Below are 55,888 nucleotides of genomic sequence, written 5' to 3'. Positions count from 1 at the left end.
ACGGGCGCTGATGGTAGGCCGGCATATCCAACCTGCCGATGCCTTCGGCGTCGCGAAAGCCTCCGTCAGATACGACGCCGGCGCAACCGCGCATCGCAAGCCTTGTAACGAGGATAGAGCCTGCCGATGCGGCCCGCGCATCTTTCCTGCTGTCCATGACAAGCACCCAACCAGGCGGGCAGGTTTCGACCGCGACACGCTGCGGGTGGTCCGCGTTGCGGAACACAGTGATGGGATTGCGATCCTCACGCGCCGGAATGTAGCGAAGGGTGAAGGCCTGTCCGACCATGTTTTTGCTCTTCCAGGCGACCGGGTGGACGTTCTGGATGAACTGGTTGCGCAGGCCGCGTTTGTAGAGCGCAGTGGCAACGGAGGCGGTCGACGCCTTCATCAATTTTTCGCGGGTTTCGTCGGAAAGAGCGTAGTCGGTCATTATCATCTCCGGCTGGAAAGATCAGTTGATCGCTGGTTCATCGACCTGAGGGCCGAATTCCGTCTTCAGGAAATCGAAATCGCAGCCCTTGTCGGCCTGTTCGATATGTTTGGAGAATAGGAAGCCGTAGCCGCGGCCATAGCGTGGAGCCGGCGGCTTCCAAGACTGGCGCCGAAGGGCGAGTTCTTCGTCCGGCACGAGCATGTTCAAGCTGCGGTTGGGGATATCGAGCTCGACGACGTCGCCAGTCTTCAAAAGCGCCAGCGGGCCACCGACATAGGCTTCCGGCGCCACATGCAGCACGCAGGCGCCGAAAGAAGTGCCGGACATGCGCGCATCCGACAGTCGTACCATGTCCCGCAGGCCGAGCTTCAACAGCGCCTTGGGCATGGGAATCATTCCCCACTCAGGCATTCCCGGTCCGCCCTGGGGGCCGGCGTTGCGCAAGACGAGAACGGTCTCCGGCGTCATCGGATAGTCGGGATCGTCGATGATCGTTTTCAGCTCGGCGTAGCTCTCAGCCACGAGAGCCGGACCTTTATGCCGGTGGAATTTCGGGTCGCAGGCGGCGGGCTTGATCACCGCGCCGTCGGGACTGAGATTGCCCTTGAGGACGGCAAGCGATCCCTCGTGATAGACCGGGTTCGACAGCGGCCGGATGACGTCGTCGTTCCAGACCTTTACCAAGTCTAGGCCCTCGGTAAGCGGCTTGCCGGTGACGGTGATCGCCGATGAATTGAGCTTGTCGCCCAGTTGCTTCATCAGCGCCCGGAGACCACCGGCGTAGTAGAAATCCTCCATGAGGTACGCCGCACCCGATGGCCGGATATTGGCAATGACGGGCGTTTCGCGTCCGATGCGGTCGAGATCGTCCAGTTCCAGCGGGATCCCGGCGCGGCGCGCCATGGCGATCAAATGGATAATGGCATTCGTGGAACAGCCGGTCGCCATCGCCACGGTCACGGCATTCTCCACTGCTGCCGCCGTGACGATCATGTCCGGCGTCAGGTCCTCCCAGACCATATCGACGATGCGCCGGCCGCATTGCGTGGACATGCGCTGATGACCTGCATCGGCAGCGGGGATGGAGGAGGCGCCAGGAAGTGTGAGTCCCATAGCCTCGGCGATCGCCGTCATTGTCGATGCAGTTCCCATGGTCATGCAGTGGCCATAGGAACGGGCAATGCCCCCTTCGATCCCTTGCCACTCTTCCTTGGTAATCGTGCCAGCGCGGCGTTCGTCCCAGAACTTGAATCCGTCGGTACCGGAACCCAGATGCCTGCCCGCCCAGTTGCCGCGCAGCATCGGTCCGGCAGGCAGGTAGATAAAGGGAAGACCCATGCTGAGCGCGCCCATCACCAGGCCCGGAGTGGTCTTGTCGCAACCGCCCATGAGGACCGCGCCGTCGATGGGATGGGAGCGCAGCAATTCCTCGCTCTCCATCGCCAGCATATTGCGGTAGAGCATGGTCGTTGGCTTGACGAAATTTTCAGACAGTGACAGCGCTGGAAGCTCCATCGGGAAGCCTCCCGCCTGCAGCACGCCGCGCTTGACCCATTCCACTCTGTCCTTGAAGTGCATGTGGCAGGGCTGCGCATCCGACCAGGTGTTGAGAATGGCGATGATCGGGCGGCCCTCCCAGTCGGCGGGGTCATAGCCCATCTGCATGGTGCGCGATCTGTGACCGAAGGATCGTTGATCATCGGGGACCATCCAGCGGGCGGAGCGCAGCTGCTCGTAAGTTTTGCGTTTTTTCATGGCATTGTCCGAGAAGGATGATGAACGGAGGCAAATACAAACAAGGAAGCAGTCTTCATTCCTTCATGCCCCATTTCTGGATAGTGTGGCGTTCAATCGTCTGGAAGACCAGATTTTCAACCACCAGACCGATGACGATGACGGTCAGCAGTCCGGCAAAAACGGCCGGGATGTCGAGAAGATTGCGGTTTTCGAAGATGAACCAGCCAAGGCCGCCCTGCCCGGACGAGACGCCGAAGACGAGTTCGGCGGCAATCAGTGTGCGCCAGGCGAAGGCCCAGCCAATCTTAAGACCGGTAAGGATCGAGGGAAACGCAGCCGGGATGAGAATGCGAACGACGTAGGACAAGCCGGACAGGCCGTAATTGGCCCCGACCATGCGCAGAGTGCGGGAGACGCCGAGAAAGCCGGAATGGGTGTTCAGCGCCACGGCCCAGAGCACGGAATGCACGAGCACGAAGACGAGGCTTGAGGCGCCCAGGCCGAACCAGATGAGCGCCAGCGGCAGAAGTGAAATGGCCGGAAGCGGGTTGAACATGGCGGTCATCGTCTCGAGGAAGTCCGTGCCGATGCGCGTGTTGATCGCCAGCACGGTCAGGATGGCCGCCAGGATCGTTCCCGCCGCATATCCCATCAAAAGGATCTTCAAGGTGGTCCAGATGCGCGCCGGCAGCGTGCCATCCGCGAAGCGATCGACGAGCGTCACCAGCGTGTCGGTGAGGGTCGGAAATAGAAGCGGGTTGTCCAGATAAGTGGCGTAGACCTGCCACAGGAGCGCAAGCACGATAATCAGCAGGGCCTTTCGGACAGCGCCGATACCCCAGATGAGTTCAACTGGCCCGAGCTTCTGCTCGATCGCGGCGATGTTGGCATGGGCCGGGCGCGCGTTGGCGCTTTCTTCGGCCAGCAGGATCTGCGGTGCGCTCATGATGGCTTACTCCCGATGGCCTGGTTCAGAGAACAGAAGATCGTGGATATCCCGCTCGAGTGCAGCTGCGGTCCCGTCCTCGTTCGAGGCTTTGTCGACATCCACGACTTCCGCTTTGACGCGCCCCGGGTGGGGTGACAGAAGCAGAATACGGTTGGAGATCTTGATCGCTTCAGCGATCGAATGGGTGACGAAGATGACGGTAAACTTCGTATCATCCCAAAGCTGAAGCAGTTCGTCCTGCATCTGGCGGCGTGTCAGCGCGTCGAGCGCCGCGAAAGGTTCATCCATCAAAAGGATGTCGGGTTGCATCGCCATGCCGCGCGCAATGGCGACACGCTGTTTCATCCCGCCAGATAGGGTATGGGGAAAACTGTCGACGGCGCGCGTCAGCTTTACCTTGTCGATATAGGCGCGGGCGATTTCCTCCGCTTCCTTTGGCAGCAGCTTGCGCGCAACCAGCAGCGGAAACATCACGTTTTCCAGAACGGTCTTCCAGGGCATCAGTTGATCGAATTCCTGAAACACCATCATGCGGTCCGGACCCGGTTTCGTCACCGTCCGGCCGTTGATGCGGATGGAACCGCTGACGGGCTTCATGTATCCGCCTACGGCTTTCAGCAGCGTCGACTTACCGCAGCCCGATGGACCTAGGAGCACGAACCGATCTGATTTCCGGACGCTGAAGGAGACCTGTTCGGTGGCGGTGACCAGGAGGTTCGGCGTCTTGTAGCGCAGCGTAACTTTCTCAACACTCAAGAGTGGTTCAGCCGCTTGCGCAATGGCCTGATGCGCCGGTGAAACAGCTGCTGCGGACTGGAACATTGACGACGTCCTCACATGAAAAGGGGGCGGGCTTATCCGGCAAAAAGCTGCCTGCCTTCTGCCGGTAGATGTTGCTCAGTTGCCGTTGAGGTCGGCGGATTCAGGCAAGTAGTAGTCGGTCCATGCTTTTGGCTGCATCTTCAGCGTCCCGATCTTGTTCAAATGCGTTGCGAACTTCATCGTCCCCTGCGGCTCGGTTCGGTAGTCGTCGATGAAACCCGGCTCGTTCATGATCGCCATGAGATCGTCGATCGACGTCTTGTCTCCGGTGATGGTCTTGTAGGCTTCGAGGGCGCCCTTTGGATCGTTCTTGATGTAGGCCACTGCTTGCTTGGTTGCCTCACGCACGGCCTTGATGATGACGGGATTGCTTTCAGCAAACCCGGTCGTCGTGAAGAACGTCGCCTGAGTGAGGGAACCTCCGATGATTTCGCGCGAGTCCGTGACGCGATGCACGCCCTTCTGCTTTAGCTCGATGTACTGGAAGGGCGGTGCTGAGAAATGGTTCTTGACTTCGTGATTGGGATTGGCGATGGCCGCGACCGCGTCCGGATGGCCAAGCTGTACGGTATTGCTGTCGAGCTTGCGGACCTGGTCTTCGCCGTACTTTGCGGCGGCGGCCATCTGCAGCAGAATCGCCTGCGTCGAGACGCCGACGGTCGGAACGGCGATCTTGTCGCTCGGGCCGATATCATCAAGTGATTTGATCTTGGGATCATTGGAGACCATGATGACCGGCTGCGCGGAACTCGGAATGATGCCTTTTACGCGGCCCTTTGTACGATCCCAAAGCAGAAGAAGATTACCCGACCCCGTGTTGACGATGTCGACATTGCCTGCGAGCAATGCATCGGTCTGCGCTCCACCGCCGCTAAAGGTTCGCCATTCGATCGTGAGGCCGTCCAGCCCCTCCTTCGCAGCCTGTTTCTCAATGAGCTTTTGCGTTTCCATGACGTGGCTCGCAAGATACAGAATCCCCGGCTGCCGTGTAATGGAGATCGCAGTCTTTTCCTGAGCCGAAGCCGGAAGCGTCGCGAAAAGAGCTGCGATCGCGGCAGCACCCAAAAGTCTCAACATCCTATCCTCCCACTGTAAGTCCCAAACGTACGAAACGTGCCTCCCAGCACCGGCAGAGAGTGAAACACTAAAATATCAGTTGGTCAACTATGTTAATATATTAGTTTGAGATCAAGATTCTTACTGGCTATAATGGCCGTCAAAGTGAGGTTTCATGGACGCTCTAAACGATCTTTCCCCGACAATTGCGCTCAAACGCACCTCGACCTCGCGCCAGCTCTACGACGTGCTGCGCGGTCGCATCATCTCGCTCGACCTGCCCCCGGGCATGCATCTGTCGCGCAGCGAGATCGCCATGGCCTACGGCGTCAGCCAGACACCGGTGCGCGACGCTCTGCAAATGCTAGAGGCGGAAGGCCTCGTGGTGGTTTATCCGCAGTCCCGCACGGAAGTCACGCGGATCGATTTGCGCCAGGCGCGCGAGACGCAGTTCCTGCGGCTCTCTCTTGAATTGGAAGTCATTCGGTCTCTGACGGAAACCCAGCCCGAAGCCGTCATCAAACGAGCCGATCGCCTGGTGGCCCTTCAAGAAACGGCGCTCAACGTGGATCATGACCTGGAACGCTTCGCGCTTCTCGATCGCCAGTTCCACCAAACCATGTTCGAAGGTGCGGGCGTTGCGGACCTCTGGGTGCTGGTCCAGTCGCGATCCGGGCATATTGATCGCCTTCGCAAGCTCAACTTGATGGATCCCGGCAAAGCCGGCACGATCTTGTGCTCGCACCGGGAAATAATGGACAATGTGCGAGATGGAGACGTCCCGCGGGCACAGGAAGCCGTACGCCGCCACCTTACAGGCACGCTTGCCACCGTCGAGACAATTCGCGAGGCACATAGTCACTTCTTTTGAGAGGTAGCCCTTCCTGTGGAGGAGATGTTGGTCTGGGGGTCAGACCGACACAAGCTCAGATTGCTTGATACCAAAAGATCAGTGTCGAACGACGCGTCCAGACTTCTCTTTAGAGAGCGAACGATCGTCGGGCTTCATGCCCGAACCTCAACAGAACACTTGCGCGGCACTGGGGTCGAATTCAAGCCGAACCCGGTCCCCAGGGCTCAGGCCGGCGATTGCCTCGTGCCCAAAAGGCAGTCGCACCGACAGGGTTTCACCGGCGGCCGTTGCCGTTGCCACATGGATATTATTTCCGAGGAAGGTGATGTCCCTGACTGTTGCACTGAGACCGTTGCCGCCATCATGACGCGATAGCCGAATGCGTTCCGGTCTCAGCATGAGAGCCCCCTTGCCGTTAGACGCCATGCCATGGACCGGGATCCGGTCAAAAACTGCCGCCCCGCCCAGTGAGATCGTCGCCTTTCCATCTGCACATGACAACAGATCGCAGGAAATGAAGTCGCTGTCGCCGATGAATTCAGCGACAAAGCGCGTACGCGGGTTGGCATAGAGTTGCGGCCCAGTGCCAATTTGATCGATCATACCCTTAGAGAATACCGCAATGCGATCGGACAGCCGCAGCGCTTCTTCCTGGTCATGGGTCACGTATAGGATCGTCACTTCAGTTTGCTGGTGGATCCTGCGTATTTCGTGCTGAATTTCCTCCCGCAGCTTCTTGTCCAGCGCCGAGAGCGGCTCGTCCATCAGAAGTACCGGAGGATCGTAGGCAAGCGCCCTGGCGAGGGCGACACGTTGCTGCTGGCCGCCCGACATCTGTACGGGCTTGCGATCCTCGTATCCTTCAAGTCTAACGAGACGCAGCATCTCCTTCACCTTGGTGTCGACCTCGGCCTTGGACTTGCGCCTGACCTTCAGTGGAAAGGCAATGTTTTCACCAACGGTCAGATGCGGAAACAACGTGTAGCGCTGAAAGACCATTCCGATGTTGCGCTTGTGCGAAGGGGTTTCCAGCAGGGTCTTGCCGTCAAGCGTGATGTCGCCTTTTGTCGGAGTTTCAAAACCCGCCAGGATGTAAAGCGTCGTGCTCTTTCCCGACCCCGACGGTCCCAAGAAGGTCAGAAACTCACCGCGCTGAACGTGCAGGTTGACATCGTGAACCGCGACAACAGGGCCGTACTCCTTGCGGATACCTTTGATCTGAAGGAAAGCGTCATTCATGATTTCAGTACCTTGCGTGCGAGAGCGACAAGCGCCATCAAGAGGATCGTCAAAAGGATGAGAAGCGTCGACGCGGCAGCCACGACCGGCGTAAGATCCTGCCTGAGCGTGGCCCATACTTTTACCGGCAGGGTCTGTAGCGTTGGGCTCGCCATGAAGATCGCCACAACCACCTCGTCCCAGGATGTCAGGAACGAAAAGACAGCGGCGGAAAATATCCCGTGGCTGATTGCAGGCAGCGTTACTCGGATCCTCGCCTCAAGCGGCGAGGCGCCACAAAGGATCGCCGCGTCCTCGATGGACTTATCGAAGCCTTCAAGCGCGCTGGAAATGGACAGAATGGAGAACGGAAGAGCAAGGACGAGGTGAGAGATCACGAAGCCCGCCAAGGTTCCACCGAGGCCCACCCTTAGAAAGAAGGCGTAGAGTGCGACGGCAAGAACGACGACGGGAAGGATCATCGGCGTCAGGAAGAGCGCCTTGAGCGCGTCACGGAACAGGAACGTTCCTCGAACCAACCCGAACGACGTCACAAGACCGAGCAGAACGGAAAGCACGGTGACGATCGATGCAATCTTAAAGCTCGTCCAGGCCGATTCCAGCCACCGGGGATCGGCCAGAAGTTCCCGGTACCATTGCAGCGTCCAGCCAGGAGGCGGAAAGATCAGCCACTGCGAGGATCCAAAGGAAAGGGCCGCGATAAAGAAGATCGGCAGCAGCAAAAATGCAGCCGCCAGGATGGTGATCGTCAAAAGCGCGTATTTCCACCAACCGAGACGATCGAAGTTAAGCAGCATGTCAGCGCCCTCCGGTGTTCTGGCTGCCGAAGAAACGCAGCTGAACGACATAGAGCGAAAGCGTTACAACGAGGAGTACCAGGGCAGCCGCTCCCCCCATGCCCCAATTGACCAGCGACTGGACGAACTGGGCAATCAGCTCGGCCAGCATCATGTTCGCCGTACCGCCGAGAAGCGAGGGGGTAACGAAATAGCCAAGCGACATGACGAAAACCATGAGGGCACCTGCAGCCATGCCCGGCACCGCCAGCGGCAGGAGAACGCGCGTGAGACATTGCCACCGGCTGGCACCGCAAAGGGCAGCCGCCTGCAGGATTGCCGGGTCGATCTTCTTGATCACGCCGTAGAGCGGCAGGATGATAAAGGGCAGCATGATATAGGTCATGCCGATCGTCACACCTGTCAGATTGTTGACGAGCGGCAACGGCTGATTGATCAGCCCCATGCCCATCAGCATCTTGTTGATGAGACCCGTCCGTTGCAAAAGCACCATCCAGGCATAGGTGCGCGCCAGCAGATTTGTCCACATCGACAGCAGCAGGATCGCAAAAATCACCGATGCCAGCCTTCCAGGCATGATTGCCAGCGCCCAGGCAACGGGAAAGCCGATCAAGAGCGATATAGCGGTCACCAAGCCCGATACGATGAAGGTATTGGCGAAAATCTTGAGATAGGTTGCAGATCCAAGCAGCTCAGCATAGTTGCCGAAGCCGGGAACCGGTTCCAATACACTTCGCAGCAACAGTGCCGCCACCGGCACGATGAAGAAGATGGCCACGAAGGCGAGAGCCGGAACGACCCCGCTGAAACCTGTTGGCCTGAGCGCTCTTGGCACCGGCGCACCCACGCTGGAAGCATCACTATAGGTCGACATGACAGTCCTTCCTGCCGAACGTTCGGACAAGCGCCGCAGGTCCCGGGGCCGACCGAGCACGCTGCGCTTTTAGCACGGCGGGCATGGGCTCGCCGTGCGTTGCGCTGCATTTTTCAGCCTATTTTGCCTGCCATGCGTACCACCGCTCGCCGATAGCATCCCGGTTTTCTGCCCAGTAGCTCATGTCCGCATTGACCTGACTGGCCGTTTGCCGATCCGGCAGTGTCTTGGCCGTCTCGGGATCCATCAACTTGGCCGATTCCAGATTGATCGGCGCGTACCCAGTGGCTTTTGCAAGCGCTGCCTGCGGTTCTGCCGAGGTTGCCACCGCGATGAACTTCATGGCTGCCTGAAGATTCGGAGCGCCTTTCGGAACGACAAGCGAATCCGCGGCGGTAATATTCTGCTCCCAGGAGGTTTCGGCGTTAACGCCGCTTTTGGCGAGCGCTGTCATGCGGCCGTTCCACAGGCTTCCGAACGGTGCTTCGGCGGATGCCAGCAGCTGCTGCGACTGGGCGCCGCCTGACCACCAGATAATCTCCGACTTGATCGTATCGAGCTTCTTGAATGCGCGATCGAGGTCAAGCGGATAGAGCTTGTCGGCGGCAACACCGTCAGCCAGGAGCGCCGCCTCAATCACACCGGGCGCCGACCATTTATAGAAGGTGCGCTTGCCTGGAAACTTCGCCGTGTCGAACAGATCGGCCCAGGTCTTCGGGCAAGCAGCAACCGCATCCGCATTGCAGCCGATCACAAAGGAATAGTAGAAGCTGCCGACGGAATAATCCGTTACGAAACGCGGATCGAGCTTGGACTTGTCGATGACGGAGAAATCCAGCTTCTCAAGCAGTCCGTTTTTGCCTGCCTGCGCGGCATAGTCACCTTCGACATCGACGACGTCCCAGGTTACCTGGTTCGCCTCGACCATGGCCTTCAGCTTGCCGTAATCAGTGGGGCCATCCTGCACCACTTGCAGTCCGGTCTTTTCCGTATATGGGTTCGCCCAGGCTGCCTTTTGCGCGTCCTGCGTCGTTCCTCCCCAGCTTGAGAAGACGAGCGTTTCGGCTTTTGCGGGAATGGCTACTGCGATGATTGCCGCCAAGGCCGTGAATGCAAATGTGTGTTTCATGTTCCCTTTTCCTTGTTTTGGAGTGTCTTATGCGCATTCCTATGCCGGCAGTCCGTCCCCGCTTTTTGGAGAGAAGCTGGTTGCCTTCATAATCTTGTTTTCCGCCACTTCGATCCGATCGCGGATTTTCGGCAGAAAGGCCTGCCACCGAGGGTCAGCCATAAGGCGCATGCGCCTTGCCTCACGGTCGTCCAGGCTCGCGAACGCCCAGATGTGGACAATCTCGTTGATGGTGCCGATCTCCGAATAGAAGTAACCGACGAGGTTGCCGAGATGGCTCTTTTGAATGGCTATCCCCTCCTCTTCTACAACCTTCAGATATTGCGGGATCGCACCGTTCTTCAGTCTGTAAGTCCGGATCTCGTAAAACATCGCCATCACCGCATTACGAAAGGATCAGGGATCGGGTCGTCCGACGTCCTCAGCCAGATCGTTTTTGTCCGGGTGTAGGCGAGCGCTGCGGCCATGCCGCCTTCCCTGCCATGCCCGGACAGACCGAACCCGCCAAATGGCGCGATCGGCGAGACGGCGCGATAGGTGTTGACCCAGACGATGCCGGCGCGAATTCCCTTCATCAGGCGATGAGCACGCGTCAGGTTTTGGGTGAAGACGCCAGAGGCAAGCCCATAATGCGTATCGTTCGCAAGCGCGAGCGCTTCGGATTCTGTTTCGAACGAGACGACGGACAGAACCGGACCGAAGAATTCGTTGACCAGCGAAGGGGAATTGACGCCGTCGCAGTCAAGAATTGTCGGCGGGAAGTAGTAGCCTTCACCGCCGGGCCTATGGCCACCGGTGACAAGGCGGGCGCCGCTTTGAAGGGACTTGTCGAGGAGCGCTGCTATGTGCTCCTGCTGGCGCCGCGTTGCAAGCGGACCGACCTCGGTCGCCATGTCCAACGGAGCACCGATACGGATCGCCTCTGCCTTGCCCTTCAAGAGGGTCAGGAACTCATCCTTGATAGACCGCTCGACAATCAGGCGCGAACCGGCGACACAGCTTTGGCCGGTCGCAGCAAAGATACCCGCGACCTGAGCATTGGCGGCACTCTCAAGGTCGGCGTCGGCGAAAACGATGAAGGGTGACTTGCCGCCCAGTTCGAGTGACGTGGAGGCAAGGTTCTCCGCCGAGTTTCGCACGATATGACGCGCCGTTTCGGGGCCACCGGTGAAGGCAACATGCGCGACCTTAGGATGGCGGCTGAGTGCTGCCCCGCAGGACGCGCCAAAGCCGGTGATGATATTGACGACGCCCGCAGGAAAGCCTGCCTCGTGAATGAGGCGCGCAAATTCCAGAAGCGGCGCTGGCCCGTCTTCCGAGGCCTTGACGACCATCGTGCAGCCGGCTGCAAGAGCCGGCCCGATCTTGACCGCAGACAAGAACAGCTGGCTATTCCAGGGCACGACCATCGCAACGACGCCGATCGGCTCACGGCGAAGCCAGACATCCATGTCAGGTTTGTCGATGGGAAGATAGGATCCTTCAATCTTGTCGGCGATGCCGGCGTAATAGCGGTAATAGTCCGCGACATAGGCGATCTGCGCCGACGTTTCCCGGATGATCTTTCCGGTGTCGCGAGTCTCGAGCTCTGCCAGCTTCTGTGCGTTGGCTGCGACCAGATCAGCGAGCCGGTAGATGAGCTTGCCGCGTTGCGTGGCCGTCATCTTTGACCAGGCCCCGTTATAGAGTGCCTGTTCAGCGGCGTTGACCGCCCGGTCCACATCACCCTCGCGCGCTTCCGGCAAGTCAGCCCAATCCTTCCCGGAGGCCGGATCAACGCTTGGGAAGCGTGCTTCACCGTCCAGGAATTGACCATCGATATAATACTGGAAACGCTGCATAGGCTTCACTCCGCAAATGCCGGCATCACTTCGGCGATAAAGCGCTGAAGCGATGCTTTCTTGCGCTCGAAGCTCATGCCCGTATCGATCCAGAAGGAATATTCGTCATAACCCATGGCCTCATAGGTCTTGAGGCGCGAGATTACGGTTTGTGGACTTCCGACAACGTTGTTGGTGCGCATGACGGCGTCCGACAGCATGGCGTTTGAGTTGATTTCAGCTTCGGGAATTCGCTCAATGAGACCTTGCGTGACCGGCTTCTCGTTCTTGAACCACGCGAAGAAGTAGTTGTAGTAGAGGCTGAGCTCATGAGCCGCCTGCGCGATGTCTGCGTCCGACGAACCGACATAGGTATGACGCAGCAGCATGATCTTGCGCCGCTCGATCGTCGGATGCTTCGCGCAAGCGTCATTGAACCGCCCCATCAGCGCTTCCACCTCGTCATCACCCTGCCAAAGCGGGGTGACCTGGACGTTACAGCCGTTGGCAACGGCGAATTCGTGGGAATTCGGATCACGGGCTGCGACCCAGATCGGCGGATTGGGCTTTTGCAGCGGTTTCGGCGCCGACGTGGTTGACGGAAACTTGTAGAACTCGCCGTCGTGGGCGTAGTCGCCCTTCCAAATACCTTTGACAGCCGGAATGAGCTCGCGCATGCGCTGGCCGGCGGCCCAGGCATCCAGACCGGGAAGCAGACGCTCGTATTCGAACGAATAAGCGCCACGGGCAATCCCGATATCGAGCCTGCCGTCGCAGATGATGTCGGTCATGGCCGCCTCGCCGGCAAGCTTGATCGGATGCCAGAACGGTGCGATCACCGTTCCTGTGCCTAATCTCACTCGCGACGTCCGACGCGCCAGGTCGGCGATGGTCACGAAGGGGTTGGGCGCGATGGTGAAATCCATGCCGTGATGCTCGCCCGTCCAAATCGCATGCATGCCACCTTTGTCAGCGATCTCGCAGAGAGCCACGAACTCGTCATAAAGGCCTTTGTGGCTCTGGCTTGCGTCGAGGCGTTCCATGTGGACGAAGAGAGAAAACTTCATGCCTGTGCCACCTTCGCTGCAACCGGGCGGACCGTACCAACAGTCTCATCACCGAAATAAACCCCGAAATTGCCGATCGAACTCTCCAGCGCAAAACGCGCGATGATATCGGCCGTCGAACTTGTCTTGAATTGCTCGGCAGTGAGTGATTTGGGCTTCAGGAAGCGTCCAGCGGCCGGAGCGCCTTCCGATGCAAAGGCACGGTAGACAATGTGCTGCTTTCCCTCGCTCTTGTCTTCATAGACCGAATACAGGAAACCGATCGTAACCTTCAGCCCGGTCAGATCTTCAAGATAATCTCGCAGAATTTCGGTCGGGCTGCCTTCCTTGCCGTCGCAGCCCGGCAGCGAAAGTATGTCATCGCCGAGAAGAAGAACATCGCCGTCGCGCTCCAGAACGGCACCGAGCTCAATATTGCCTTCCGCTGCGGCCGAAACGGCCCGGCTTGTAAGGATTGGGGTGAAGTAACCGCCGCGGGCATAGCCCAATCCGTTGCGGCCGGTATTCTCGAAGGCCGTGATGCGCCCCATCAGGATGACGTGGTCGCCAGCTTCCACCATCTTCTCCATGGCGCACTCGAACCACGCCGCGACATTCGCGAATATTGGACTGCCGGCCTTGCCTTCAGACCATTCGACTGCGGCGAAACGGTCCTCGACTGGCCGCGCAAAGGTGTTCGACACATCTTTCTGACTTTCCGAGAGGACGTTGATTGCAAAGTGCTTCGCACCCGTCATCGTCGCATAGTTGCGTGAGGTCTTTGCCAAGCAGACCAGCAGAAGAGGCGGATCGAGGGAGACCGATGTAAATGAGTTTGCCGTAAAGCCGATCGGCCGGTCGTCGCAATCGCGGGTGGTCACGACCGTTACCCCGGTCGGAAAAGCGCCGAAGGCGTCTCTCAGTGCACGTGGATCGATGGATTCTGGTGTCATCTCGGCTCCTCCTCTCGATGTTCAAGCCATTCCGCAAGCAGCCTATTCACGGTATGAGGCGCGGTGAGATTAACCATGTGCCGATGGCCGTCGACGATGCGAGCCCAGCCATTTCGGGTGATCGCCGCCATTTGCGTCGCCATTTCCGGCGTCGAATTGGGATCGTCGGAGCCTGTCAAGAACAAAGCTGGGCAGCGAACATCGCGCCAGCGGTCCGCATAGGTATCGTCGCCGCCGGCAAAGGCGCAATAGGCGATGGCATAGCCCTCGGGATCGACCATGCCCAGCCAGCCACGCGTGAGATCGCGCGCGCAAAGGCTATTGTCATCGTCGCCGAACCATCGTTTCAGCGGGCCATCGCGGTCGACGCCATTGGCGCGGATTGCAGCTGCGCGAGACATGACCGCTGCTTTCGCCTCGGGATTGCGGCGATAGACGCCGTTAAGATATGCGACCCGCCGGATCCGCCTGCCGAAGGTAGTAGCAGCCCCACCGGAGATCAGAGCTCCCATGGAGTGGCCGGCGACATTGGCGGCATCGATGTTCAACTCGTCGAGAAACCGGCCGAACCAGGCAACGAAGTCTTCAAGTTTGCTTCCGGCCGGCAGCTTGGCGCTTTCTCCGTGTCCAGGCATGTCGACGGCGATGACACGATGCGTCTTTGCAAACAGCGCGATCTGCGGGGCCCAAGCCTCGACCCGCATGCCGACGCCATGGATCAGAACCAGCGGTTCGCCTTCACCGGCCTCGAAGTATGAGACGCCGTTGATGGTGTGCTGGCGCTGGAACTGCATCGATGCCTCTTCCGACAATCTGGAGTGTCTCGTTTGCATGACGCCAGCTGATCTTTCTCAGACGCCGGCAGGATTGGTGACGTCGTGGCCCAGATCCTTGAGGTCTTGATAGCGGTCGCCGATGCGATGGTGCGGACGCCCCCCGACGGACGCACCCAGCGCTACGACGATCTCGTCGGCGGCCGGGGCATCGGGAATGGCTGTCTGAATGGTCAGGTAATGCGAACGGCGGCCCTCGTCGTTTTTGTCCATCAGCGGGATCATGATCGGCGCATTGGCCGGGCCACGGGTATTGCAGAAGGCAAGATAAGACTTGGCGCCGACGGCATTGCGGTAGTGATTGCCAAAACGCAGTGTGTGGATCAGCGCTGAAGCGTGTTCGATTTCGCCGTCGAGACCGACGACCGCGGCCTTGCCATAACCTTCGACGGCTTCCCCCGAACCAACGGCTTCGATGATCATGCGGGTCAGCAATTCTCCGAGCACAGGGGCGCCCGCATGGATTTCCGGCTTGAGGTCCTCGACAAAGCCTTTGCCTGCCCATGGATTCTTAACCACCGCGAAAGCCGAATACAGTTTCAGCGGCAGCGGCGCGGTTTTTTTGCCTTCGATCAAGGTAGTTTCAACTTGCAACAGCGTCTTGCGTATCTGGATCATGCGGCGTCCTCAGCAACATATGGTGTTATGGTATGCCATAATATTAATTCGTCAATAGCCTTGTTCGAACAAGCGGCTGCGGCGTCTTCTTCAATCGATTTTGTATTTCGATCAGGTACTTAGAGAATTCTTGCTGATCCCGACGCCATATGCGGGTTCACAGAGGCGAGCCACTCCGCCTCGTTTAGAGCCGAATTTGCTCCTCGGCGCGTCTGCATCCGATCTCGAAAGCCGCTTGTTTCGCAGACTCCACATGATTGACAATGAGAGCTTCGGTCGGGACATGAGGATCCCGCCGAGCAGTCAATTCGAGACGTTCAAGGCCGATCTCGACGACGATCGCTGTCGATGAGGTGACAAAGTGGTGCGTGAACGCTTTGCAACAATCGCCGCACGGTGACGGCTCCGACCGCGCTCATTCTGGCGCGTGTTCGGCAATAGTCCTGATTTTTGGAGTCCTGATTTTTGGCTGAACCTGCAGCGCCGCACCGATTTGTGGGAGGCGATGTACTCTGCGCGTGAGATTGAGCCAATCGAACGCGTCAAACCTCATGCTTCCGCAGCGTGCGTAAGCAGCGGCGCCCGGCAACGACCGCTGTGCTTCACGTCAACGACGACGATGTCAGGCAGCCGGCGATTGGGCAGAAATCACGGCCTCGGCGATGGCTGCCGCACTTGTTACGTGGTCCATCGCAGCACGATAGGCGCCTTCACCATCGCCCTGCCTGATCGCCTCGATGATCCGCTCCATCTGTGCGGGACCCTCGACGTTGCGGTTATCCGTCTTGATCGTCATCGAGCGGAGATGATTGATCCTGACAGTCAGAAGATTGACAATACCCCAGGCAACGTGGCGATCGACCTTGCTGAAGAGCACCTGGTAAAAGGCCGAGGTACTGGCCAGGACGCCCGGCATGTCTTTTTCGCGGTAGCACTGGCGAATATCGTAGAGCGCCCCCTCGAGCGCTTCAACGATTGTAGAATCGTGACGCTCGGCGCACAGGCGCGCCGCCATGCCCTCTAGCGCTCCGCGTATTTCATAGATTTGTCGCGCTTCATCAGCATCGAGCCGGGCTACGATCGGGCCCTTGTTCGGAAGATTTGCAACAAGGCCTTCCGACTCAAGATGCCGTAGCACCTCGCGAACAATCGTTCGGCTTACGCCAAGCTGGGCGCAGAGATCTCGCTCCACCAGACGATCACCGGGCTTGAAATGACCGCTGTCGATCGCCTCGCGAACCTTGTCCAGCGCCAGTTCGCGCAGGGTTTTCGCGGGCCGTTCCACTTTGATCGTCGAATCTTTCAAACCAACCGCCATTGTCCGCCCCTGTCATGATATGCCATGCTCGCCGGCCTCGCCTAGAGTATAAGCCGACCACACCATATTATGGCGTACCAAATACTTATCGACAGGGTCGGACGATTGCAACTGGCGGCGCAGTTATTCGCGCACGCTGCATTTTACCCCATGCGCTCGGACGCGTAGCTCCCCGGGCTTGGCGGAAAGACGATGGTGCGGTTGCCGTTGATGAAGGTGCGGCGATGGATATGCGCGTGTATGGCGCGCGCCAGAACCTGCGCCTCGACGTCGCGGCCGAGCGAGACATAGTCTTCAGGGCTCTGGGCATGGGTGACGCGCACCGTGTCCTGTTCGATGATAGGGCCTTCATCGAGGTCTGCGGTGACATAATGAGCCGTCGCGCCGATCAGCTTTACGCCGCGACCGTAGGCCTGCTTGTACGGATTGGCGCCCTTGAAGCTCGGCAGGAAGGAGTGGTGGATATTGATGATCTTGCCTGACATCTCGATGCACATGCGATCAGAAAGGATCTGCATGTAGCGTGCGAGCACGATGAGTTCGGTGCCGGTTCCTTCCACGAGGTCCATGATCCTGGCTTCCGCCTGCGGCTTGTTCTCCTTGGTCACCGGAATATGGTGGAACGCTATATCATGATTGACCACTACTTTCTGGTAGTCGAAATGGTTGGAGACGACGCCGACGATATCGATCGGCAGTGCGCCAATTTTCCAGCGATAGAGAAGATCGTTGAGGCAATGGCCAAAGCGCGAGACCATCAGCATGACCTTCATGCGCCGCGAGCCATCGTGGACCTCAGCTTCCATCCGAAACTTTGCGGCGATCGGCTTTAGACCTTCGGCAAGCTCCGCAAGACCGAGGCCCTCTTCCGACAGGAAGCTGACACGCATGAAGAAGAGACCGGTATCGAGGTCGTCAAATTGCGACGAGTCGACGATGTTGCAGCCGGCGTCCGCCAGGTAACCGGACAAGGCGGCCACGATGCCGCGCGTTGATTTGCAGGTGACCGTCAGGATGAATTGCGTCATGGCAGGCTCTCTTGCAGCGATGTCAAAAAGACACCCGTGCGCAGCGCGGGTGGAAGGCCGCGAAGGGCAGCGGGGAAAATATCAGACGTCGAGGGTCGTTTCATGCTCCCAGGCGGTAAACTGCGAGCAATAGGTGTTCCACTCGCCCTGCTTTAGCTTCAGATAGGCCGCCGAGAACTCCGTGCCGAGGGCGGCTTGCAGCTCGGTGTCTTTCTCGTACTCGCGAAGTGCATCCAACAGGTTGAGCGGGAGTTTGGGGGCATCGGTTACAGTATGTCCGTCGCGGTACATGTCGATATCGTGATGCGGCCCCGGATCGGCGTTGCTGCGAAGGCCAGAAAGTCCCGCCGCGATGATGATTGCCTGCAGCAGATAGGGATTGACCGCACCGTCGGGCAGCCGCAACTCGAAGCGGCCGGGGCCGGGCACGCGCACCATATGGGTGCGGTTGTTGCCGGTCCAAGTCACCGTGTTCGGCGCCCAGGTCGCACCGGAGATCGTCCGCGGCGCGTTGATGCGCTTATAGGAATTGACGGTCGGATTGGTCACCGCGGCCAGCGCCGAGGCATGTTTCATGATGCCTCCGAGGAAGGTCTTGCCCTTGGCGGAAAGACCAAACGGCATTGCTTTGTCGGCAAACGCATTGTTTCTACCCTCGAGGTCCCAGACGGAGATATGGGCATGGCAGCCGTTGCCCGTCAGGCCCTTGAAGGGCTTCGGCATGAATGTGGCGCGAAGACCGTGTTTCTCGGCAACCGACTTCACCATGAATTTGAAGAAGGAATGCTTGTCTGCCGTCTGCAGCGCATCGTCATATTCCCAATTCATCTCGAACTGGCCGTTGGCATCCTCATGATCGTTCTGATAGGGCTTCCAGCCCAGTTTCAGCATGCAGTCGCAGATCTCGGCGATGACGTCGTAGCGGCGCATGACAGCCTGCTGGTCATAGCAGGGCTTTTCGGCATTATCGAACTCGTCGGAAATCTTCGAACCATCTGGCGAGATCAGGAAGAATTCCGGCTCGACACCGGTCTTGACGCGCAGGCCCGCCCTTTCAGCTTCGCCAATCAGTCTCTTGAGGAGAACCCGGGGAGCCTGCTCGACCGGTTGGTCTTCCATGACGCAGTCGGCTGCGACCCAGGCCACATCTTTTTTCCAGGGGAGCTGGATGACCGAGGATGCGTCCGGAATGGCGAAAAGATCGGGATGGGCAGGCGTCAGATCGAGCCAGGTGGCAAAGCCCGCAAAACCGGCGCCGTCTTTTTGCATGTCTGCGATCGCCTCGGCCGGCACCAGCTTGGCGCGCTGGCCTCCAAACAGATCGGTAAAGCTGATCATGAAATATTTGATGCCGTTGTCCGCGGCATATGTCGAGAGATCCAGTGTCATGTCATTCCCCTTTTTGTATTCAGACACTCAACGGAAACGAGCCGCATCCTCCCAAATGCGGCTCGCTATTTTGATGCGGTTTCACAAACCTCCCTTGCCCGGATACCAGCTCGTCCCAGCGAGCGGGATCTGCGCCATGGCAGCCGCTTCCATGGTCAGCGCGCAAAGATCTTCCGGCTCCAGGTTGTGCAGGTGGTTCTTGCCGCAGGCACGAGCGATGGTCTGGGCTTCGAGCGTCATGACCTTCAGATAGTTGGCGAGGCGGCGGCCCGCGGCGATCGGATCCAGTCGAGCCGCCAGTTCCGGATCCTGTGTCGTAATACCAGCCGGGTCCCTGCCTTCGTGCCAGTCATCATACGCGCCGGCTGTGGTACCGAGCTTTCGGTATTCGTCTTCCCATCTCGGGTCGTTGTCGCCCAGTGCAACCAGCGCCGCCGTACCGATGGCAACGGCATCGGCACCGAGTGCCAGAGCCTTTGCGACGTCCGCACCGGAACGGATACCGCCCGATACGATCAGTTGCACCTTGCGATGCATTCCCAGATCCTGCAGGGCCTGGACTGCGGGGCGGATACAGGCCAGAATCGGCATGCCGACATGTTCGATGAAGACGTCCTGCGTGGCCGCAGTGCCGCCCTGCATGCCGTCGAGGACGACGACATCCGCGCCGGCCTTCACCGCCAAAGCCGTATCGTAATAGGGGCGCGCGCCGCCGACCTTCACATAGATGGGCTTTTCCCAGTCGGTGATCTCGCGCAGTTCCATGATCTTGATCTCAAGGTCGTCCGGGCCGGTCCAGTCTGGATGGCGGCACGCCGAACGCTGGTCTATGCCCTTGGGGAGGTTGCGCATGTTGGCGACGCGATCGGAAATCTTCTGGCCAAGCAGCATGCCGCCGCCGCCGGGCTTTGCGCCTTGGCCGACAACCACTTCGATGGCATCGGCGCGACGCAGATCCTTGGGATTCATGCCGTAACGCGACGGCAGATACTGGTAGACCAATATCTGTGAATGGCCGCGCTCTTCATCGGTCATCCCGCCGTCTCCGGTGGTGGTGGAGGTCCCGGCAATCGTCGCCCCTCGTCCGAGCGCTTCCTTGGCATTGCCGGACAGGGCGCCGAAGCTCATGCCGGCAATGGTGATCGGCGTCTTGAGGTGAATGGGCTTCTTGGCGAAGCGCGTGCCGAGGACAACCGACGTGTCGCACTTCTCGCGGTAACCCTCGAGCGGATAGCGCGAAATCGACGCGCCGAGAAACAGCAGATCATCGAAATGCGGAACCTTCCGTTTGGTGCCTGCGCCACGAATATCGTAGATCCCGGTCGCCGCAGCGCGGCGGATTTCCGCCAGCGTATAATCGTCGAAGGTCGCGGACTTGCGCGGCGGGGTATAGGGGTTGTGATAGCTCATGATGGTCCCTCGCCTTAATACGCGTCGGCCTTGTCGATATTGAAATTGTAGAGATTGCGGGCCGAGCCGTAACGCTTGAATTCCTCGGGCCTCACTCCGGTCACGCCCGCCTTTTCGAGGAGTTCGGCCAGCTTCGTCAGATGCTCGGGCCGCAGCTCCTTTTCGATGCAGTCGGCACCCAGGCTCTTGACCGAGCCGCGCACGAAAAGCTTCGCCTCGTAGAGCGAATCGCCCAGCGCATCGCCGGCATCGCCGAGCACCACCAGATGGCCGGATTGGCCCATGAAGGCGGACATGTGGCCGATATTGCCATGAACGACAATGTCGATGCCTTTCATCGAAATGCCGCAGCGCGACGCTGCATTGCCCTTGATGACCAGTAGGCCGCCACGGCCCGTTGCGCCCGCATACTGGGAAGCGTCGCCTTCGATCACGACTGTGCCCGACATCATGTTTTCCGCCACGCCCGGGCCTGCCGAACCATGAACGGTAACGGCTCCGCCGTCGTTCATCCCGGCGCAGTAATAGCCGACGGACCCCTTCACATCGACCGTGACAGGCGTATCGATGCCAACGGCAACCGAATGGCTGCCGCGCGGATTGACGACCTCGAAGGAAAGATCGTTCGAACCCTGCTGGATGCTGTGCAGGGCGCTGTTGAGTTCACGCAAAGGGGTGATGGCGAGATCAATGACAGGCATGTTTTCAATAACCCTTGGAGAATGCGCAGGAGGTGCCGCTCAGGCGGCTTTCTGGTGATCCCAGAAATAGACGGTTGCAGGCTCAGGCTCCCAGACGCGCGCCGTTTCGATGCCCGGCAGGTTGACGAGCGCCCGGTATTCGGAACCGAAAGCGACGTACTGGTCCGTTTCGGCCATGACAGCGGGCTTGCAGGCAATCGGATCGCGCACGACGCCGAAGCCGGATTTGGTGCCGACCACGAAGGTGAAGAAGCCGTCGAGGTCGTCGAGCGCACCGGTCAGCGCCTGCCCGAGATCCTTGCCCTTGGCCATTTCGGAGGTGAGGTAGGCAGCTGCAACTTCCGAGTCGTTCTGGGTTTCGAAGGTCATGCCCTCCCGCACCAGCTCGCGGCGCAGGTTGTTGTGGTTCGACAGCGAACCGTTGTGCACCAGGCATTGATCGGAACCGGTCGAAAACGGGTGTGCACCAAGCGTCGTGACAGCCGATTCCGTCGCCATGCGTGTATGGCCGATGCCGTGCGAGCCGCCCATGGAGCGGACGCTGAAACGGGCAACGACATCCTTCGGCAGGCCGGTTTCCTTGTAAATCTCGACGCTGTCGCCGGAGCCCATGACACGCACATCGGGCCGAAGCGCGGTTAGAAGCGGCCGGATCGCCATAAGTTTGTCCGCAGCGATCGCAATGACGGCATGGGTGCTCTTGATGCTGACGTTCGCCGGTATTCCGGCTTCTGCCAAATCATTTTCAAGGCCGGCGAAATCCGCCTCCGGCTTGGCCGACTGGATCGTCACCTTCGCTGTTCCCTCGGCAGCCGAGCCGTAGATTGCGATTCCGGCAGAGTCCGGACCGCGATCCGTCATGGTGATCAACATTTCCGAGAGCAGCTGCCCCAGCTGGGGCTCGAGGCTCCGGTCTTTGAGAAACAGTCCAACAATGCCGCACATGACCTGGCAACCTCCGTTCGTGTCTGAACGAGTGCTACCAGAGGGTTTGGCGATAATCAACTATGAAGAATAATTTTTTCTTTTAAGGCAATAAACTAGTCGCTGACGGCCTTCTGCTGCGGATAGGAAATGATCGAGAGATAGCGGCAGGGGAGCTTGACGAGTTCCTCCGGCCCATGTGGCGCATCCGCGTCGAAGAACAGGCTGTCGCCGGGTTGCATCCGGTAAAGGGCGTCGGAATGGCGGTAGACCACCTCCCCCTCCAGGAGATAGAGAAACTCCATTCCGTCGTGCTGGAAGGTGGGAAAGACGTCGGATTCGACAGTCAGCGTGATCAGATAGGGCTCGACCGTGACGCCGCTGGTATTATTGTCTATATGGCCGAGCAGGCTGTATTGATGTCCGGCGCGCGTGCCGCGACGCTCGATATTCACCCCTTCACCCGCCTTGACGAAGGTTGCACTCCGTGGCTCCTCGAAGCGGCGAAAGAAGGCGGTAATCGGAACGCCGAGCGCCCTGGATAGCGTTTGCAGTGTCGTCAGCGACGGCGAAATATTGCCGTTTTCGATCTTCGACAGCATACCGAGCGAAATGCCCGTCGCCGCAGACAGGTCGGTGACGGTGATGCCGAGCTTCTTGCGGAAATTGCGGACCTCGTGTCCGATCGCCATCTCGAGATTGTTGACGCGCGGTTCGCGAACCGCGTGCGGATTCTGATCCAGTGCTACGGCGTTTTCGATCTGTGTCTTGGAAGGCATGATGTCTCCGGAGAAAGCAATATTTATCTTCTCAGGAAATCTTTCACGATTCAAAGGAAAAACCCACGCCCTTTTTTCAACGCGCATGCGACAGGCCCGTGCTTGGATGCGTTCCAAAAACAGGCCGGCCTTACAGAGAAAAACGCGCTCGGGTGGGTGTCGGACATTTCGGAGCCGACAGCTTGGGACTGACCGCAATAGGCGCGAACCACTCTCCTGTTGTCCTACCGCCGCGCATCCGTCGGGTTTTCACCGAACGTCGCTTTGAACGATCTGGAGAAATGGCCTGGACTCGAAAAGCCGGTGGCAAAGGCGATCTCCGAAATCGACAGCGGGCTTTGCTCCAGCAGCCGGCGGCTGTGCCGCAGGCGGATCTGCCGGTAAGTGTCGAGGAAGGTCATGCCGCGATGCTTGAGAAAGAGGCGATCGAGATGGCGCGCGCTGATACCGACAAGGCTTGCCATCTCTGCACGGCTGAGCGGATTTTCGATCGCAGTCTCCATTTTCTCCAGCACGGCGAGAAGCGCCGGGTGATTGGTCCCGAAGCGGTTGGCGGCCGATGCCCGCTGCGGATCGCTCGGCTCGGCGACGGCAGTATGCAGGTACCAATCGCTCACCCGGCGGGCAAAATCGGCGCCCATCCGCTCGGAAATCACGGCGTGCATCATGTCGAGCGGTGCCACCCCTCCGCCACAGGTCACGCGTGCACCATCGATGACGAACCGCGCCTGGCGCGGGGCGAGATGCGGGAATGCCTCTTTCAGAACGGGGGCATGTTCCCAATGGATCGTAAAATCGGTGTTGTCGAGCAGGCCCGCCGATGCCAGCACGTAGGAGCCGCTCGATATGCCGCCGATCCGCACGCCATTGCGTGCGAACTTCCTCAGCGGCGCATGCAGGGAGGCACTTGCGTACCAGTCTTGCGGATCGCCGCCGGCACAGACATAGATCGTATGACAGGTGCCGCCGGCCTCCGAAAGGCTGTTGCAACTGATCGTCAGGCCGGACGAACTGCGAACCGGAAGACCATCTGCCGATAACGGGATCGCTTCGTAAAGAGCACTTCCGGCAATCAGGTTTGCCGCCCGCAACGGCTCGGTCGCCGAGGCGTAGGACATCAGCGCGAAATTCGGCACGAGGACGAAGCCGATCCGCTGAAGGTTCTTCTGGTCGCCAGCGCTCATGTCCTAAAATTACATCATAATGTCCCAAGGATGCAACGCCGGATCACTTCCCCATGCTATGAGACCGGCAACAGGTCTTTCTTGGAAAGCGGTATCGATGCGCTACTCGGCACTGTCCATCTTCTTAAACGGGCTTTTCGGCAACAGGAACTGGGCGCCCGCCTGGCGGCAGCCCGAGCCTAAGCCGCATTACGACGTGATCATTGTCGGCGGTGGCGGACACGGCCTTGCTACGGCCTACTACCTCGCCAAAGAATTCGGCATCACCAATGTGGCGGTGCTGGAGAAGAACTATGTCGGTTCCGGCAATGTCGGCCGCAATACGACGATCATCCGCTCCAACTACCTGCTGGCGGGCAACAATCCGTTCTACGAGCTTTCCATGAAGCTGTGGGAGGGGCTCGAGCGGGATTTCAACTTCAACGCCATGGTGTCGCAGCGCGGCGTGCTCAATCTTTTCCACTCGGATGGGCAGCGCGACGCCTATACCCGCCGCGGCAACGCCATGCGGCTGCACGGCGTCGACGCCGAGCTTCTCGACCGCGCTTCGATCGAGAAGATGCTGCCCTTTCTCGACTACGACAATGCCCGTTTCCCGATCCAGGGCGGCCTGCTGCAGAAGCGCGGCGGCACCGTTCGCCATGACGCGGTCGCCTGGGGCTATGCGCGCGGCGCCGATCAGCGCGGCGTTGACATCATCCAAGGCTGCGAGGTGATCGGCATCCGTCTTAGCAACGGGCAGGTCATCGGCGTCGAAACCAGTCGCGGCTTCATTAGCTGCGGCAAGCTGGCGCTCGCAGCAGCCGGCAATTCTTCGCAGGTCGCCCGGATGGCCGGCCTGAAGCTGCCGCTCGAAAGCCATGTGCTTCAAGCCTTCGTCTCGGAAGGCCTGAAGCCTTTCATCGACGGAGTGGTCACCTTCGGCGCCGGACACTTCTACGTCTCGCAATCCGACAAGGGCGGCCTCGTCTTTGGCGGCGACATCGACGGCTACAATTCCTATGCCCAGCGCGGCAATCTGGCGATGGTCGAACATGTGGCGGAAGCCGGAAAGGCGATGATCCCGGCGCTGTCGCGCGTCCGGGTGCTGCGCTCCTGGGGCGGCATCATGGACATGTCGATGGACGGTTCGCCGATCATCGACCGGACCCATGTCGACAATCTCTACCTGAATGCCGGCTGGTGTTACGGCGGTTTCAAGGCGACCCCGGCGTCGGGCTTTTGCTTTGCCCATCTTCTCGCCCGCGGCGTGCCCCAGGAGACGGCGACGGCCTTCCGGCTCGACCGCTTTCAGCGCGGCTATCTCATCGACGAAAAAGGCCAGGGCGCCCAGCCCAACCTTCATTGATTTCGCGGATCAAGGACATTCGAAATGGCAAGTCTCGTGCCCTGCCCGCATTGCGGGCCAAGACCCAAAGAGGAATTCACCATCAAGGGCGCTGCCCTTGCGCGACCGACGCCCGATGCCGGTCCTGACGATTGGTTCGACTACGTCTATCTGCGCGACAATCCCCGCGGTGCCTACGAGGAATATTGGCATCACACGTCCGGCTGCCGGCGGTGGCTGGTCGTCGCCCGCGATACGGTGACCCATGAGATCGCCGCATGCCGCGACGCTGCGTCTGGCGAGAAGGAAGGTACAGGCGCATGACATCCTACCGTTTGCCGAAGGGCGGGCTGATCGACCGCTCCAAGTCGCTGTCTTTTACCTTCGACGGCAAGGCGATGCAGGGCCTTGAGGGCGACAGCCTCGCCTCTGCACTGCTTGCCAACGGCCGCCAGTTCGTCGGCCGGAGTTTCAAATATCACCGGCCGCGCGGCATCCTGACTGCAGGCGCAGCCGAGCCGAATGCGCTGATGACCATCGGCCGCGGCGGCCGCACCGAGCCGAACACGCGCGCCACCATGCAGGAACTCTATGTCGGCCTCGAAGCGAGAAGCCAAAACCGCTGGCCGTCGCTCGACGTCGACATCGGCGCGCTGAACAGCCTTCTGTCGCCCTTCCTCGGCGCCGGTTTCTACTACAAGACCTTCATGTGGCCTGCCTCGTTCTGGGAAAAGATCTACGAACCCTTCATCCGCAAGGCCGCCGGACTGGGCAAGGCAACATATGAAACCGATCCGGACGCCTATGATAAGTGCTGGGCACATTGCGACCTGCTCGTCATCGGTGCCGGGCCGGCGGGGCTGGCTGCCGCCATCAGTGCCGGCCGTGCCGGCGCCCGCGTCATTCTCATCGACGAGCACTCGGTTGCCGGCGGCGCGCTTTTGAGCGAGACCGCATCGATCGGCAGCAAGGCGGCAGCCGATTTCGCAGCCGACTGCATCGGCGAACTCGAATCCTTGCCGAATGTCACCCTTCTGACCCGCACCACCGTCTTCGGCTGGTATGACGGCAATGTCTTCGGCGCCGTCGAGCGGGTGCAAAAGCATCTTTCCGAACCGCAGCCCAACGTCCCTGTGGAACGTCTCTGGCGCATTGTCGCCAAGCGCAGCGTTCTGGCGACGGGAGCGGAAGAGCGTCCGGTCGTGTTCGGCGGCAACGACATTCCGGGCGTGATGATGGCGAGCGCCATGCGCCACTACCTTAACCGTTATGCTGTTGCCCCCGGCAAGGCGACAGCGATCTTCACCACCAATGACAGCGGCTATGCACTGGCCCGCGATCTCGAAGCGCACGGCATTCAGCTTGCCGCCATCGTCGACAGCCGCGAGGACGGCGGCAGCGGCTACTTTGGCCCGGCGCGCATCATCAGGGGTGCCGTGGTATCGGATGCCAAGGGCGGCAAGGCGTTGAACGCAATCGATATCCGCTCAAAGGGCCGCACGGAACGGCTGAATGTTGATGCCCTGGCCATGGCAGGCGGTTTCAGCCCGATCATCCATCTTGCCTGCCACCGCGGCGGCAAACCGGTCTGGTCGGATGACAATGCAGCCTTCCTCGCACCGGGCAATCTGAACGGGATGGCACTCGCCGGCTCCGTTTGCGCCGTTGGCGGCCTTGCCGCCTGCCTTGCGGACGGCGCGCGGCAGGGCGCGGCCATGGCAGAAGGGCTTGGCTTCAAGGCGGCAGCCGCTGAGTTCGGCGCGGTGGAGAACGATATCCTCGCCCCGCCTGAAAAGGCGGTCTGGTCCATAACCGGCGTCAAGGGCAAGGCCTTCGTCGATTTCCAGAATGACGTGCATCGCAAGGATCTCTGCCTTGCCGTCAGCGAGGGTTATGGCCATGTTGAGCTTGCCAAGCGCTACACCACCAATGGCATGGCGACGGATCAGGGCAAGCTTTCCAATATCAATGCCATCGGACTTCTGGCTGAAGCGCGCGGCGTCTCGCCGGCAGACGTCGGCACGACGACTTTCCGGCCATTCTATACGCCTGTCTCCTTCGGGGCGCTGACAGGCGCCTATCACGGACATCATTTCCAGCCGGTGCGCAAATCGCCGCTGCACGGCTGGGCGGAAAAGAACGGCGCCGTCTTCGTCGAGACCGGTCTGTGGTATCGCTCCTCCTGGTTCGCGCGAAAGGGCGAACATATATGGCGCGAAAGCGTCGACCGAGAAGTGCTGAACGTGCGGCGGAATGCGGGGCTGTGCGACGTCTCAATGCTCGGCAAGATCGAGATCTGCGGCAAAGACGCGGCACAATTTCTGAACCGGATCTATTCCAATGGCTTCCTGAATTTACCGGTCGGCAAGGCCCGCTATGGCCTGATGCTGCGCGAGGACGGCATGATCTACGACGACGGCACGACGAGCCGCCTTGAAGAAGACCGCTTCTTCATGACGACGACGACGGCCTATGCCGCAGGCGTCATGAACCACCTGGAGTTCTGCGCGCAGGCGCTGTGGCCGGATCTCGACGTTCGCCTCGCATCGGTCACCGACCAGTGGGCGCAGATGGCGATCGCCGGGCCAAAAGCCCGCTCTATTCTCCAGAAGATCGTCGACGACGACATCGCCGACATTGCCTTCCCCTTTCTCGCAGCGAAAGATATCTCACTTTTCAACGGCACGCTTCACGGCCGCCTCTTCCGGATTTCCTTCTCGGGCGAACTTGCCTATGAGCTTGCGGTGCCGGCCGGTTACGGCGAAAGCGTTGCCGATGCCCTGATGGACGCCGGGAAAGACGATGGCATCATGCCCTATGGCGTCGAAGCGCTCGGCGTCATGCGCATCGAAAAGGGCCATGTCACCCACAACGAGATCAACGGCACCGTCGTTCCGGCCGATCTCGGTTTTGCAAAAATGGTTTCGTCGGTAAAGGTCGATTTCATCGGCAAGGCCATGGTGGGGCGCGACGGCCTTGCGGCCGGCGACCGGCCGCGCCTGGTTGGTGTTGTGCCGCTCGATCCCAACCAATCCTTCCGCACGGGTTCCCACATCCTCACCAAGGATGCGGCTGCAACGCTCGAAAACGACCAGGGCTACGTCACTTCAAGCGCGTTTTCACCCCATGTCGGATCGACCATCGGTCTTGCCCTCGTCAAGCGCGGATCCGAGCGGCACGGCGAAGAGGTGGTGGTTTGGAACGGCCTGCGCAACGAATTCACCCCCGCGCGCCTGTGCAATCCGGTTTTCTTCGATCCGCAGAACGAGAGGCTCCATGTCTGATTTCCGCCCGACCCTTCGCCCGGCGCTCGGCGCCAAACCGGCGATCTCTTCTACTGCCGTCAGCCTCTCTCCGCTTCCCGAAGGCGTCATCATCCATGTGTTGGCCCAGCCCGGCGAACGCGATATCGCGTCCTTCCTCGACGGCCTCGCCAAAGGGGCCGCCCTCGCCGTCCGTTCTGTTTCGCCCGGACAGTGGTTCATCGTTGGCGAAGAACCGATGGCATATCAGGACATGAAGGATCTGTTCGATGGGCTCGGACCGCGCGCAACCGGCGTCGACCAGAGCCATGGACGCGTGCGCATCCGGATCAGCGGCAAGTTGGCCAGGCGCGTCCTTTCGAAAGGCACGGCGGTCGATCTTGCGCCCGGCTCATTCCCCGTCGGACAATCCGCAACGACGTTGGTCGGCCATATCGCGGCCCATATCACCTGTGTCGATGCCGACACATTCGAGATTATCGTCCTGCGAGGATTTGCCGAAAGCCTGTGGGACGACCTCGCGCGCATGAGCGCAGAATTTGGCTGAGCGCAGGTTTGTCAGGAATACCAAAGGAAGGCATGGCCTACCAGCACCATGCAAACTCCGTTTGAGGCTTCGCCATGGCGGCCGGCAATCAACATCGTCGGCTCAGTCACCCCCTCCACATCCACCTCCACTACATCCGCAGTCACCGTCCCCGGAAGATGATCCTCCGCTTCCGCCTCCACCACACCCGCTTGCGTTTTGCCTGTCCCTTCGAGGCCGGCGGACGGGAAGCAACATCGTAAGAGCAAAGAAGGCGGCGATGCCGGCGAGCACGGGCGCCACCGAAGAAAAGCTTCCTTCAAAACTCCATCCCGCAAACAGCACCAGAATGGCAAGCCAGCCAACGATACCGAGATGGCTCCTGGTGACGCTCAGGGATCGCCACCAACTGCGGATCGCCGGGCGTCTTTGAAGCGGATCTGCTCGTCCGGCCAGATGTCGAGGGGCGGCGTCATGTTGAACTCCTCCCGATATCGCACCTTCGTGCGTCGGTAGCAGTTGCGATATTTGGCACTTTCAACAGCGCCACCCTCGGTCGGGTCGTGATGGATCTCTCTCCCCAACACGTCACGGCAGAAGTCGATCCAATAGTCGCGCGTATGGATGAGATGCAGGTGCCATACCTCATCGACTTCTTGCGAAGGCGTCAGCGTCTCCTCCGATACGCACATCAGATAGATAAACCTCTTGTATTCTTGAATGACGCGTTGCGTAAATTCGGATGACCAACCAGTTTCGCGCGCAAGCCTGGCCGAGAAGGGCATGCTGACGCCGGGTTGATCGAGGCTGTAAGTTTCAAGGCGGTTCCAGAGGTCGGGATCGCTCGTTCTGCTCATGCTGTCCTCGTCAGCCATGGTTCGACGACAGAATTATAGCACATCCGTGGATTGCACCTGGGTCGGAGTCGAGGTCTGGCTCCTATCGTATGCGGCAAGGCTCGTTGTCAGATGAACATGCCGGGGCCAGACGTCACGCCCTCCTGGAGCTGTCGCTCGACAGGTTCCCAGGCGTTCGGACCTTAGTCCAAGTTGACGGCATTTCAATCGCGGCTAAATTGCCTTGGGCGGAACTGACCGGGGGCGGTTTAAGTGCTGGGGGTATCATTCAAGGAAAGTGACCTGCGCTTGATGTCGGGCGCGGTCCAAGCATGGTACAGACACTTTGGCTTGGCACCAGAACCGAGATGCTCTGCCTTGCTGTGCAGTTCGGTGATTGATCTCTTCAACCAGGGTCATGGTTCCGTCGAAGATCTGACAGCCCTCTTAATCGCACTTTACGATGGACCGAAATCCATGGAGCGCTCCACGACATCTACCAAAGCTCACTAGCACTTGCTGGCGACCGTCGATTCGCTCGCGGACAGATCGAAGATCTTTCGGACCGAGCCAGACGATGTCGTCGCCGTTCCGTCCGAAAGCATGCCCGTTCTCCTGACGCAGGACGAAATCGATTTATTCGTGACGGCTTCACGGCAAACGGCAAGGAGGTGTAACGCCAGCGGTCCAATGAGCGATGATGCTGCCATTTTAACGGCTCACGGGAAAGGATGGAACTTTTCATCCTCCTCAATGTTTGCTGCAGTGGATGACGTGGCGCGTTCTCCTCCCTTACGCGAGTCGCGTGATCTAAGTGCTACGGGAGATGGTCCCTCCCTCTCCAGGCACACCCAAGTGGACAAGGGCTCGTCTTCCTCCACGACTTGAGGCGAGCCCTTGTCGCATTGCGGCTCTGCCAAATGATCACGAGCCCCGAACCGTTACGCTACGCGCTTGATCCGGATCTCCCTCTTACCCGGCCATGGAAACCTACCTTGCATCAGCGAGGTTGGTGCCTGGTCGACGACATTTCGCGAATATGTCGAGTGCGGGATCATAAACCTTTGTCGACACGTCCATGAGACCGAGAACACTGTGAAACAAGTTGTCATGGGAGTTGGGAAGCGCTGCATTCCGATCCAGGCATCCCATGTCAAACCCACCCGAGCGCTGCAGGTCATCCGCGATCCAAACGAGGAATGGGACATGGGTTTGCTGCGACGGCGCGAACACATATGGCGCGCCATGCAAATAAAGGCCGTGCTCGCCAAGCGATTCGCCGTGATCTGAAAGGTAGATGACCGATCCGGCAATCGTGGAGGAGCGCGCCTTCAGTCTATCGATCACCTGCGACACGATGTGATCGGTATAGAGGATCGTATTATCATAGGCGTTCTTGATTTCCTGCGCTGAGCAAGCGCCGAAGTCATTTGCCCGGCAATCTGGTAAAAAGTGCCTGAAATCGTTTGGATATCTCGAGAAATAGGCCGGGCCGTGGCTTCCTAGCTGATGCAGGATCAAAACACTATCGCCCTTGACGGTGCTAAGCCACGAATCCATGCGATCGAGAAGAATGGCGTCCAGGCATTCGCCGTCCTTGCAAAACCTGGGGTCGGCAGAACTCGGGAGGAATTGGTAAGCGACGCGGTCGGTCACGTGATAACTGCCGGTATCATTGTCAAACCACGACACTGATACGTTTGCATGGGTTAGGACATCGAGCACGTTCTCTGTCTCAAGGCCCTTGCGATGTGTGTAGGCGCGGCGTGGATAGACCGAAAACATGCACGGTATCGAGACGGCCGTGGACGTGCCGCAGCTCGTCGTGTTTGGAAAGTAGACGACGCCGCGCTCGCGGAGCTCCGGGTTCGTATCCCTGCCATATCCGCCTAGCGAAAAATCGTCTGCCCGAGCGGTTTCTCCTGCAACGATGACCGTCACTCGCGGCTTTGGCCTCAACCCGGTGCGATGTGCGTCCACTCCCAGTGGGTGCGCGGTAACCTCGGCATTCTGGGTCGCGTCTATTATGAACCGAACGGCGCTCGATATCGGAAAGAAGGGATTGAGTGGATCGAGGATGTCCCGGTGCGCCCGGCCGACCCCGGCAAAGGTTCGATAGTCGCAGGCGGCCGCCAGAGCGAAGATCCCGATGCATCCGACGATTATTGCGCTGTTGTGCGCCAGTTTCGCCAAGAAGGGCCGATGCGCGACCCTTACCCAGACAACGACCAGCGATGGAAGGATTCCGGTCATAAGGAGATGGGTGGCGAAGCGCAAGGTTAAGAGGTGCCCCGCTTCAGCACCCGTAGAGACGGCGGCGTTTCGAATCATCTCGCGATCAACGACCACACCGAACTGATCGGTGAACCAGGACGCCGCAGACGCGGTTAGGATAAAGAAGATCAAAAATATCCTGGTTACATATTTCGCAGAAAAGGCCGTGACTATGGCCATGCTCATCGCCGAGATACCGACGGCAAAAAGAATGAAGGCAAAGTGATCCTTTGCCAAATAACCGAACGCCTTGGTCCAGAATGTCCAGTTCGTGACAAGAAGCAGATACAGGGTCGTGACAGCGCAAATTGTCACGCTTCCGACCGTGGGCCGATAGCAATGCAAGACTTTGTTCATCCTAATGCATCCAACGCGCTCGATGTCCCGGCGCGGCGCAAAAGATCGGAACTTCCGGGCTAAGGATTTCAGGCATGGGCGCTCCAGAGTGGGTAGCGCCTAGGTGGCTGAAGAACCTGACAGAGACCTGAACAGACGTCAGGCGACGGCATTGCCGACGCCGGTCTCCTCCTCAGCGCCCGCCGCGTGCGACGCTTCAACGACGTGTTCGATCCGTTGAGCGATGCACTGGCGCATATCCGCCGTAGCGGGCATCATCGCCAGCAACATTCGAAAGCCCATGGATGGGATTGGAAATCAACCCCGGTCCCGGTTCGAGCTTCAGCATCCTGCGCCTGGTATCATCGCGCGAACTATCTGGCCAAAGATCGACTGCGCAGTCAGATATCGAAATTGGTCGGCAGCACAACGACATCGCGAATTGTGACATTTCGCGGCCTGGTCAGCATGAAGATGATGGCATCGGCCACCTCCGACGGTTCGATGAGGCTTCCGGATTCCTTCGCCTTTTGGAGATTTTCTTCTGGCCAGTCGGCAAGCAGCGCGCTGATCACCGGTCCGGGCGAAACCGAGCCCACGCGGATGCCCTTCTTGTTGACCTGGCGCCGCACGGTCTGAACGAAGCAGGTCATGGCCCATTTCGAAGCCGAATAGACGGGCTCCCATGGAACGGGATAATGCCCCGCCACTGAACTTGTGACGATAATGTCTCCCGAGCCGCGCGCGATCATGTGCGGCAGAACATCATGGACGTTCTTCATGACTGCGTTGACGTTGAGGTTGAGCATTCGGTCAATAACGGCGGTGTCGGCCTCGATCAGGTCACCCCCGATGTAGGTGCCTGCATTGGCGTGAAAAATATCGAGCTGGCCGGTCAGTTTCTCGATAGACGGCATCAGGCTCGCGCAACTGGCTGGATCGAGAAGATCGATCACCAGGGGGATTACGACATTACCGAGCTCGTCGCAAACTGCGTCCAGAGCCTTCTGGTCGCGATCGACGAGCACCACGCGCGCGCCCTCCGCAACCATCGCCCTCGTGCTCGCCAGTCCGATGCCGGAGGCCGCACCCGTAACTGCCGCCACCATACCTTCCAATTGCTTGACCATGCTCGTCTCCTTCTGCGTCAGATCACATTCTGCAAATCCAGCGGCCACCTCACTCAATGGCTTCCCCACTGGCTTGCCGTTTCGAGGCATTGCTTCCACTCAACGACACCGTCAGTCGTGCCCGCGCTCCGCAGCGAACAGGCGGCCGCCGCATGGCCGAGCCAAAGACAGTCCTTGATTGCCCAGTCTTCGTGCAGGCCGTACATGAAGCCTGCCGCGAAGGCATCGCCCGCACCGTTCGGTCCGACAATCGCATTGCGAGGTATCTTGACGGAGGGCACGAAGATCTTCTCTCCTGACCGCGTGACGGTGATCGCGCCTTCGGGAAAGTGGACGGTGATAAGCCGCATCGCGCCCTGCTTGAGAATGACGGCCGAGGCCGCCGCGCACGCATCAACGTCAGTCCTGCCGTCCCGAGTGGTTTCCATCTCTGCAAGCGCCCCGATCTCTTTGTCGTTGACAATGAGCGTATCGAGATGCGGTAGGCAGGGCAGGATCAGGCCGCGCAGGCGTTCCGGCGTGACCGTGCAAAGTTCGAGATTGGTCTCAAGACGAGCGGCGCGAGCGGCTTTGAGCACTGTCACCCAGCCGTTGGCATTGTCGCCCCAAGGTGCATCCATCGTGGGATGGATGCCGGGAAGTCCGAGATGCAAGAAGCGCGCGGTGGTTCCAGAAAAATCGAAATGATCCGGCGAAAGCAGCGCCGAAACGCCGATCTCGGAAATATGTGTGCGCAGTCCACTTGCCTGCGAGATGAAGGCCTCGGTCGTATGGGTGCTCGCCTGGTCGCTGACATGCATCTGCCGACGGTCGAGACCAGCTCGCTCGGCTTCGGCGATGAGCTTGCGGCCGGCCTCGTCGTTGCCCACCAATCCAATGGTTTCGACCGGGATTGCCGGGTCGAGCCTCTTGATGTCGATGGCAAGATTACAGGCCGGGCCGCCGCCGCGTTCCTCGAGCCCCCAGGCGATACCGACGCTGTCTTCCCTTGGCCATGCGTCTATCCTGCGATTTCGGTCGAGGCACCAGGTCCCGCCGGCGATGAAGCCCCGCCTGCTCGTTCCGGCCATGCTCTCCTCCCTTGGCGGTGTCAATTCATCAAAACCTTTTCGGTGATGACCGTGTCGTCGGAGAGTGTCCGCATCGGCTGCTGACCGCCTGCCTGCAGTGCGCCGTGATAGGCCCTGACCGCCTCCTCTGGTCTGAGATCACCATCTGCTACGGCACGCATGAATTTCACCATGGCGAGCGGGTCTTCGGCGAGATTGATCTTGCGACCGAAAAGCGCCACGCGGGCGCCGTATTTCTCCGCCTGGTGGATGAGTTCGAACGTGTCGCGCGCAGTACCCGCCCCGCCGCCTAGCACGCCGACGATCAGGCTCGGGTCGTAGGACGTGAGCTCCTCCAGCGCCTTCGGGCCATTGAACGGAATCTTCAGGAATTGCGGCCGCTGCGCACGTGTCAGCCCGGCCAGCGCCCGGCATATGCAATCATTTACGAAATGTGGTTGGAGGTCAGGCGAAATACCGGTGTCGACGTTCGGATTGAAGACTTCCAGGAAATAGTTAAAGCCGTGGTCGTGCGCGTCCTCTACGAAATCCAGGAAGGCGAGCAGCGAATTGTAGTCCGCGTCGAGATCGTTGTTGAAGGTGATCGAATAGAGGCCGAGATCTGTATGGCGCCGGTTGACCGACAGAGAAGCAGTGCGATAGGGCCGTGACGGCTGAGAGGCATAGGTCGCGCCGCGTCCCACCCAGATATCCGTCGCATCATTGGCGCGAATGGCGGGTTTTACATTGCTGCCTGCGTAAGCGCCGCTTTCCGTCAGCAGTTCGAGATTGGAGGCGGAGGTCAGCATGATATCGACGATGTCCTGTGTGACCACGGCCTTGATCTGGTCGAGGAATTCCGCCCGCGTCCGGTAGCGCGTGTAGGAGCAGTCCTTCTCGAGCTTCGGGCCGCAGGATGGAATGCTCGGCCCCATGTCGCCATCCTTCGCGTCCGCGATGATGAAATCCGTTCGCTTGTAGTTGCCGGCCCTGATCTTGGCGATTTTTGCGTCAAAGCGTGTCATGCGCTGATCCTTGAAAATCTGAGGCCGCCAGACCGGCGGCGGGAAGGTTCACAATTTGAGGCATCTGCCTCGCAAAACCGTCAGGCGATCATGTAACCACCATCCACAGGCATCGACAGGCCGTTGACCATTGCTGCCTCGTCAGAGAGCAGGAAAAGAATGACCTCGGCAATGTCTTCGGGTTCGGCGAAACGGCCGACCGGAATGCGATTGAGCATGCCGGCTGCCTTTTTTGGATCGCTCCAGGCCTTGATGGCCATGGGGGTGAGCGTCACGGTGGGATGCACGCCGTTGACGCGGATGCCCTTCGGCGCAAGTTCCTTGGCCATTACCCGGGTCAGCCCGTCGAGAGCGGACTTGGAAGCGCAATAGGCCGCGTGATCGGAAATACCGACAAAGGCGGCGACGCTCGATACGTTGACGATTGCGCCTTTCCGGCTGTTCTTCACCATGTCGCGGGCGTATTCCTGCGAAATGATCATCGGTGCCCTCGTATTGACGGCATAGAGCAGATCGAAGTTCTCGACCTTGAGATCGAGAAAGGACTCAAGCTCGGTCGTGCCCGCACAATTAATCAGAAAATCGGCCGGTAGGGCCTCAAGGGCTGCAGCGCGCGTCGCGTCCGGATCGGCAAGATCGACCGCGATTGGGATACATCCGATTTCATTCTTCAGATCCTCAAGATCGGCCGCCGAGCGCGATAGCGCGGTCACCTTGGCCCCCCGCTGCGCCAGCATGACGGCAGTCTCCCGGCCGATGCCCTTGCCGGCGCCGGTCACCACCACATGCCTGTTTGAAAAATCCATCGCCAATACCTCCTACCAGCAAGTGAAGCCGCCGTCAGCCTTGACGGTCGCGCCAGTGATCAGGCTCGATGCGTCGCAGGCGAGAAAATGCACCACCGACGCAATCTCATGGGGCTGGCCCATCCGGCCCATCGGCGTGTCACGGATCCAGATGTCCATCATCTTCTTGTCGACCACAGTCTTCGTCATTTCGGTTTCGATATAGGTTGGTGCGACGGCGTTGACGCGAACGCCACGGTCGGCCCATTCCACGGCGAGTGAGGCGGTCAGGTGGTGGACGGCGGCCTTTGAGGCGTTGTAATAAGTCTGCAGCTGTGGACGGTTGACGATATAGCCGGACATCGAACCGATATTGACGATTGCACCACGGCCGGCCTTCAGCATGTAGCGGCCGAAGGCGCGATTGCACCAGAAGACGCCGTTGTAGTTCACATCGTTGACATTGAGCCAGAGTTCGTCCGGCGTATCCTCTGCGGCCGTACCGGTCCGGGCAATGCCTGCGTTGGCGACCAGCACGTCGATGCGGCCGTGCTTTGCGAAGATATCCGCAGCGGCTTTGTCGACGGCTGCGGAATGAGTGACATCGAGGACCAGCGCATCGGCTTCGACACTCTTGCCGGCCAAGGCCTGCCGGCCCGATTCGGCGAGCGCTTCGTCGCGATCGATGATGACGATTCGGGCGCCTGCCTCGGCAAGCGCTTCGGCGCAGGCAAGGCCAATACCGCGTCCGCCGCCGGTCACCACAGCGGTTTGGCCATCCATCCGGAATTTCTCGAAGAACATGTCTTGCTCCGTGGCTATGCAGAATTAGAGACGCCGGCCGCTCTTGGCATCAAACAGATGCACCCGGGCCGGGTCGATCCGCAGCGAGATAGCCGCGCCCGGCAGCGCGGCGATGCGGTCGCGAACGGCCGCCATGATGGCATCGCCGCCGAGATGTGCAAAGATCTGTGTTTCCGAGCCGGTGGGTTCGAGAACCGAGATCGTCGCAGGCATTCCGTCGGGCCGCACATCAATATGTTCTGGACGGATGCCGTAGATGACAGGCTCGCCGTGGCTCGGCGTCCCCTCTGGCACCGGCAGCACGGTGCCCTTGTTGCTGACAAAGGCCAGCCGGCCGCTTTCCATCGACAATCTGCCGGGAACGAAATTCATCGACGGCGAGCCGATGAAACCTGCCACGAAGACATTGGCCGGGCGATCATAGAGATCGAGCGGCGCGCCGATCTGCTCCACCCGTCCGTCGCGCATCACGACGATCTTGTCGGCCATGGTCATGGCCTCGATCTGGTCATGCGTCACATAGATGGTGGTCGTCTTCAGCCGTTGGTGAAGTTCCTTGATCTCGACGCGCATGGTCACGCGCAGCTTGGCGTCGAGATTGGAAAGCGGCTCGTCGAACAGGAAGACCTGGGGATCACGGACGATCGCGCGTCCCATGGCGACGCGCTGGCGCTGGCCGCCCGAGAGCTGCTTCGGGTAGCGATCAAGCAGTTTGCCGAGATCGAGAATTTCGGCCGCCCTGCGGACCTTCGCTTCGATCTCGCTCCTCGGCGCGCCCTTGAGCTTGAGAGGAAAGCCCATATTGTCTGCCACGGTCTTGTGCGGATAGAGCGCGTAGTTCTGAAACACCATGGCGATGTCACGGTCCTTGGGAAGGACGTCGTTGACGACCCTGCCGCCGATGGCGACCGTGCCGCCGGAGATCGTTTCAAGCCCTGCGATCATCCGCAGCAGGGTGGACTTGCCGCAGCCCGACGGCCCGACCAGCACGACGAATTCGCCATCGGCAATGTCTATGCCGACACCGTGGATGACCGGCAGCGCACCATAATTCTTTGTAACGTTCTTGACGGTGACGTGAGCCATATGAGTTCCTCTATTGCGGCAGTGCGATCTGCATCTTGACTTCGCCCTTCGCAGCGGAAGCCGCGATCTCGAAAGCCCGAACGCTTTCGTCGAAATCGAACGTACGGGTGATGAGCGGTTTCACGTCGATCGCCCCCGATGACAGCATGGCCACGCAGCGCGGAAAGACATGGGCATATCGGAAGACATGCTCCACGCGCGCCTCGCGCACCATGGCCTTGCCGACATCGTAGTGGATCGGATGGACCTGCGAACCGATGAAGACCACACGACCGCCGGGTGCCAGCGGGTCGAATACGCCCTCGGCACCTCCGGGATGGCCCGAGCACTCGAAAACGATCTCCACGCCCCAGCCGCCGGTGGCGGCAAGGATTTCCCTGGCCAGTTCCTGCCGCGCAACGTTGACCGGTGAGATTGGACCGAGCTTGGCGGCAAGCTCCAGCTTGGCGTCATCGATGTCGCTTACGAACACCCGCGCGCAGCCGGCCGCGACAGCCGACAGCGCTGTCACCAGGCCGATCGGACCAGCGCCGATCACCAACGCTATGTCGCCCGGCCTGACCTGCGCCTTGGTGGCCGCATGCACACCCACTGCCAGCGGTTCGACCATGGCGGCTTCGGCGAAGGAAACGTTGTCGGGCAGCTTGTAGGAGAAATCGGCCGGATGGACGACCGTCGGCCTGAGTACGCCATGGATGGGCGGCGTCGCCCAGAAGCGGACTGCCGGATCAATATTGTAGAGGCCAAGGCGCGTCGCGCGGCTATTGGGATCGGGAATGCCCGGCTCCATGCAGACCCGATCGCCCACCTTGAGCGACGTGACCTCGGCACCGGTCTCGATCACGGTGCCGGACGCCTCGTGGCCGAGGATCATCGGTGCTTTCACCTGGAATACGCCGGTGCCGCCATGTGTATAGTAATGCACGTCGGAGCCGCAGATGCCCACGGTGTGGAGCTTGATGCGCACGTCGCGTCGGCCGAGCACCTCGTCACGCTCGATCGGGAAATCGCGCAGCGACAGCTTCATCTTCTCTTCCAGTACCAGCGCTTTCATTGTCTCTGTCCTATTGTCTCAAGAAGCATCAGCCGCGCCATACGATCAGGACCCCGAGCGCGATGGCCAGGACGTGGCAGACCGTCAGCGGAATTGATTGTTCGAGGAACCGCATCCAGAAGAGTTCGAGCGCGACGAACAGGTAGATGCCGACGAAGACGCGGTCGAACCAGTTGGTGATGATCGGCAGAAAGCCTGTCCGCTCGGATTTGCGGCCCGCCACTTCCGGTTCGGCATCGATCTGTCCGGGGTCAAATGGCTCTTGCATCGCTCTACTCCTTGACTGCGCCGAAGGTGAGACCTGCCACGATATGCCGCTGGACCACTGCGAATATGACGAGGGCGGGGATGAGCGTGATCACGGCGATCGCCGCCATCGCCCCCCATTCCGTTCCCGTTGTCGTCACATATTCCGAAAGGCCTGTGGTGATGGTGCGCGCGTTGAAGCTGGTCAGGGTCGCGGCAAGCAGGAACTCGTTCCAGGCGAAGACCCAGGTGAGGATCAGCGTGACGGCAAGGCCAGGCCGTGCAAGCGGGAAGATGACTTCGTGGATAACCTGCCACGTCGAGGCACCATCGACGGTCGCGGCCTCATCGAGTTCCTTGGGAATTCCGTCGATGGTGGGCCTCAGCGTCCAGATCGCGAAAGGCAGGTTGAACGTGCAATAGAGCAGGATCATGCCGATCTTCGTGTCGTAAAGCTTCCAGTCGCCGAACGTGATGATCTGGGTGAAGAGCAGGAAGAAAGGCAAAAGAAACACCGCCGCCGGCGCCATGCGGTTGGTGATCGTCCAGAAGAAGATGTTCTCCTTGCCTGCGAGGTCGAAGCGCGAGAGCGCATAGCAAGCCATGAAGGCCAGCACCGTGACCAGCACGGCGTTGCCGCTGGATATGATCATCGAATTGAGCATGTAGCCGCGCAGCGTCTCATTGCCCAAGACGTTGACGTAATTCTTCCAGTAGATCACGTCGAGAAACAGGCTCGGCGTCGTGAAGAGATCGACCGCCGGCTTCACCGAAATGACGAAAAGCCAATAGATCGGGAAAAGCGTCAGCAGGCTCAGCAACAGCCAAAGCGCCACGTAAAGAAGGGGATTGCGGCCCTGCATCAGAATGTCCTCTTCCGTTCGCGTCGAGCCACGAGGGCGACATAGAGCAGCCAGCACATCACCAGGGTGAGGTAAAGGACGATCACCGAGATCGCGGCGCCATAGCCGTAGTCGGTTTTTGGGAAGACGATCTTCCAGATGTGCAGCCCGACATAACGGGTTGCGGCTCCCGGCCCGCCCGAGGTCAGCATCCAGACTTCATCGACAGTGCGCAGCGCATCCATCAGGCGGATAAAGACCGTTGCGAGAATTGCCGGTCGGATCATCGGCAGTGTGACGTGCCAGAAGATCTGGCGGCGGTTGGCGCCATCAATCTGCGCCTGTTCGAACGGCTCTTTCGGCAGGGCGAGCAGTGCGGCAAGCAGTGTCAGCGTCACCAGCGGCGTCCAGTGCCAGATGTCCATGATGACGGTCAGGGTGAAAGCGGTGGTGGCGTCGCGGCCGATGTTGAGATCGTATCCGAACCAGTTTCTCAGGAGATAGGGGATGATGCCGATGCTGGGCGTCGTCATCAGGCGCCAGACCGAGCCGACGACGATGGGCGCGACGATCAGGGGCAGTGTGTGGATCGTGCGGAAGAAGCCCCGTCCAGGAAATTCCTTCATGAAGAGCTGGGCGAGGAGATAGCCCAGCGCGATCTCGCTCAGCACCGCGAAGAATGCGAATTTCATGGTAAAGGCGATGGAGGTCAGGAATTCGGCGTCGAAGACAAGGCGGCGGAAATTGTTGGCGCCGTTGTAGATCATGTCGGGGCTGGCGCCGAACGGGTTCCACTGGTGGAATGCCACGTAAAGCACGTAGATGAAGGGTATGATGCCGAAGATGCCGAGGATCGCGATCGTCGGGGCGAGCATCAGCCAGCCGACAGTGTTTGAACGCATGAATTCCGTGCTCCCGAAAGATATCCGTGCAGATCAACAGCCTGCACTAACCGGCAACTGCGCCCGGGTGGCGGTCCTGGGAGAGGCCACCCGGACGCAGGCTCTTGTCGGTGTTATTTGCGATAGCCGAGATTCTTCAGCTCTGCTTCGGCCGCCGCCGCCATCTGGTCGAGGCCTTCATCCGGACCTACTTCGCCTAAGAGGATCTTGTAGAAGATCGGCGCCGTGGCTTCACGCACCTGCGCATGGAAGGGGAAAGGCGGCGCGCCGGCGAAGAGCTTTCCCTGGTCCTTGAGCATGGTGTAGTAGCCATTCAGCTTCTTATCCATGTCGAGGACCTTGGGATCGTCATAGGTCGCCGTATTGGTGATGCGGGGTGCGGCAATCGCCCAGTCGGGCTGGACCGAGTCCTGGCCGATGAACTGCAGGAAGAGCAAGGTCGCTTCCTTGTTCTTCGACGTCACCGGCAAGCCGAAGGCACCGCCGTCATAGTAGCCGAGATAGCCTTTGCCGCCCTCGACCTCCTTGAGGACGTCGGGTTCGGTGGGCGGAAGCGCGACGCCGACATTGCCGACCACCTTGGACTTTTCTGCATCCGACGCGATCCAGGCGGCGTTCTCGCCATAAACCAGGCCCTGTGCGACGCGGCCGGCGGCGAATGTCGTCCCGACTTCCGTCCAGGTTGAAGCAGCAGATTCAGGCGGAGCGATGTCCCGCAGATGCAGCCAGTATTTGATGGCGGCCTTGGCCTTGTCGCCATTCATCTGGCCGCCATTCTCGACGGAGGCGGCATAGTTGTTATTGGCGTCGATACCCCAGTTGTAGACGCCGAATGTCGGAGCGATCGACTCGAAGAATTCGTACCAGGAGGCCGCGTGACCGGTGTGCGCCTGGGCCGTCGTTCCCCAGAGCTCCATCCCGTTGTCCTTGCCGTACTTGGTGAAGAACTCAGCAATCTGCGTATATTCCTCATGGGTCTTGGCCGGAGCCAGATCCTTGCCGGTCTCCTTCTTGAAAGCTTCCTGGATTTTTGGATCATTGAAGAGGTCGGTGCGATAGAGATAGACCTTGATGAAGGCTTCCATCGGAATACCGAAGAGATCGCCGTCGGCGTTCTTGAAGTAGTTGGCGAATGTCGTGAAATGGGTTTCATCGAATTCCGGCGCCTTCAGTGACGGATCGTCCTTCAGCGATTTCGAAATGTCGGTCAGGAAGCTGCGCGCCAGATAGGCATAGATGATGTCCTGCTCGATATAGACCATGTCATAGATGCCGGTCTTGGCTTCCATGTCCTTGATGGCCTTGTCGTACATCTGGTCCCAGGAGGTGGTCTCGATCTGGACCTTGATGCCGGTCTTTTTCTCGAATTCCGGCGCAAGCACGTCCTTGATGTAGTTGGACGGCGGCGTGCTTTCGGTCACGCCGTGCAGGACGACACCCTTGTATTTTGCGCCGGCATCCGACCAGAAATCGGCCCTTGCGGGTATTACGCTCGTAAGAACACCGATCGCAAGCGCAGCGATTCCAATTCCACTTTTCCTGATCATAATTCCTCCTCCTTGTGCCTTTGCACCACTTGCGGGCGCTGGCCGGCAAGTACGTTCCCACGACCGACAGGTGTCGGCTCCTCCCAGGTTCCGGCAGCACGGCTCCTCCCGGCTTCCAGATACGGTTCGCCTTCATAGGATCGCGACCTCTGGGCTGCTTTCCCGGCTTCGTTCCTATTGGCGTAAGAAGAGCTTAGTGCGCGGTCTTTTGCTCCGCCACGCGTGGTTTGCCGGCGACCTATACTTTTTCGCCGACTGCCATGGCCGCCGAATAGGCACGAATTTCCCGGAAGGGATCGCTTCGCGCTTGCGTTCCGATCTTGTGGGCGTTGCGCCGGTAATCCGAGGGCGTGCGCCCGCAGATCTTGAAGAACTGCCTGTTGAAATTGGCAATGTTGTTGAACCCGACCTCAAAGCAGATCTCGGTGATCGGCCGATAGGTCTGGGTAAGCAACGAGCAGGCGGCATAGATGCGCGCAAGGATGACGTAGCGCGCGAAGGTATGACCGGTCTGGCGCTTGAAAAAGCGCGAGAAGGCCTGCGGCTCGAGACCGCAGACCTTTGCGACCGAGGCCAGATCGATGTCGTCGCTGTAGTGCTCCAGCACATAGCGCATGGCGACGTCCAGCTCATGGGGCAGTTCCATCTGCGAAGAGGCCGGCGCGAGCCGCGACAGCCTGCGCCGCTCGGCGGGATTGCGTGCCAGTGCGATCATCAGCTGCAGGAAGAGCACGACACGCTCGGCGCCATGGGCGGAGCCCATCTGCGCAAGCAGCCGCCGGCCTTCAAGCGCCGTGGCGCCCAAGAATTGCACGCCGTAGACCGCGTCCTCATAAAGCGGATTTATTGTGCCGAGCTCAGGACAAAATGAGCCGACGCGATCGGCCCATTCGGGGGTAAACTGGATCAGCACGTCGCGGTTGCGGATCAGCTTGCCGGGCTCGATATCGCTGACCCAATTGTGCGGCACGTTCGGACCAGTCAGCACCAGGCAGCCAGGCTCGAACTCGCCGATATAGTCGCCCACCATCATGACGCCCGAAGTCGTGCGGGTGAGATGCAGTTCGTATTCAGGATGATAGTGCCACTTCGCTCGGAAATAAGGGTAGTCATGCATGTTCCAGCGAAAGGATTCTGCTGGCGGGCAGATGATCATCTCGAAATCGGGTACGATCCGCAAATCGGCTTTCATGGAAATAACCTCCTCCCGACAGGCAGGTCGTGGTTCCCCAGGCGCCTATGTCGGCATGCACGCCAAAAGAGCTTTTCGTCGTTCGGCTCCCTTGTCCAGTCGCAGCTTAAGAGCAAGCGAGCCATTGGTTCCCCCTGCACGTCGGCCTTCCGTTGGCGCTGGTTTGCGCCTTATATGTTGCCTGAAAAAACAAATTAGTTCATTTGGGAAAGCTGTCAACACCAATCTCATAAGCCCAAGTTCCCAAATACCTGCAGGCCACTATTGAGGCATTTGCACGCCGAAAAAAACATTTGCTCATTTTGACATCGAATGCTCGATCGTCCTCGATCTTGAAATCCGCTTGACAGACGCAACTGAAGCTTTATTTGTTGCGCAATGCAACATACTTTTGCTAGGGGGAGAAGATGGGCCGGTTAGGTATTCATTCTTTCGTGTGGACGGGCGGACAAACCCAGTCGATGCTTGAGGAAGCAATGGAGAAATCCGCCTCCTGCGGTTACAACCTCATTGAGTTCGCCTACCTGCGCCCGGAGAAATTCGATCTCGATGCACTCGCCAAGCGGGCTGCGGCGCTGAAACTCGATATTGCTGTCACCATGGGCCTTCCGGTCAGCCACGACGTGTCGAGCGAAGATGCGCAGGCGGTTCGAGCGGGCGAAGGCATGCTGGCCGACGCCGTGCGCGCCGTGCGCGACATAGGCGGGAGCAAGCTCGGCGGCATCCTTTATTCCGCCCACGCGAAATACGCCCGGATGCCGACCAAAAAGGGATGGGACAGCAGCGTCGCGGCCATCGCCAAGACGGCTGGCCTTGCCCAGTCTGCAGGGATCGACCTTGTTCTTGAAGTGGTGAACCGTTTCGAGACCAATCTTCTCAACACCACCGCCCAGGGCCTCGCCTTCATCGATCAGGTAGGCTCAAAACATGTGCGGCTGCACCTCGACACGTTCCATATGAACATCGAGGAAGCGAACCCGGCGGCGGCCATCCGGCTTGCGGGCGATAAGATCGGCTATTTTCATATCGGCGAAAGCAATCGCGGCTATCTCGGCGACGGCGTCATCAATTTCGATCTCATGTTCGATGCATTGCTCGACATCGACTACGAGCGCGACATCACCTTCGAATCCTTTTCGAGCGCTGTCGTCGATGAAGGTCTGTCGCTTGCCTGCGCGATCTGGCGCGACACCTGGACCGAAAACATGCCGCTCGCGCAGCATGCAAAGCGATTCATCGACCTCAAGATGGACGAGGCGAAACGCCGTCGCGCGACCGTTGCGCGGCCGTGACGGCGAAAGATGGGGGAAAGGTGAAGTCCGGTAGATACCGGGCGTTTGCGGCCCAGTCATGATGTGTCAGTGGTCGGACAAGAGAGGCAAGGAGAATCGCCCGTGAATGAAGTGGGTCCAATCGCGTCTCCGAGCGGGATCCGCCAGCGCAATGAACTCGCGGCGATGCGGGCGCTCTATCGCCACGGCCGCTTGAGCCGGGCGGAGCTTGCGCGCATTCTAGGGCTCAATCGCTCCTCGTCCGGCCATATCATCGCCGGACTAACCGCCGAGGGCCTCGTCCGCGAGGTGGGAACCGCCGAGCAGGCCCAGACGACCCACGCGGGGCGGCCGGGCATCATGCTCGAACTTATGCCCGAAGCCGCCTTTTTTCTCGGCATCGAGATCGGCGTCGAACATATCACGGTGGTTGAGGTCGATCTCGCCTGCCGCATCGTCAACAACCGAATGGAGCCATTCGACGGCCCATCCGTCGATGTCGAGACTGCGGTCTCGCGCGCGATCGCGATCGCCTTCGACACATTGCCGGCCGAACACCGCAGCCGCTGCGAGGGCCTCGGCGTCGCCGTGCCGGCGCAAATGGACCGAAAGGGGCTGATCAACACCGCTCCCCTGCTCGGCTGGCAGAACATACAGCTGGCCGATCTCGTGCGTGCGGCCGTGCCGGCACAAATGCCGGTCATGGTGGAGAATGACGCAAACGCCTTCGCGACCGGCGCGAGCTACGGCGCTCGGGAGGTCCATTCGGGGGTCACGCTCTATCTCGTCATGGAAAGCGGCGTGGGCGGCGGCATCGTCGTCGACGGGACCGTGCTTCGCGGCGCGCGGGGACTTGCCGGCGAAATCGGGCATCTGCGCGTCGATGGTGCCGATGCGCCCGGCCGCAGCCTGGAAAGCGTCCTCGGTCTGGAGTGCATCCTGAGCATCTATCGTTCCGTCTCGACGCAGCCGGAACCGAACTTCGCGACTTTTCTGGCCGATGTGCGCGACCGCGTTCCCGGCGCCGTCGCCATAGCAGAAGACTGGGCGCGGGCGCTGGCTTACGGCCTGATTCAGGCCTGCAGGATCATCGATGCCGACAGGGTCGTCCTTGGCGGTTCGGTCGCTGCGCTCTATCCGTTGATGGCGGCGCGCGTCCTGCATCACATTCGCTCCGTGCAGGAGGAGAGCTTTCCGCTGCCCTTGATCGAAACAAATGGCGATGAGACGGTGGGGCCGGCCTTCGGCGCTGCCTGCATGCTTCACCAGCGCTATCTCCTGACCGACAGCGCGCGCCCTGCCGAGGATGCTGCATGACACCGACAGGCTTAGCCCCTGATGCGCTTGGACCAACGATAACGATCGGCGAGATCCTCGTCGAGATCATGGCAACGGATCGCGGCACGGGCTTTCTCGAGCCGATCACTCTCATCGGCCCCTACCCCAGCGGGGCTCCGGCAATCTTCATCGATCAATGCGCCAGAATAGGCGGTTCGGCCGGCATTATCGCCTGCGTGGGCGACGACGACTTCGGCCGCGTCAATGTCGCACGGCTGCGCGCGGACGGCGCCGATGTCTCGGCTATTTCGACCAGCCCAGAGTTTCCAACCGGCAGCGCCTTCGTGCGCTACCGGAATGACGGTTCGCGCGATTTCGTGTTCAACATCGCAAGATCCGCCGCCGCCCAGATCGACCTTACCGCCGCGGCGCGCGCGCTCATTGCCCGATCGGGCCACCTGCATGTCATGGGAACCGCGTTTGCTATACCCGGCGCCATCGAGATTATCGAACACGCGATTTCGGCGATCAAGGCTCGCGGCGGCAGCATCTCCTTCGACCCGAACGTCCGCAAGGAGTTGCTCGGGCAATCCGAAACCCGCGCCCGCTTCGCAAGGCTTGTCGATATCGCCGACCTGATCCTCCCGTCTGGAGACGAGCTGTTCGTCGCGGCTGGCGTCGAGGGCGAAAGTGAGGCGGTCCATGCGCTCTTCGCCCGTAACGCCAGCGAAGTGGCACTCAAGCGCGGCGCAAAGGGCTCGACCGTCTTCACACGGGAAGGCCGACGCATCGACTGCCCGGCCTTCGCAGTCGAAGAAATCGATCCGACCGGCGCCGGAGACTGCTTCGGTGGCGCCTATGTCGCGTGCCGCCGGCTCGGTATGCCAATCGAACAGGCGCTCACCTATGCCAATGCGGCCGGCGCCCGCAATGTCACGGCCAAGGGGCCGATGGAGGGAGCCGGCACCCGCGCCGAACTTGACGCCTTCATCGCCATGACACCGGGGCACAGCCCATGACATCCGTACTCGCCAACCTAGCGCGCAGCCGACGCACGGGCGGCATGGCCGGCATCACTTCCGTTTGCTCGGCTCATCCCATCGTGATGCGCGCGGCCCTTCGACATGCCGTGGCGTGCGATGGTCCGGTATTGATCGAGGCGACCTGCAATCAGGTCAATCAGTTCGGCGGGTACACGGGCTTGAAGCCCCGTGATTTTGTGGCGCTGGTGGAAAAGATCGCCGGCGAAGAGCGCCTGCCGCGAGACAAGGTCATCCTCGGAGGCGATCATCTTGGCCCCAATCCATGGCGCGCAGAACCTGCCGAGGTCGCCATGACCAAAGCGGAAGACATGATCGCCGCCTATGTCGAGGCTGGCTTCCGCAAGCTCCATCTCGATACGTCCATGGGCTGCGCGGGTGAACCGGTCGCGCTCGACGACGCGACGACAGCCGGACGGGCGGTGAGGCTGGCGGCCGTGGCGGAACGGTGCGCGGCCTCTTCAGGCGGTGAGCCACCGGTCTATGTCATCGGAACCGAAGTGCCGCCGCCTGGCGGCGCGCATCATGTGATCACCACGCTCGACCCGACGGGCGTCGACGCGGCGCGCAAGACGATTGCGCTGCACCGGACGCGGTTTGACGAAGCGGGCCTCGGCAAGGCCTTCGACCGCGTGCTGGCGCTTGTCGTCCAGCCTGGAGTCGAGTTCGGCAATGAAAACGTCATTGTCTACGACCGGGCGAAAGCACAAACCCTTTCCGCGCTGCTCGACGAGGAGCCCGCGCTTGTCTACGAGGCGCATTCGACTGACTATCAGGGCGCGGAAGCGCTCCGCCAACTCGTCGAGGACGGCTTCGCCATCCTCAAGGTCGGGCCGGAATTGACCTTCGCACTTCGGGAAGCACTCTACGGACTTGACCTGATCGCAAGCGACTCCATCCCCGGTTATCCGAGCCGAAACCTCATGGTCGTGATGGACGCGCTGATGAGGAAGAACCCCGGCCACTGGAAAGGCCACTATCAGGGTTCGCAGGCTAAGCAGCATATCCTGCGACACTACTCCTATTCCGATCGTATTCGCTACTACTGGAACCACCCCGCGGCCGAGGGTGCCGTCTCGCGGCTCACGCAAGCACTCGACGGCCGGATCATCCCGGCACCTCTTTTCCGGCAGCATCTGCCCACTTTGGTGAGGTACGCTGGAAAGCCCCTTGAACCGCAGGAGTTGCTGATCGACGCGGTGCGGGCAGTTCTCGACGAATACCAAAGCGCTCATCAGCCGGGTCGATAACAACACGCATCGCAATCAACGACGACCCACCCTAGCGCAACGTTGCGATGGACAGACCAAGCGGTAAGCTCCCAACGAGAAACAAGGGCTTCGTCAGCGAGACGACACCTGCCGACGAGGTCGCCGGCGCCACGGTGGTCCTGACGCTATGGTCTCGTCCCGGACTTCTACCTCAAAGCTGCCGGAGGTCCGGGACTGCAGGGCATTTACAGGACATGCGGCGGATGTCGGTTTCACATGCGATTTAGAATTACGTCTTCTTCCTCGTCTCGCTGTCGGCCTCCGAGTGCTGCGGCAGCAGAGGCAATGAAAGCGCCTATCAGGAGAGACAGAGCGCCGAGCATCGCAGTCGTTGCCGCTGCCTCACGTGCCTCGTCTGCAGCTCTTTGGGCAGCGACCTTGGCATCCTCCACACGCTTTAAGATGGCGTCAACGCGCGTCTTGGCATCGGCCTCCGAAAGACCTGCGTGCGATGCCACGATCGTTGCGAGATAGTTTTTGTCCTCATCTGGGATCCCGCCTTGAGCGGCGCCTTGAAGAAGGATTCTCGAGACTTCAGCCGTGGCTGCACCCTGGTCGGTCGTGGCCTGCGCGCGGTTTCGGTCTGGTCGAAGCAAAGCATCGGTGAAATAGGACGCCGAGAGATCGGTCGCCGGCGACTGTGATGATCCTGCTGCGACAGCGCCAGCAAGGCTTGCGTTGGTCGCCGCTTGGCCGACTGCCTGCGCGCCGGCCCCAGCAAGCGAGGTCAAAGATGACGTCAGGAAGCCCACCACGAAAATCGTGGCAACCGCCCAACTGATCAAACCATGAGCGGTGTCCCGGAAGAAGACCTCGTCGGTGTGAACAGCCGCCCATCTCGTGCGGAGCCGGCCCGTGAGGTAGCCCCCTAACGCTGCCGACAACCACTGCACGACCACCAGCCAAATCGCGGCCGTCACGCCAATGGCCTCTGCCGAAGCGCTCTGTCCCGTCCAAGGTGACACCATCGTCAGCCCGACACCAGATCCGAGAAGCAAAAGGATCAGGGTAACGCCTGTGGCGGCAAAAGCACCACCGAGGATCGGTCCCCACGACATCGCGGACTTGGACGATTCGACAGGAGTGGCCGCGACGTCTGGACCTGTCATGGACATGGACATGGACACCTCCTATCGCATGAAGAGAACAAGGAGAATGACGATTGGCAGTGGAATGCCGAGAAGCCAAAGAAGAATACCGCGACCCATGGCGTTGCCTCCGATCTTGAGGTTTTGAAGTTATTGCAGAGACTTAACGCTGACGCCTGTTCAATGTTCCGGCGGTCTAACGACCGACCTTCGCTAAATCCTGTCCGTACCGGCAACAGTTCGTGGCACTGGTTTTATCAGTCGATCGTTGCGAACCCGCCGGAGCATGAACGTTTACATGTGTGAGGCTGCGCCGCTCGAATGCCGGACGATTGAGGCAGGATCGATGCCGGCAAAATGGAATTATGCAGAACTCGTGTGCAACCAATGCTGGCCGGCCGTCTGCGCGGCCGCGACTAGGGTCACCCTCCCACAACCGGGGCGTCCTCGTCCCTCTCCAGCCGTTCCACACCTATCATGTGGTTTCGCGCGCCACTCGACCTGATGAGTTCATCGACTTTCGTGTGAAGCACCCGCATGCCGCGGTTCTGGGAATGCTGGAAAAGAACGAGGATGAAACAGGTTGCCAGTGTTTCCAGCATATTTGTTGCCAGGAGCCATTGCTTGGTTGGACCCGTCGCCAAACCGAAAAATAACCCAGATTGCGATAACTGCGGCAACGGCCATCAGGGCAAGCCTGCTTCCGACGATACGGAGTGATCCGACAGGCGACCAACGAGCTGATGAGCTACTGGGGTGCGCACGATCGCTTTCCTCACCAGGCTGGTCAGGCGACGCCTGGAGTGTCCTGCTAAACTGCCGTCTTCTCCTCCGCCTTTTGATCGACGCACTCGGCTTTTTCCGCCAGCATCTTGCTCATTGCTCGAAGCTCGTTCTCGCCGAGTTTTTCAATTCCGACGAACTTATTCTGCGCCTGGGATGTCAAGATGAGTTCATCGAGCTTCGCCTGAAGAGCTTTCCCGTCGCGATTTTGCGAGTTCTGCAGCACGAAGACCATCAGGAAAGTGATTATGGTGGTGGATGTGTTGATGACGAGCTGCCACGTCTCCGAGAAGTTGAAGAACGGGCCGGATACAGCCCAAATCAGAACCAAAGATACCGCAAGAATGAAGGTCCCCGGTCGGCCGGAAAGGTCGGCCACTCCTGCTGCGAACTTGGAAAAAAACCTGGACGCCATTTGCTACCTCCGCGCTGATCGTTCCCATTAACGGCCGGGAAGCGTAGCGGTTCCTCTGCGCATCGACGTCGGTCCTCTGGCGGGTACGCATGAATATGTCGGCAGTGTTCCTTTTTCGCAGGCGGTCAATGTTCACGGCCCGCGGACGAGCTGCAATGCGGCTCACTGTCGGTTGTTGATTGGGGCCTGAAAAGTTGGGCAGCTGCATACCCCCAGATCCGCACTTGGTAGTTCCGGCGCTGACACTCGGGGTTGACGCATCTAGCGCAAACTCTAGCTGCAGTCCGGGCGCATCAACATCGAGAGGATGGCAAGTGCTCCAGCAAGAACGCATGGACCGTGCGAAGCGCACGACGCAGACCGCGAAGAATATCATCGACGAAGAACGTCGCCTTCGTGTCGCGAAGAGCAAACGCCTTCGCGCAGCTCGAATGGCAACACCCCGAGAAAAAACCATCTTTAACAGGGGAGATGAAAATGCCTCAGCTAGATAGAATTCCAGCCATTCCGCTCCACGATGAACATGTCGTCACAGCAAGAGAGGCGCTCGAAGGGCTTTATCTGAAACTGCAGCAGGAGGCCGAAGTGCGCCTGGTTGCCGCAGCACTCCGTGCAGGCTGGTCCGCCGAGGAAGCGATAGATGCCATCGACGACCTTCGGAAGGAAGACGTGCAGGTCGTGAATTGACGCGGCGAGATTTGTCGCAATGGTGCCGGCAGTTCCGGGTAAGCCCCTCGAGGAAGGGTCGATGCCAGCGTCATCGGCAATTTTGCCGCATTGTTCGGTTGTTTTGAAGTGGCGCCTCCATTGCACATGCAGATAGAGGAACTTTTTTATCGCTCTGGTAGTTGAAGCCACCGACCGCGTTAAAATGCTGCAGATCGGAAGGCAACACCTTTTGCAGCACGTGCGGCCAAGGGCTCGCCTCTTCCTTCTTTGGAGGCGAGCCCATGACGACTGGCCTCCCACGTAGCCGCTCCTTTTGGCGGGAAATCATCGGCGAAAGTGGTATTCCTCGCCAAGCCGATGCGCGCCAGCATTCACCGCTTGCCGGGTAGGAGCCGTGAAGCCGAAGATTGGGAATATCCGACGTCGCGGTCAGCCGCCGCCGGCCCTTCGCACCACCTGCTGATCGCCATTGTTCCGGCCGGCACGCGCTATGATCAGGACTTTTCAAGCCTTGCCGCCCGATCTCCCGTCAGTCAGGGAAAATACCGTGGGAACCTCGAGTGTGCTGCCTCGTTAGGATGAATCAAAACAACAATAGGAGGAAGCGTCATGAAACTCACTTCGTTGGCTCTGATTGCCGTTGGCATGGCAGCTTTGACATCCCAACCGAGCTTTGCCGACTGCGTGGACATAACCGGGTCCACAACGACGGAGGGTCGTAGCGGCATCGCCAAAGATGGTACTCGTGCTCCGATGGAAGGCAGTGAAACCACGCAAGCGCAAAAGAACGAGGCTGGCGCCAATGCACCTCAGAAAGAGGGTGGAACACTGCCGTTGGCCAAGAACCCCAATCTTGCGACGTCTGAACAGGACGTGGTGGCACAGCAGCATGGCGATAAAACCGCTGCTGCGAAGGCTCAGCAAGACAAGTGCGATTAATCAGGCGAACTACATCGTAGATGTGAGGGAGGCATTCGCCTGCTAGGGCACCTGGCCGCCCAAAGTCTGCGACGGAACCACAAAGTGTGATTGGCGCTGCTCTGTTCGTTCAATCCTTCGAGATTTTTGGTGTGCAGGATCGAAAGCGCGTAGCTCCGGGCTTCGGGCATGGACGTAAGCTCCTGACGCCGCGAGGTGCGCGGCTTGCGTGGGGGCTTTGGGGCGGTTGCGACCATGAGCTCTGGCACCGGACCCGGATGCGACTTACCGCGGTGCCCATGAGGCCGCCTCGCATCGGCGAAGGCGCGTTCGAACGTCTCCTTTCGTCAGTATATCTCGCCTTGCCCCAACTGCTGAGCCGATGAGCAGTGATCCTTCGGCACCAGCTCATCGAACGGCGCCATCTCGACGGTCTAGTCGGGCGGTTTCTTTACCATGTCCCAGTGAACACAAACCCCCGGCACAGCCAGATCCTATGAGGAGGTGGATAGCGGTCCGCGCTGTGGCAAAGTGAGGGTCGCTAAAACATCTCACACTGGAGGCCAGCATGCCGGTTGCAGCACACCACCCCGAAACGCCGACCGCTATCCACACTGATCTTCGCGCAATTTTCGTCTCGATGGAACTCTCCCGCTCGAAATGGCTGGTCACCTCGCTGTCGCCGGGTGGCGGCGAGAAGATGTCCAAGTACTGGGTGGAGGCCGGCGACATCGCCGCCCTGCTGGAACGGTTTGCCGAACTCAACAGGAAGGCCCAGGCGCGGACGGGACGATGCTTTCCGATCATCGTCATCCAGGAAGCTGGGCTCGACGGCTTCTGGATCCACCGCGTGCTGGAGGCGGAGGGGATCGAGAGCCACGTCGTCGATCCCGCCTCGATTGCGACCTCGCGCCGGCGGCGGCGGGCCAAGACCGACAAGATCGATGGCGAAGCGCTGGTGCGCACGCTGCTCGCCTATAAGCGGGGCGAGCCGCGCGTCTGCGCCATGCTCAGGGTACCGACACCCGAGGAAGAGGACCGCCGCCGCCTTGCGCGAGAGCGCAAGGTCTTGACCAACGAGCGCGTAAGGCACGTCAATCGCGTCAAGGGCCTGCTGTTTGCCCAGGGCGTGTCCGGCTACGAACCACTGCGTCGAGACCGGCGCAAGTGCCTTGAGGAACTGAGGACCGGCGACGGGCGTCCGCTGCCTGTCCATCTGAAGCGGCAGATTGGCCGCATCCTCGACCGGCTGGAACTGCTGATCGAACAGATCAAGGCGATCGAGGCTGAGCGCGACGCCATGCTGGCGGCCCAGCAGGGTGCTTCATCGGCGCCGACCATGCTACTCGCTCTGAAAGGTATCGGACCAGAGTTTGCCGCCGTGCTGTGGTCGGAAGGCCTGTCCCGCCACTTCGACAACCGGCGACAATTGGCTGCCTATGCGGGCCTGGTCGCAACACCGTGGAAGAGTGGGGCGATTGATCACGAGCAGGGCGTGTCGAAATCCGGCAATCCTAGGCTACGAACGACGCTCGTTCAGCTTGCCTGGCTGTGGGTGCGCCATCAACCGCAATCGGCGCTCACCCTATGGTTCAAGGAGCGGGTGAAGCAGAACAACGGGCGGCTGAAGAAGACGCTGATTGTGGCGCTTGCTCGCAAGCTGCTTGTGGCGATGTGGAAATACATCAATGCCGGCGTCGTCATCGAGGGAGCGGCCATGACGACCGCCTGATGCGTTAGCCATCAAACTGAATTCTGCCATCTTCCGGGACCTGATCAGTCCCGGCGGATCCAGGTGGGACGAACCGAACAAACCCTTGGCTTGAAATGCCGCCTGTCCAGAAGGGTTTCGTCCTCCTGAGCCCTTGCCCCGTCGCAAGCGGGATGTTGGTGCGCGCTGTTTCGAACGGCGACCGTATATAAGGTGGATCTGGCTCGGACAAACGGGCCGCGTCATGCCATCGGGCTCAGACCATGGTTTCCGCAATGGACCAACCAGGAGAAGTAGAAATGTTGCCCTGACATCCCCGTTCCGCCTTGACCTTCCTCATATAAGGGGTTTGTCTGCAGTCTGACCCAGCGTTTAGCCGGTTTCTTGTTTCTTAGTGCCATGTCTGGTTTTCATACCACTCATCGACGTCTTGATGGACGCGGTCGCGGGCCATGCCGTAGCGCTCCTGGATCTTTCCCTCCAGCTGCTCGCGCTTGCCGGCGATCTGATCAAGGTCGTCGTCTGTGAGCTTGCCCCATTGTTCCTTGATCTTGCCCTTCATCTGTTTCCAATTACCCTCGACGCGATTCCAATCCATAGTGTTTCCTCCTTTTGTTGTGCCGAGAAAACGGCCCGTGGCATGTTTTGTTCCGAGCAGCCGCGCCATCTGACGACGCAGACAGCGCGGTCGCGCCGGCACTTAATGCCTTTCACAAAGCCGTCGATGACGGCTGCAATGCTGTAACTCGCCTGTGGTTGACCCGGATGCTTGTTTAGGTCCGTCGCATGTTTACTTCCTGCTATTTTCGGGTGAACACTTACTGATTGGCCTTCACTATCCCGGAGATCGGCAGAATAAAATGGACCGTATCGATGCAATGAAAGTGTTCGTCACCGCGATCGACGAAGGCAGTCTGGCAGGTGCCGCCCGGCGGCTGAAGCGATCACCGACTGCGGTCAGCCGGGCGCTGAGCTTCCTGGAAGCCCATGTCGGCGTTGAACTGCTGCATCGAACGACCCGCACCCTCAAGCTGAGCGACGCGGGTCAGCGTTACGCCGCAGCCTGCCGGCGGGTCCTCGTCGATCTCGAGGAGGCTGACATGCTCGCCGGCGGTGAGCGTTCCGCCCCTCGTGGGATGCTGACGATTTCGGCGCCGCCAATCGTCGGAGAAGAAGTCGTGCATCCCATTGTGGACGAATTCCTTGACCTACACCCGGCCGTCTCAGTTCGGGTTCTGCTGCTGGATCGGTTCGTCAATCTGGTGGACGAAGGTGTCGACATTGCCCTGCGCATCGGCCATCTCGTCGATTCATCACACATCTCC

At 59.8% G+C, this 55,888-nt stretch carries 55 protein-coding genes and 1 pseudogene (2 of these 56 only partly in view); 14 read left to right on the top strand and 42 right to left on the bottom strand.

What is annotated here, in order from left to right; genetic code table 11:
* The 5 genes from ACZ9DP_RS04490 to ACZ9DP_RS04470 form a co-directional block, all read right to left on the bottom strand.
* Positions 1-433, bottom strand: partial view of a ribonuclease activity regulator RraA gene (locus ACZ9DP_RS04490; RefSeq protein WP_476200460.1) — the 5' portion only. Its footprint begins 293 nt before the window's first position; only the first 433 of its 726 coding nucleotides appear in the window; its start codon is at positions 431-433; its stop codon lies off the left edge, out of view.
* 21 nt (positions 434-454) lie between these two features.
* A complete protein-coding gene (gene araD / locus ACZ9DP_RS04485; protein WP_476200458.1) occupies positions 455-2,191 on the bottom strand; it encodes an L-arabinonate dehydratase in 1,737 nt (578 codons plus the stop codon).
* 55 nt (positions 2,192-2,246) lie between these two features.
* Complete coding sequence (locus ACZ9DP_RS04480) at positions 2,247-3,119, bottom strand: ABC transporter permease (RefSeq protein WP_476200457.1); 873 nt, start codon at positions 3,117-3,119, stop codon at positions 2,247-2,249.
* Positions 3,120-3,125: 6 nt separating this feature from the next.
* A complete protein-coding gene (locus ACZ9DP_RS04475) occupies positions 3,126-3,944 on the bottom strand; it encodes an ABC transporter ATP-binding protein (RefSeq protein ID WP_022712652.1) in 819 nt (272 codons plus the stop codon).
* 75 nt (positions 3,945-4,019) lie between these two features.
* Entirely contained in the window at positions 4,020-5,021 is a 1,002-nt protein-coding gene (locus ACZ9DP_RS04470; protein WP_476200456.1) for an ABC transporter substrate-binding protein, read from the bottom strand.
* Between the two features lie 154 nt (positions 5,022-5,175).
* Here ACZ9DP_RS04470 and ACZ9DP_RS04465 point away from each other — a divergent pair, with 154 nt between their 5' ends.
* Positions 5,176-5,871: a GntR family transcriptional regulator gene (locus tag ACZ9DP_RS04465; protein ID WP_476200455.1), complete on the top strand. Its 696-nt coding sequence runs from the start codon at positions 5,176-5,178 to the stop codon at positions 5,869-5,871.
* Positions 5,872-6,018: 147 nt separating this feature from the next.
* Here the strand turns inward: ACZ9DP_RS04465 and ACZ9DP_RS04460 are convergent, their stop codons facing one another.
* The 10 genes from ACZ9DP_RS04460 to ACZ9DP_RS04415 all read right to left on the bottom strand — a co-directional run bounded on the left by ACZ9DP_RS04460 (position 6,019) and on the right by ACZ9DP_RS04415 (position 15,162).
* On the bottom strand, positions 6,019-7,092 hold the full coding sequence (locus ACZ9DP_RS04460; RefSeq protein ID WP_476202198.1) for an ABC transporter ATP-binding protein: 1,074 nt from the start codon (positions 7,090-7,092) through the stop codon (positions 6,019-6,021).
* Positions 7,089-7,889 (bottom strand): ABC transporter permease, encoded by an 801-nt coding sequence (locus ACZ9DP_RS04455; protein ID WP_372416676.1) that lies wholly within the window; start codon positions 7,887-7,889, stop codon positions 7,089-7,091. The genes ACZ9DP_RS04460 and ACZ9DP_RS04455 overlap by 4 nt, the downstream gene beginning before the upstream one ends.
* 1 nt (position 7,890) lies before the next feature.
* On the bottom strand, positions 7,891-8,763 hold the full coding sequence (locus ACZ9DP_RS04450; protein WP_476200453.1) for an ABC transporter permease: 873 nt from the start codon (positions 8,761-8,763) through the stop codon (positions 7,891-7,893).
* A 118-nt stretch (positions 8,764-8,881) separates the two neighbouring features.
* On the bottom strand, positions 8,882-9,892 hold the full coding sequence (locus tag ACZ9DP_RS04445; protein ID WP_476200452.1) for an ABC transporter substrate-binding protein: 1,011 nt from the start codon (positions 9,890-9,892) through the stop codon (positions 8,882-8,884).
* A gap of 39 nt (positions 9,893-9,931) precedes the next feature.
* Positions 9,932-10,264, bottom strand: a complete 333-nt coding sequence (locus ACZ9DP_RS04440) for an NIPSNAP family protein (protein WP_476200451.1) — start codon at positions 10,262-10,264, stop codon at positions 9,932-9,934.
* Between the two features lie 5 nt (positions 10,265-10,269).
* Positions 10,270-11,733 carry an aldehyde dehydrogenase gene (locus tag ACZ9DP_RS04435; RefSeq protein ID WP_476200450.1) on the bottom strand — a complete coding sequence of 488 codons (1,464 nt, stop codon included), beginning with the start codon at positions 11,731-11,733 and terminating at the stop codon, positions 10,270-10,272.
* 5 nt (positions 11,734-11,738) lie between these two features.
* A complete protein-coding gene (locus ACZ9DP_RS04430; RefSeq protein WP_476200449.1) occupies positions 11,739-12,779 on the bottom strand; it encodes an LLM class flavin-dependent oxidoreductase in 1,041 nt (346 codons plus the stop codon).
* A complete protein-coding gene (locus ACZ9DP_RS04425; RefSeq protein ID WP_476200447.1) occupies positions 12,776-13,711 on the bottom strand; it encodes a flavin reductase in 936 nt (311 codons plus the stop codon). Before ACZ9DP_RS04425 ends, ACZ9DP_RS04430 begins: the two co-directional genes overlap by 4 nt.
* Complete coding sequence (locus ACZ9DP_RS04420; RefSeq protein ID WP_476200445.1) at positions 13,708-14,505, bottom strand: alpha/beta fold hydrolase; 798 nt, start codon at positions 14,503-14,505, stop codon at positions 13,708-13,710. Before ACZ9DP_RS04420 ends, ACZ9DP_RS04425 begins: the two co-directional genes overlap by 4 nt.
* A 57-nt stretch (positions 14,506-14,562) precedes the next feature.
* Positions 14,563-15,162 carry an amino acid synthesis family protein gene (locus tag ACZ9DP_RS04415; protein WP_476200443.1) on the bottom strand — a complete coding sequence of 200 codons (600 nt, stop codon included), beginning with the start codon at positions 15,160-15,162 and terminating at the stop codon, positions 14,563-14,565.
* A 375-nt stretch (positions 15,163-15,537) separates the two neighbouring features.
* Between ACZ9DP_RS04415 and ACZ9DP_RS04410 the strand changes: the two are divergent.
* Positions 15,538-15,727, top strand: a pseudogene (locus ACZ9DP_RS04410) (helix-turn-helix domain-containing protein); the annotation flags it as partial.
* 57 nt (positions 15,728-15,784) lie between these two features.
* Here the strand turns inward: ACZ9DP_RS04410 and ACZ9DP_RS04405 are convergent.
* The 8 genes from ACZ9DP_RS04405 to ACZ9DP_RS04370 form a co-directional block, all read right to left on the bottom strand.
* Positions 15,785-16,480, bottom strand: coding sequence for a GntR family transcriptional regulator (locus tag ACZ9DP_RS04405; RefSeq protein ID WP_239603095.1), 696 nt, complete (start codon positions 16,478-16,480; stop codon positions 15,785-15,787).
* A 143-nt stretch (positions 16,481-16,623) separates the two neighbouring features.
* A complete protein-coding gene (gene purU, locus ACZ9DP_RS04400; protein ID WP_476200442.1) occupies positions 16,624-17,508 on the bottom strand; it encodes a formyltetrahydrofolate deformylase in 885 nt (294 codons plus the stop codon).
* Between the two features lie 81 nt (positions 17,509-17,589).
* A complete protein-coding gene (gene glnT / locus ACZ9DP_RS04395) occupies positions 17,590-18,897 on the bottom strand; it encodes a type III glutamate--ammonia ligase (RefSeq protein WP_074073143.1) in 1,308 nt (435 codons plus the stop codon).
* Between the two features lie 81 nt (positions 18,898-18,978).
* A complete protein-coding gene (locus ACZ9DP_RS04390) occupies positions 18,979-20,307 on the bottom strand; it encodes an FMN-binding glutamate synthase family protein (protein ID WP_283072892.1) in 1,329 nt (442 codons plus the stop codon).
* A gap of 14 nt (positions 20,308-20,321) precedes the next feature.
* A complete protein-coding gene (locus ACZ9DP_RS04385) occupies positions 20,322-21,008 on the bottom strand; it encodes a protein GlxC (protein ID WP_476200440.1) in 687 nt (228 codons plus the stop codon).
* Positions 21,009-21,047: 39 nt separating this feature from the next.
* Positions 21,048-21,953, bottom strand: a complete 906-nt coding sequence (locus ACZ9DP_RS04380) for a class II glutamine amidotransferase (RefSeq protein WP_476200438.1) — start codon at positions 21,951-21,953, stop codon at positions 21,048-21,050.
* Positions 21,954-22,048: 95 nt separating this feature from the next.
* Positions 22,049-22,711, bottom strand: coding sequence for a helix-turn-helix domain-containing protein (locus ACZ9DP_RS04375; protein WP_074072553.1), 663 nt, complete (start codon positions 22,709-22,711; stop codon positions 22,049-22,051).
* Positions 22,712-22,935: 224 nt separating this feature from the next.
* Positions 22,936-23,895 (bottom strand): GlxA family transcriptional regulator, encoded by a 960-nt coding sequence (locus ACZ9DP_RS04370; RefSeq protein ID WP_372416660.1) that lies wholly within the window; start codon positions 23,893-23,895, stop codon positions 22,936-22,938.
* Between the two features lie 97 nt (positions 23,896-23,992).
* Between ACZ9DP_RS04370 and ACZ9DP_RS04365 the strand changes: the two genes are divergently transcribed.
* Genes ACZ9DP_RS04365 through soxG form a run of 4 tightly spaced genes read left to right on the top strand, consistent with a single transcriptional unit; the run spans position 23,993 to position 29,032 of the window.
* A complete protein-coding gene (locus ACZ9DP_RS04365; protein ID WP_476200437.1) occupies positions 23,993-25,243 on the top strand; it encodes a sarcosine oxidase subunit beta family protein in 1,251 nt (416 codons plus the stop codon).
* 24 nt (positions 25,244-25,267) lie between these two features.
* Positions 25,268-25,546, top strand: a complete 279-nt coding sequence (locus tag ACZ9DP_RS04360; protein WP_074072557.1) for a sarcosine oxidase subunit delta — start codon at positions 25,268-25,270, stop codon at positions 25,544-25,546.
* A complete protein-coding gene (locus tag ACZ9DP_RS04355; protein WP_476200436.1) occupies positions 25,543-28,506 on the top strand; it encodes a sarcosine oxidase subunit alpha in 2,964 nt (987 codons plus the stop codon). Before ACZ9DP_RS04360 ends, ACZ9DP_RS04355 begins: the two co-directional genes overlap by 4 nt.
* On the top strand, positions 28,499-29,032 hold the full coding sequence (gene soxG / locus ACZ9DP_RS04350; RefSeq protein ID WP_476200434.1) for a sarcosine oxidase subunit gamma family protein: 534 nt from the start codon (positions 28,499-28,501) through the stop codon (positions 29,030-29,032). Before ACZ9DP_RS04355 ends, soxG begins: the two co-directional genes overlap by 8 nt.
* A gap of 371 nt (positions 29,033-29,403) precedes the next feature.
* Here the strand turns inward: soxG and ACZ9DP_RS04345 are convergent, their stop codons facing one another.
* The 15 genes from ACZ9DP_RS04345 to ACZ9DP_RS04275 form a co-directional block, all read right to left on the bottom strand.
* Positions 29,404-29,868, bottom strand: a complete 465-nt coding sequence (locus ACZ9DP_RS04345; protein ID WP_476200433.1) for a glycine-rich domain-containing protein — start codon at positions 29,866-29,868, stop codon at positions 29,404-29,406.
* A gap of 969 nt (positions 29,869-30,837) precedes the next feature.
* Positions 30,838-32,478, bottom strand: a complete 1,641-nt coding sequence (locus ACZ9DP_RS04340) for a phosphoethanolamine transferase (protein ID WP_476200431.1) — start codon at positions 32,476-32,478, stop codon at positions 30,838-30,840.
* 138 nt (positions 32,479-32,616) lie between these two features.
* Complete coding sequence (locus ACZ9DP_RS04335) at positions 32,617-32,748, bottom strand: hypothetical protein (RefSeq protein WP_476200430.1); 132 nt, start codon at positions 32,746-32,748, stop codon at positions 32,617-32,619.
* A gap of 110 nt (positions 32,749-32,858) precedes the next feature.
* Positions 32,859-33,587 carry an SDR family oxidoreductase gene (locus ACZ9DP_RS04330; RefSeq protein WP_194730638.1) on the bottom strand — a complete coding sequence of 243 codons (729 nt, stop codon included), beginning with the start codon at positions 33,585-33,587 and terminating at the stop codon, positions 32,859-32,861.
* Positions 33,588-33,640: 53 nt separating this feature from the next.
* A complete protein-coding gene (locus tag ACZ9DP_RS04325) occupies positions 33,641-34,657 on the bottom strand; it encodes a carbohydrate kinase family protein (protein WP_194730637.1) in 1,017 nt (338 codons plus the stop codon).
* A 20-nt stretch (positions 34,658-34,677) separates the two neighbouring features.
* Complete coding sequence (locus ACZ9DP_RS04320) at positions 34,678-35,661, bottom strand: hypothetical protein (protein ID WP_476200429.1); 984 nt, start codon at positions 35,659-35,661, stop codon at positions 34,678-34,680.
* Between the two features lie 80 nt (positions 35,662-35,741).
* Positions 35,742-36,467, bottom strand: a complete 726-nt coding sequence (locus ACZ9DP_RS04315; protein ID WP_476200428.1) for an SDR family oxidoreductase — start codon at positions 36,465-36,467, stop codon at positions 35,742-35,744.
* Between the two features lie 12 nt (positions 36,468-36,479).
* Positions 36,480-37,250 carry an SDR family NAD(P)-dependent oxidoreductase gene (locus tag ACZ9DP_RS04310; RefSeq protein ID WP_476200426.1) on the bottom strand — a complete coding sequence of 257 codons (771 nt, stop codon included), beginning with the start codon at positions 37,248-37,250 and terminating at the stop codon, positions 36,480-36,482.
* 24 nt (positions 37,251-37,274) lie between these two features.
* The gene (locus ACZ9DP_RS04305; protein ID WP_194730634.1) at positions 37,275-38,336 is read right to left on the bottom strand and encodes an ABC transporter ATP-binding protein; all 1,062 of its coding nucleotides are present in this window, start codon (positions 38,334-38,336) and stop codon (positions 37,275-37,277) included.
* 10 nt (positions 38,337-38,346) lie between these two features.
* Entirely contained in the window at positions 38,347-39,390 is a 1,044-nt protein-coding gene (locus tag ACZ9DP_RS04300) for an NAD(P)-dependent alcohol dehydrogenase (RefSeq protein ID WP_476200425.1), read from the bottom strand.
* 28 nt (positions 39,391-39,418) lie between these two features.
* The gene (locus ACZ9DP_RS04295) at positions 39,419-39,658 is read right to left on the bottom strand and encodes a DUF2160 family membrane protein (RefSeq protein WP_283072904.1); all 240 of its coding nucleotides are present in this window, start codon (positions 39,656-39,658) and stop codon (positions 39,419-39,421) included.
* Between the two features lie 4 nt (positions 39,659-39,662).
* On the bottom strand, positions 39,663-40,499 hold the full coding sequence (locus ACZ9DP_RS04290) for a carbohydrate ABC transporter permease (RefSeq protein ID WP_476200424.1): 837 nt from the start codon (positions 40,497-40,499) through the stop codon (positions 39,663-39,665).
* Positions 40,499-41,380, bottom strand: a complete 882-nt coding sequence (locus ACZ9DP_RS04285) for a carbohydrate ABC transporter permease (protein WP_022712687.1) — start codon at positions 41,378-41,380, stop codon at positions 40,499-40,501. Before ACZ9DP_RS04285 ends, ACZ9DP_RS04290 begins: the two co-directional genes overlap by 1 nt.
* 113 nt (positions 41,381-41,493) lie before the next feature.
* Positions 41,494-42,927 carry an extracellular solute-binding protein gene (locus tag ACZ9DP_RS04280; protein WP_239603064.1) on the bottom strand — a complete coding sequence of 478 codons (1,434 nt, stop codon included), beginning with the start codon at positions 42,925-42,927 and terminating at the stop codon, positions 41,494-41,496.
* Positions 42,928-43,165: 238 nt separating this feature from the next.
* Positions 43,166-44,119, bottom strand: coding sequence for a helix-turn-helix domain-containing protein (locus tag ACZ9DP_RS04275; RefSeq protein WP_476200422.1), 954 nt, complete (start codon positions 44,117-44,119; stop codon positions 43,166-43,168).
* Between the two features lie 407 nt (positions 44,120-44,526).
* On the opposite strand from ACZ9DP_RS04275, the gene ACZ9DP_RS04270 reads away from it, so the two are divergent.
* The 4 genes from ACZ9DP_RS04270 (at position 44,527) to ACZ9DP_RS04255 (ending at position 48,958) form a co-directional block, all read left to right on the top strand.
* Complete coding sequence (locus tag ACZ9DP_RS04270) at positions 44,527-45,411, top strand: sugar phosphate isomerase/epimerase family protein (RefSeq protein ID WP_476200421.1); 885 nt, start codon at positions 44,527-44,529, stop codon at positions 45,409-45,411.
* 102 nt (positions 45,412-45,513) lie between these two features.
* Positions 45,514-46,707, top strand: coding sequence for an ROK family transcriptional regulator (locus ACZ9DP_RS04265; protein WP_476200420.1), 1,194 nt, complete (start codon positions 45,514-45,516; stop codon positions 46,705-46,707).
* Positions 46,704-47,687, top strand: a complete 984-nt coding sequence (locus ACZ9DP_RS04260; protein WP_476200419.1) for a tagatose kinase — start codon at positions 46,704-46,706, stop codon at positions 47,685-47,687. The genes ACZ9DP_RS04265 and ACZ9DP_RS04260 overlap by 4 nt, the downstream gene beginning before the upstream one ends.
* Positions 47,684-48,958 carry a D-tagatose-bisphosphate aldolase, class II, non-catalytic subunit gene (locus ACZ9DP_RS04255; RefSeq protein WP_476200418.1) on the top strand — a complete coding sequence of 425 codons (1,275 nt, stop codon included), beginning with the start codon at positions 47,684-47,686 and terminating at the stop codon, positions 48,956-48,958. The genes ACZ9DP_RS04260 and ACZ9DP_RS04255 overlap by 4 nt, the downstream gene beginning before the upstream one ends.
* A gap of 233 nt (positions 48,959-49,191) precedes the next feature.
* Here the strand turns inward: ACZ9DP_RS04255 and ACZ9DP_RS04250 are convergent, their stop codons facing one another.
* The 3 genes from ACZ9DP_RS04250 to ACZ9DP_RS04240 all read right to left on the bottom strand — a co-directional run bounded on the left by ACZ9DP_RS04250 (position 49,192) and on the right by ACZ9DP_RS04240 (position 51,265).
* A complete protein-coding gene (locus tag ACZ9DP_RS04250; protein ID WP_476200416.1) occupies positions 49,192-50,100 on the bottom strand; it encodes a hypothetical protein in 909 nt (302 codons plus the stop codon).
* A gap of 389 nt (positions 50,101-50,489) precedes the next feature.
* Complete coding sequence (locus tag ACZ9DP_RS04245) at positions 50,490-50,669, bottom strand: low affinity iron permease family protein (protein ID WP_476200415.1); 180 nt, start codon at positions 50,667-50,669, stop codon at positions 50,490-50,492.
* 209 nt (positions 50,670-50,878) lie between these two features.
* Positions 50,879-51,265 carry a low affinity iron permease family protein gene (locus ACZ9DP_RS04240; protein ID WP_476200414.1) on the bottom strand — a complete coding sequence of 129 codons (387 nt, stop codon included), beginning with the start codon at positions 51,263-51,265 and terminating at the stop codon, positions 50,879-50,881.
* A gap of 477 nt (positions 51,266-51,742) precedes the next feature.
* Between ACZ9DP_RS04240 and ACZ9DP_RS04235 the strand changes: the two genes are divergently transcribed.
* From ACZ9DP_RS04235 to ACZ9DP_RS04225, 3 genes are all read left to right on the top strand, one after another.
* Complete coding sequence (locus ACZ9DP_RS04235; RefSeq protein WP_052451938.1) at positions 51,743-51,952, top strand: hypothetical protein; 210 nt, start codon at positions 51,743-51,745, stop codon at positions 51,950-51,952.
* A gap of 591 nt (positions 51,953-52,543) precedes the next feature.
* The gene (locus ACZ9DP_RS04230; protein ID WP_074072582.1) at positions 52,544-52,873 is read left to right on the top strand and encodes a hypothetical protein; all 330 of its coding nucleotides are present in this window, start codon (positions 52,544-52,546) and stop codon (positions 52,871-52,873) included.
* 547 nt (positions 52,874-53,420) lie between these two features.
* Complete coding sequence (locus ACZ9DP_RS04225) at positions 53,421-54,584, top strand: IS110 family RNA-guided transposase (RefSeq protein WP_476200411.1); 1,164 nt, start codon at positions 53,421-53,423, stop codon at positions 54,582-54,584.
* Positions 54,585-54,954: 370 nt separating this feature from the next.
* On the opposite strand, the gene ACZ9DP_RS04220 is transcribed toward ACZ9DP_RS04225, so the two are convergent.
* Entirely contained in the window at positions 54,955-55,161 is a 207-nt protein-coding gene (locus ACZ9DP_RS04220; protein WP_476200409.1) for a CsbD family protein, read from the bottom strand.
* 262 nt (positions 55,162-55,423) lie between these two features.
* Between ACZ9DP_RS04220 and ACZ9DP_RS04215 the strand changes: the two genes are divergently transcribed.
* A protein-coding gene (locus tag ACZ9DP_RS04215) for a LysR family transcriptional regulator (protein ID WP_476200408.1) crosses the window boundary here: on the top strand, positions 55,424-55,888 show its 5' end (the start). It continues 468 nt past the right edge of the window; 465 of the gene's 933 nt are visible here — the first part of the coding sequence; the start codon lies at positions 55,424-55,426; the stop codon falls past the right edge of the window.

The organism is Rhizobium sp. USDA 4016 (genome assembly GCF_056279705.1).
This window is presented reverse-complemented; position numbering and strand designations above follow the sequence as displayed.

Coding starts and splice junctions, on each gene's coding strand:
- araD (WP_476200458.1), bottom strand. CDS start 2,191: ATGAAAAAACGCAAAACTTACGAGCAGCTGCGCTCCGCCCGCTGGATG.
- ACZ9DP_RS04480 (WP_476200457.1), bottom strand. CDS start 3,119: ATGAGCGCACCGCAGATCCTGCTGGCCGAAGAAAGCGCCAACGCGCGC.
- ACZ9DP_RS04475 (WP_022712652.1), bottom strand. CDS start 3,944: ATGTTCCAGTCCGCAGCAGCTGTTTCACCGGCGCATCAGGCCATTGCG.
- ACZ9DP_RS04470 (WP_476200456.1), bottom strand. CDS start 5,021: ATGTTGAGACTTTTGGGTGCTGCCGCGATCGCAGCTCTTTTCGCGACG.
- ACZ9DP_RS04465 (WP_476200455.1), top strand. CDS start 5,176: ATGGACGCTCTAAACGATCTTTCCCCGACAATTGCGCTCAAACGCACC.
- ACZ9DP_RS04460 (WP_476202198.1), bottom strand. CDS start 7,092: ATGAATGACGCTTTCCTTCAGATCAAAGGTATCCGCAAGGAGTACGGC.
- ACZ9DP_RS04455 (WP_372416676.1), bottom strand. CDS start 7,889: ATGCTGCTTAACTTCGATCGTCTCGGTTGGTGGAAATACGCGCTTTTG.
- ACZ9DP_RS04450 (WP_476200453.1), bottom strand. CDS start 8,763: ATGTCGACCTATAGTGATGCTTCCAGCGTGGGTGCGCCGGTGCCAAGA.
- ACZ9DP_RS04445 (WP_476200452.1), bottom strand. CDS start 9,892: ATGAAACACACATTTGCATTCACGGCCTTGGCGGCAATCATCGCAGTA.
- ACZ9DP_RS04440 (WP_476200451.1), bottom strand. CDS start 10,264: ATGTTTTACGAGATCCGGACTTACAGACTGAAGAACGGTGCGATCCCG.
- ACZ9DP_RS04435 (WP_476200450.1), bottom strand. CDS start 11,733: ATGCAGCGTTTCCAGTATTATATCGATGGTCAATTCCTGGACGGTGAA.
- ACZ9DP_RS04430 (WP_476200449.1), bottom strand. CDS start 12,779: ATGAAGTTTTCTCTCTTCGTCCACATGGAACGCCTCGACGCAAGCCAG.
- ACZ9DP_RS04425 (WP_476200447.1), bottom strand. CDS start 13,711: ATGACACCAGAATCCATCGATCCACGTGCACTGAGAGACGCCTTCGGC.
- ACZ9DP_RS04420 (WP_476200445.1), bottom strand. CDS start 14,505: ATGCAGTTCCAGCGCCAGCACACCATCAACGGCGTCTCATACTTCGAG.
- ACZ9DP_RS04415 (WP_476200443.1), bottom strand. CDS start 15,162: ATGATCCAGATACGCAAGACGCTGTTGCAAGTTGAAACTACCTTGATC.
- ACZ9DP_RS04405 (WP_239603095.1), bottom strand. CDS start 16,480: ATGGCGGTTGGTTTGAAAGATTCGACGATCAAAGTGGAACGGCCCGCG.
- purU (WP_476200442.1), bottom strand. CDS start 17,508: ATGACGCAATTCATCCTGACGGTCACCTGCAAATCAACGCGCGGCATC.
- glnT (WP_074073143.1), bottom strand. CDS start 18,897: ATGACACTGGATCTCTCGACATATGCCGCGGACAACGGCATCAAATAT.
- ACZ9DP_RS04390 (WP_283072892.1), bottom strand. CDS start 20,307: ATGAGCTATCACAACCCCTATACCCCGCCGCGCAAGTCCGCGACCTTC.
- ACZ9DP_RS04385 (WP_476200440.1), bottom strand. CDS start 21,008: ATGCCTGTCATTGATCTCGCCATCACCCCTTTGCGTGAACTCAACAGC.
- ACZ9DP_RS04380 (WP_476200438.1), bottom strand. CDS start 21,953: ATGTGCGGCATTGTTGGACTGTTTCTCAAAGACCGGAGCCTCGAGCCC.
- ACZ9DP_RS04375 (WP_074072553.1), bottom strand. CDS start 22,711: ATGCCTTCCAAGACACAGATCGAAAACGCCGTAGCACTGGATCAGAAT.
- ACZ9DP_RS04370 (WP_372416660.1), bottom strand. CDS start 23,895: ATGAGCGCTGGCGACCAGAAGAACCTTCAGCGGATCGGCTTCGTCCTC.
- ACZ9DP_RS04365 (WP_476200437.1), top strand. CDS start 23,993: ATGCGCTACTCGGCACTGTCCATCTTCTTAAACGGGCTTTTCGGCAAC.
- ACZ9DP_RS04360 (WP_074072557.1), top strand. CDS start 25,268: ATGGCAAGTCTCGTGCCCTGCCCGCATTGCGGGCCAAGACCCAAAGAG.
- ACZ9DP_RS04355 (WP_476200436.1), top strand. CDS start 25,543: ATGACATCCTACCGTTTGCCGAAGGGCGGGCTGATCGACCGCTCCAAG.
- soxG (WP_476200434.1), top strand. CDS start 28,499: ATGTCTGATTTCCGCCCGACCCTTCGCCCGGCGCTCGGCGCCAAACCG.
- ACZ9DP_RS04345 (WP_476200433.1), bottom strand. CDS start 29,868: ATGAGCAGAACGAGCGATCCCGACCTCTGGAACCGCCTTGAAACTTAC.
- ACZ9DP_RS04340 (WP_476200431.1), bottom strand. CDS start 32,478: ATGAACAAAGTCTTGCATTGCTATCGGCCCACGGTCGGAAGCGTGACA.
- ACZ9DP_RS04335 (WP_476200430.1), bottom strand. CDS start 32,748: ATGTTGCTGGCGATGATGCCCGCTACGGCGGATATGCGCCAGTGCATC.
- ACZ9DP_RS04330 (WP_194730638.1), bottom strand. CDS start 33,587: ATGGTCAAGCAATTGGAAGGTATGGTGGCGGCAGTTACGGGTGCGGCC.
- ACZ9DP_RS04325 (WP_194730637.1), bottom strand. CDS start 34,657: ATGGCCGGAACGAGCAGGCGGGGCTTCATCGCCGGCGGGACCTGGTGC.
- ACZ9DP_RS04320 (WP_476200429.1), bottom strand. CDS start 35,661: ATGACACGCTTTGACGCAAAAATCGCCAAGATCAGGGCCGGCAACTAC.
- ACZ9DP_RS04315 (WP_476200428.1), bottom strand. CDS start 36,467: ATGGATTTTTCAAACAGGCATGTGGTGGTGACCGGCGCCGGCAAGGGC.
- ACZ9DP_RS04310 (WP_476200426.1), bottom strand. CDS start 37,250: ATGTTCTTCGAGAAATTCCGGATGGATGGCCAAACCGCTGTGGTGACC.
- ACZ9DP_RS04305 (WP_194730634.1), bottom strand. CDS start 38,336: ATGGCTCACGTCACCGTCAAGAACGTTACAAAGAATTATGGTGCGCTG.
- ACZ9DP_RS04300 (WP_476200425.1), bottom strand. CDS start 39,390: ATGAAAGCGCTGGTACTGGAAGAGAAGATGAAGCTGTCGCTGCGCGAT.
- ACZ9DP_RS04295 (WP_283072904.1), bottom strand. CDS start 39,658: ATGCAAGAGCCATTTGACCCCGGACAGATCGATGCCGAACCGGAAGTG.
- ACZ9DP_RS04290 (WP_476200424.1), bottom strand. CDS start 40,499: ATGCAGGGCCGCAATCCCCTTCTTTACGTGGCGCTTTGGCTGTTGCTG.
- ACZ9DP_RS04285 (WP_022712687.1), bottom strand. CDS start 41,380: ATGCGTTCAAACACTGTCGGCTGGCTGATGCTCGCCCCGACGATCGCG.
- ACZ9DP_RS04280 (WP_239603064.1), bottom strand. CDS start 42,927: ATGATCAGGAAAAGTGGAATTGGAATCGCTGCGCTTGCGATCGGTGTT.
- ACZ9DP_RS04275 (WP_476200422.1), bottom strand. CDS start 44,119: ATGAAAGCCGATTTGCGGATCGTACCCGATTTCGAGATGATCATCTGC.
- ACZ9DP_RS04270 (WP_476200421.1), top strand. CDS start 44,527: ATGGGCCGGTTAGGTATTCATTCTTTCGTGTGGACGGGCGGACAAACC.
- ACZ9DP_RS04260 (WP_476200419.1), top strand. CDS start 46,704: ATGACACCGACAGGCTTAGCCCCTGATGCGCTTGGACCAACGATAACG.
- ACZ9DP_RS04255 (WP_476200418.1), top strand. CDS start 47,684: ATGACATCCGTACTCGCCAACCTAGCGCGCAGCCGACGCACGGGCGGC.
- ACZ9DP_RS04250 (WP_476200416.1), bottom strand. CDS start 50,100: ATGTCCATGTCCATGACAGGTCCAGACGTCGCGGCCACTCCTGTCGAA.
- ACZ9DP_RS04245 (WP_476200415.1), bottom strand. CDS start 50,669: ATGCTGGAAACACTGGCAACCTGTTTCATCCTCGTTCTTTTCCAGCAT.
- ACZ9DP_RS04240 (WP_476200414.1), bottom strand. CDS start 51,265: ATGGCGTCCAGGTTTTTTTCCAAGTTCGCAGCAGGAGTGGCCGACCTT.
- ACZ9DP_RS04235 (WP_052451938.1), top strand. CDS start 51,743: ATGCCTCAGCTAGATAGAATTCCAGCCATTCCGCTCCACGATGAACAT.
- ACZ9DP_RS04230 (WP_074072582.1), top strand. CDS start 52,544: ATGAAACTCACTTCGTTGGCTCTGATTGCCGTTGGCATGGCAGCTTTG.
- ACZ9DP_RS04225 (WP_476200411.1), top strand. CDS start 53,421: ATGCCGGTTGCAGCACACCACCCCGAAACGCCGACCGCTATCCACACT.
- ACZ9DP_RS04220 (WP_476200409.1), bottom strand. CDS start 55,161: ATGGATTGGAATCGCGTCGAGGGTAATTGGAAACAGATGAAGGGCAAG.